This window comes from Dyella telluris, assembly GCF_014297575.1.
Classification (GTDB): domain Bacteria; phylum Pseudomonadota; class Gammaproteobacteria; order Xanthomonadales; family Rhodanobacteraceae; genus Dyella; species Dyella telluris.
In genome coordinates, this window is record NZ_CP060412.1 from 1,825,212 (window position 1) to 1,881,414 (window position 56,203).

Here is a 56,203-nt window from a genome sequence, read left to right on the forward strand (position 1 = left end):
CTGACCGGCGAGCGCGACACCGCATCGAGGTACTGTCCATGAAACGCACCCGCACCATCTTCGTTGCCGCCTTCGCCCTGGGCCTTGTCGCCGCGGCCAACGCCGGTAACGCCGCCGACCTTCGTTCGCCCGAGCCGCAAGCGCGAACCACCGAACACGATGGCTCCCTGCCGACATTGGCCAGTGAGGTGCTGCCCATGGAGGGTGCGCGACGTGCGCGGCCATGGCAGACCTCGGTGCTGCCGCGCATCACCGACCACCGGCCCACCGGCCGGCCCGACTGGGACATCGACTATCCGTCGCAACTCGCTCCGCAGGAGCAGCGTTGAGTCGTTCGCCTGATTGACGTGAAGCCCTGGATTCCGGGCGGGTGACGTCATGCGGTACCTGGGGCGGCTAAACGTGCGCTTGACCGTCATCCCCGCGAAGGCGGGGATGACGAATGGGAAGCGAACGGTAGTTGTGTCAGCCGCGCCTACTCCGCCACGCGCGGCGCGCGATGGTCGGTGTTGTTCTGGTGGATCACCAACGCATTGACCTTGCCTTGTGCATCGCGCTCGAAGTCGACCTTCGCATCCACCACGCGCAGGAAGAACTTGTCGCGCGCACTGGCATAGATGGGAAACTCCGGCTGGCCAGTGAGCTGGATGAAGGCCTGCCCATCTCTCGCTGCGATTGTCACCACCGCCTTGGGCGACAGCTGGTAGTGGCCGGCGTAGCTAGACAGAGTGGTGGCATCGAGCTCCACGGTTTTTCCCTCGGACGTGGGAAGCGATCCGCTGGCGAGTCGAGGTGCCGGATAGTCGCCATGCTGATGCAGCACCATGCCACTAACCTTGCCATGGTCATCGCGCGTGAAGCTCAGGCTGATGTCGGACGAGTTAGCGAAGAACTCATCCTTCGCCTCGGGAAACACGGGAAATGCGCTCTGCCCAGTTGCCTGCGCCATCAACTGGTCGTCCTTGCGGAACACAGTAAGAACAAAGCCGGGATGAAGCACGTAGCCGCCCGCGTACTCGTCCAGCTGCTTAGTAGACATCGCCACCTGTTTGTGCGGCGGCGTGAGTGGCGCTTCAGGCTGCAGCACGGCTTGGCCCAGCTCGCCGACCTCCAGGGCGCGGTTCGTGAGCACTACCACCCCATGTCTGCGATCGGCAGTAAAACCCACATAGCTGGCGAAACCGCCGGTCATGCCGCCGTGCTCGATCAGGTCACCGCCATTGATGTGATGAATCATCCAGACCAGACCCAGACGTGCGCTAGCTTTAGGTCCGGCGGCTGCCGGCTTCTGCGCCAGTTCCATGGCGGGATACAAGGGAGTCTTCACCACGCCCATGTTGGCCTTGAGGTAACGCAGCATGTCGTCGGCGGTGCTGACGATGGCGCCTGCGCCGCCCAGCACGCCGATATGCCAGTTCGGCGTGGTCTGGCCTGCACTGTCGTGGCCGCGCGCAAGACCGGCGCGGATGGCGGCATCGAGGTCGGCCGTGCTGTGCGTCATGCCCAGCGGCTTGAGCAGTTGCTCCTGCAGCAGCTTGGCGTAATCGGTGCCCGCATGCACGCCGAGCGCATAACCGAGCAGGCCCACCCCAAGGTTGGAGTACTCGTAGCTGGCACCGGGATCGCGCGGCAGCGTGTAGGAAGCCAGGAAGGCCTTCAGCTTGTCGGCATCGTAGTCCGCATACGGATCCTTGCCGCCAGCGACACGAAGGTTGCCGGGCAAGCGCGGCAGCCCGGAGTTCTGGGACGCCAGGTTGCCCAGCGTGATCTGCTTGCCATCACGCGATGGAATGGTGAACCCAGGCAGCAGCGAAGCGACCGGCGTATCCAGCTGCAGCTTCCCTTCCGTCACTTGCTGCGCCAGCAAGGTCGCCGTGAAGGTCTTGGTGATCGAGCCGATCTCGAAGGCCGTGTCCCCCGCAGGCTTCTGGCCATTGTCCAGCTTGCCGTACGCATAGACCGCGCTGCGATCGCCATCGACCACACCGATGACGAGCACGGGGTATTCGCCGGCCTGGATGTATTGCCGTGCGGCTTCATCAACGCGCTGCGGCAGCAGCGATGCATCGGCAGCCGCGCATGCGGTGGCAAACGACAGGCCCAAAGCAAGCCACATCCTTTTCATCGGAACTCCTTCGCGCGACGGATCGACCAGCGGATGAATGGAACACTCAAGCGTGACGAACCGCGCGAGTGTACACACAACCCTACGTCATCCTGTCGATCACGCGTCGATACGCAAATTCATGCGAAGCCCGTGGCGCGCGCGATCATCAGCAGGCCGGCCACCATGGCGGTCGCGCCAATGGCCCGCACCATCGGCAGGGGTGACGACGCCCATCGCTCGGCGGTGATGGCGATGGTGACCAGCACCATTGCGCGCACATCCATCATTCCCCACGCCAGCAGGATCAGCGTGAGTCCAGCGCAACAGCGTACGCAGTGCAGGCCGTGACGAAGCCCGTGACGCCACGCATGCCGAAGTCCACCAGGCGCATCCATCATGCATGTCCGGCAGCAGGCGAGGCTGCGCTGCTTCCATGCGGTGAACTGAAGCAGACCGGCCAGAAGCGCAACGATGCCGATGGCGAGTGGGACGGCGCGCGACAGTGGCGGCATGGCCATCGCGAGCCAGGCCAGCGCCAGACCCACCGGCACCACCAACAGGCCAAGGGTTATCCAGACCGCGAAGTACGCGGCGCCCACCAGTGCGGTGCTTCGCCAGGGATGGCTGTGTGCCCGGTCAATCTCGGTCCGGTAGTGGCGCCACAGCGTGGGTGTCAATGACGGCAGCATCATCGCGGCCGTCATGACGCTCCACATGCCGAGCAGCGGCGCGGTCACGCCAGCCCAGGTCTGCCCGGGCATGCGCATCCATGCCATCGCCAGCGTCCATCCACCGCGCATCGGCAGCCCCTCCATGTCTGCCATGGAGGAGCACCACGCCAACGTCACTATGGCACTCGCCGCGAACAGCAATGCGATGACAACGATGAAGCCCTTCGGCAGGGTCCGTTCGATTCCGATGATTCGAGATGTTCGTGTGTGCATGGTGCACCTCATTCGGTCAGGCCGTCGCTGCCGCAGTGCTTCTCAACCGCGGTCATATTCGTCATGACGACGCCACCAGATGCCGCTTTCGTTGCGCCCCAGCGGCGCGCGATCCAGCCACTGGTACATGCCCCACACGCCATCCACCCCACGCGCGTAGCTGGAATAGGTGTGATAGACCACGCCATCGTTGAGCACGAAGGCACTCAGGCCCGGGCGATCGCGTGCATAGGTTGGCGCGTCGGTGCCGCACGAGGCGGCGAAGTACGCTACGGGTTCGGGCGTGGGCGTGGCATCCATGGCGTGCCCGCCGCGTTCGAAGTTGTACTGGATCTCGCCGTTGCGCTGCTGCTCTTCGGTAAAGGACACGTTGAAGTCGAAGTTGAACTCGCCCTCCACCGACGACGCCCACGGGAAACTCCAGCCCATGCGGCGACGATAGGCCTGCAGCTTGGCGAGCGGTGCGCGCGACACGGCCCAGAACGCCACGTCGTGATGCTCCAGGTGCGCGACGTTGCCATTGAACCCGTCGGCCACCGCCGAGCACGACGGGCAACCGGCCTTGTAGTCGGGACCGAACATGAAGTGGTACACGAGCAGCTGCGAACGACCCCGGAACAGGTCTTCCAGCGTGGCCGTGCCTTGCTCGGTGTCGAAGCGATAGCTCTTGTCCACCCGTACCCATGGCAGGGCCTGCCGTTGCAGCGCCAGCGCATCGCCACGCCGGGTGTGTTCCTTCTCGGCCTTCAGCAGCGCCATGCGCGCCTTCAGCCAGTCCTCGCGGGTACCCGTGGTATGTGCAGTCATGGTCGTTCTCCTTCGTCAGTGTCATGCGCGCTGCAGGCGATGCGACGCGCCGGTGATGAACCGTGAGCTAGACTGCGGCGGTTCGACCTGACGAGGGGAGTGACAAGTGTGGCGGGATTCCGATGGACTCGTTGATCACGGCCGCCGCCCGCGCACTCGCCGCCGGTGATCCGCTGGGCGCACTGAACCGCGTCGCCTTGCGCGACGACGCGCCCGCGCTTGCCCTGCGCGGCATCGCCATGGCGCAACTGGGCGACCTGGAGCGCTCACGCTCGCTGCTGCGCAGCGCGGCACGCGCGTTCGGCCCGCGCGAGGCCGTGGCCCGCGCACGCTGCGTGGTCGCCGAAGCCGAGGTGGCGCTAGTGTCGCGCGACCTTCGCTGGCCCACCAAGGCACTGGAAATCGCCCAGGCCACGTTGCAATCGCATGGCGACCGCCTGAACGCTGCACATGCACGCTACCTCGCCATACGTCGCCTGCTGTTGATCGGACGTCTGGATGAAGCCGAGCGCGGGCTGGCCACGTTCGATCCCGCGCCATTGCCTGCCGCGCTGCGAACCATCCACGCACTGGCGCTGGCCGGTATCGCGATGCGTCGCCTTCGCGCCGGCGCGGCGCGCGCAGCACTCGCCCAGGCCGCGCGTGACGCGCAGCAGGCCGGCATACCGGCCTTGATCGCCGAAGTGGAGAACGCGTCGCACGCGCTCGATGCACCGGCGGCGCGCCTGATCTCGCGCGGCGTTTCGCGCCTGCTGCGGCTGGAGGAAGTGGAAGCGCTGTCTGCTTCGGGCAAGCTGATGGTCGATGCCTGTCGCCACACCGTGCATGACGGCAACCTCACCGTTCCGCTGGCGCGACGTCCCGTGCTGTTTGCGCTGGCCAGCGCGCTGGCCGAAGCGTGGCCGGCCGACGTATCGCGCAACGAGCTGGCCACGCGCGCATTCCGTACCCGGCATATTGACGAGACGCATCGCGCGCGACTGCGCGTGGAAATCGGCCGGCTTCGCTCGGAGCTCAAGGAGCTTGCCGGCGTGCGCGCGACCACGCGCGGCTTCGTGCTGGAGCCACTTCACGCATCGGACGTTGCACTGCTGGCGCAGCCAGTGGACGAAAAATATGCTGCCTTGCTTGCCCTGCTCGCCGATGGCGAATCCTGGTCGAGTTCCGGCCTGGCGCTGGCGCTGGGCAGCAGCCAGCGCACGGTGCAGCGCACGCTGGATGCACTGGCGGAGGCTGGCAAGGTGCAGGCGCTGGGGCGTGGGCGATCGCGCCGCTGGATGACGCCGCCGGTGCCGGGTTTCACGACGGCTTTGTTACTCCCCTCGCCACTGCCCGGGAACTAGGATGCAGGCATGAAACGATCAGCCGCCCACATCATCCGCGAGTACGGTCCCTTCACCGGCGTCGGGCAGGTGCACGGCGTCACCTATGACGGGCAGCAGGTCTGGTTTGCTTCCGGCGACCATCTGCATGCGTTCGATCCATCCGACGGCACACCCGGACGCACGATGGATATTGCTGCGCACGCAGGCACGGCGTTCGACGGCGAGCATCTCTACCAGATCGCCGAGAAGCGCATCCAGAAGATCGACCCGCAGTCCGGACGCGTCATCGGCAGCATTCCGGCGCCCGGCAACGGCGGCGATTCCGGCCTGGCCTGGGCCGAGGGCGCGCTGTGGGTGGGCGAGTATCGCGAGCGCAAGATCCACCAGGTCGATCCGGCGACGGGCGCGGTCCTGCGCACCATTGAATCCAACCGTTTCGTCACTGGCGTCACCTGGGTCGATGGTGAGTTGTGGCACGCCACCTGGGAAGGCAATGAGAGCGAACTGCGGCACATCGATGCCAGCACCGGCGACGTGCTGGAGAAGCTGGAGATGCCGCCGGACATGGTGGTCTCCGGCCTCGAATCCGATGGCGTCGACACCTTCTTCTGCGGCGGCGGCCAGAGCGGAAAAGTACGGGCCGTACGACGCCCGCGCTAGGCCGCAACCACCGCGCAGCCACACCCTGCCCGTACCGGCCTGCACATCCGCACCTCGGCCTTGGTGTATGGTCGCCAGCGGACCGTCGGAGGATGGCCGTCTAAGTGCCTGCACCTCCTCCCCCGGCTCGCGCGACGTGCGGGCGGATGCCGATGTTGCCGCCCGCGAGGATCATCCGGCCCCTGCGGGAGCGACCCCATGAAGATCGAGTCCGTGGCGATCGTGCTGTTTGCCCTTTGGTTCATTTCCGAACCGCTGCTGCTGCGCACTGCGCGTGATCGTGGCGGCTCGGACGTGGATGCCCGTTCGCTGATGCTGCTGGCCACCAGCAACCTGGTGCTGCCGTGGCTTTCCATCGCGCTGTATTTCCTGGGCGTCGGCAGGCTGCCTTTCTCACCATGGCTCAAGCTGGCCGGCGTGGTGATCATGGTGGCGGGCTTCTGCATCCGCTGGTCGGGGATGTGGACGCTGCGGAAGTTCTTCTCCGCGAACGTGGCGGTGCAGAGCGATCACCGGCTGGTGATCGCCGGCCCGTACCGCTTCGTGCGCCACCCGGGCTACTTCGGCGGCTGGCTGGGATTTGTGGGCCTGGGGCTGGCGTTGGGCAACGGCATCGCCATCGTGCTGCTGACGCTGTTGACGCTGCCGGCCTTTCTCTATCGCATCCGCGTGGAAGAGAACGCGCTGGCCGGCGCGTTCCCCGATTACCTGCACTACGCGTCGAAGGTGAAGCGCTTCGTTCCCTTCGTCTGGTAGCGCGACGCCTTCAGTGGATTGCCTCAGGCAGCATGCCGAGGTTGCTCATCCACGCCTCGGCCAGGCTGGTCCAGCGGGTGATCGGCTTGTCCGTGGGCCTGACACCGAAGGCATGGCCACCCTTGGCGTACAGGTGCATTTCCACCGGCACACCGGCCTGCTGTAGCGCCACGTAGTAAGTCACCGATTCGCGCACGTCATCCACCGGATCGTCGCCGGCCTGCGCAATGAAGGTAGGCGGCGCATGCGGATCGATGGTCAGGTTGCGCTCCAGCGTGATGCCCGGCCCTTTCCACAGATGGCCCGGATAAAGCGCCATCGCGAAATCCGGCCGCACGCTCTGCTTGTCTGCGTCGTCCACCGGTTTGTAGCTCAGCTTCGCGTGATTGCTCACGTCGGCCACCATGCGTCCGCCCGCGGAGAAACCGACCACGCCGATCCTGTGCGGATCCACGCCCAGGCTGGCGGCACGCTGGCGCAGCAGTGCGATGGCGCGCTGCGCATCCTGCAGGGCCATGGGCACGGCGGGGTCTTTCCGGCAGTTGCACTCATCGTTCCAGTACGGCCCGGACCCGGGCACGCGGTATTTCAGCACCACGCAGGTGATGCCGCGCGAGGTGAGCCAGTCGCAGATGTCGGTGCCTTCCAGGTCGATCGCCAGCACGCGATAGCCACCACCGGGAAACACCACGACCGCTGTGCCGGTGTTCTTGCCCTTGGGCGGATAGATGGTCATGGTCGGGCGCGAGACATGCTCGACCACCGTGACCGGCAGGCCGGCCAGATTCTGCGTGCTGTTGCCGAAAGCCTCGTCGCCCGGCATGGACGGCGGGGCGATCTTCAGGCCCGCGGGCCAAAGCGGCTCCTGCACGGCAGGCGGTGCCGGTTGCCAGGGTTGCGTCTTCAGGTTCACCAGATCAGGTAAGCCCGTGGTGGCCAACGCGGTGCCCGCGACCAGCCACAGCGTGGCCATCAGGCCTTTCCATGCGTGCTTGAACATCGTGCCCCCACCTTTCGGTCCGTGTGTCGTGGAAGGAATACATGCGCTTTGCGCGCCCCGAAGGCGCATCGTGCGCACGGGGTAAGGCCTCTTTCTCGCGCAGTTCTGGCGATTTGGCGATAAGTGCGGCTGGCTACGCCGCGCCCCAGGCGCTATGCTTCGCGTTGCTGCATCGCACCAATGCGCCTTTCCCCCAGGCCTGAGCATCCCCCATGTCCGCTTCCGCACCCGCTCTCGATCCGGGCACGCCGCCCGTTCGCGCTCCCCATGTCGGGCTCGTCATCCTCGCGCTTGCCGTGGGTGGCTTCGCCATCGGCACCACCGAATTCGCGACCATGAGCATGCTGCCGCTGTTCGCGCAGGGCCTGGGCATCGATGCGCCGACGGCCGGCCACGCGATCAGCGCATACGCGCTGGGCGTGGTGGTGGGCGCACCGGTGATCACCGTGCTGGGTGCGCGCCTGCCGCGTCGCGCCCTGCTGCTGATGCTGATGGCCATGTTCACGGTGTTCAACGGACTCACCGGCCTCTCGCCCAGTTATCACTGGATGCTGGTGTTCCGTTTCCTGAGCGGCCTGCCGCATGGCGCGTATTTCGGCGTTGGCGCACTGGTGGCCAGTTCGCTGGTGCCGGCCAACCGGCGCACGCGCGCGGTGGGACAGATGTTCCTGGGCCTCACCTGCGCCACCATTGTCGGTGTGCCGCTGGCCAGCTGGCTGGGTCAGTCGGTGGGCTGGCGCTGGAGCTTCGCGCTGGTCGCCCTGCTGGGCGTGGCGACGATGAGTGCGGTGTACGCCTTCGCCCCCAATACGCCGGCCGACCGCAACGCCAGCCCGCTGCGCGAACTGGGTGCGCTGAAGCGCCCGCAGGTGTGGATGACGCTGGGTATCGGCGCGATCGGCTTCGGTGGGCTGTTCGCCGTCTACACCTATCTGGCCGACATCCTGCTCAAGGTGACGCATATGTCGCTGGACGCGGTGCCGTGGGTGATGGGCGTGTTCGGCATCGGCATGACGCTGGGCAACCTGATCGTGCCGCACTTCGCCGATCGCGCGCTGATGCGCACGGCCGGTGTGCTGCTGTCCTGGAGCATGGTGATCCTGGCCATCTTCCCGTTCACCGCGGGCAATGTGTGGACGCTGGGCGCCACGGTGTTCCTGATCGGCATAGGCGGCGCGCTGGGCACGGTGCTGCAGACGCGCCTGATGGATGTGGCGGGCGATGCACAGGGCCTCGCCGCCTCGCTCAACCATTCCGCCTTCAATGCCGCCAATGCGCTTGGCCCCTTCCTTGGCGGCCTGGCCATTGCGCACGGCTACGGCTGGACCTCCCCCGGCTGGGTAGGCAGCGGGCTCGCGCTGGGCGGCCTGCTGCTGTGGTTCGTGTCGATGGCGATGGATCGCCGCGGCGATGAAGTGACCGCCTGCGAATCCTGCTGAGCGCTCAGTTCAGCAGGTCTTCCCAGTTCTTCGGCACCTTGCCCTTCGGGCCCGGTGCGGGCTGGTCCAGCGGATGGAACAGCGGCGGACGCAGCGCCGGGGCGTCGTAATCGCGTCCGGTGCGGTAGTCGTAGATCCAGCGGTCGTCGGGTTCGAAGTTGGCCACCACGGGATGGCCGGTTTCATGGAAATGCTTCGTCGCGTGCTGGTTCGGCGAGCTGTCGCAGCAACCGATGTGACCGCACTCGGTGCACCGGCGCAGGTGAAACCACCAGCCGCCATCGCGCAGGCATTCGACACAGCCGGTGCCGCTGGGTTCGGCATCGAGATTGATGCCCGAGTCGTCTCTGCTCATATCCCTCAATTCCTCGTGAACGATGCGCGCATCGTGGCGGCTGGCTCGTGCAGATTCCGTCAGCAGCGATGCCGTCAGAAGCCCAGCTCGCTCAGGCCCGGGTGATCGTCCGGGCGACGCCCCAACGGCCAGTGGTACTTGCGCTCGGATTCGGCGATATGCAGGTCGTTGATCGAGGCATGTCGATGCGTCATCAGGCCGTTCTCGTCGAACTGCCAGTTCTCGTTGCCGTAGCTGCGGTACCACTGGCCCGAGTCGTCATGCCATTCATAGGCGAAGCGCACGGCGATGCGGTTGCCGGCAAAGGTCCACAGCTCCTTGATCAGCCGGTAATCGAGTTCGCGGATCCATTTGCGCTCAAGAAACGCCTGCGCTTCCGCGCGACCGTGGATGAACTCGGCGCGGTTGCGCCAATAGGTATCGGGCGAATAGGCCAGCGCCACACGGGCAGGGTCGCGGCTGTTCCAGCCGTCCTCGGCCAGGCGCACTTTCTGTGCGGCCGTTTCGGGGGTGAACGGGGGAAGCGGGGGACGGGTTTCCATGGCTTGCCTCATGGAGTGAATTGAAGAACGTTGAGGTTAGCGCGGTTGGCTCACCGCAGTGTTTCCAGATCGTCATTCCGGCGCACCCCGAAAAGGGGCAAGGGCCGGAGGAGCTTTTCAACAGCCCCATAGCTGGTCATCCGGTGGCAGTCAGGTTTGGCTTTTGCCGCGATGCATCGTGCTATTCAAGCGGGTGACGTTTCGCGAAAACCGGGTACCGAAGTCACTGGATTCCGGCCTGGGCCGGCATGACGATGAGGGAGACCATCAGTCTACGTATACCGACACGGCGCGCTGCCTGTCGGTATTACAACGGCAACGCATACGTCCGCTTGACTACCTGGCTGGGCATGTCCGTCTTGACGTTCTGGATGCCGTTGGCGCGGGTGAGATGGGTGGACTGGAAGTGGCGATACTCGTCCAGGTCCGCCACCGCCACGCGCAGCAGCGCGTCGCTGTCACCGAGCATGATGTAGCACTCCATTACCTGCGGCAGCCGCTGCATGGCGCGGATGAACTGGTCGATGGTGTCGGCGTCCTGCGCGGTAAGCCACACGCGGGTGAACAGCGTGAGACCCGCGCCGACCTTGGCCGGATCGAGCACGGCGACGTAGCGGTCGATCACGCCGGCGTCTTCCAACAGCTTCACTCGCCGCAGGCAGGGCGACGGTGACAGGCCCACCTCATGGGCGAGCTCCGTGTTCGGCAGCCGCGCGTTCTCCTGCAGGGTGCGCAGGATGCGTTTGTCGGTCTCGTCCAGCCTCATTGGCATGACATGTCACCCATGGATCGTTCATTGGCATGATATGCCAATATCGGTGGAATCCGTGCGATATCCGGCACCCTGTGCCACGCCATGCGCCGTAGCCTGTGGCCATGGATACCCACACCCTGCTGCTATTCGCCGCCACCGTGCTCCCGCTGATCGCCGTGCCGGGACCGGACATGCTCTACATCGCCTCGCAGGCCGTCGCCAGCAACGCACGCGCCGGCCTGCTCGCCACCGCCGGCGTGTGCACCGGCTACGTGCTGCATTCCCTACTGGTGGCGTTCGGGCTGGCGGCGGTGATCGCCGCCTCACCGGTGTTGTTCAACGCCTTGCGCTGGGCCGGTGTGCTCTACCTGGTCTGGCTGGCGGCGAAACTGCTGCGCTCCGCGTTGCGTCCCGGTCGGATGGAAGTCCCGACAGTGAAAGTCCCATCGCCGCTGCGTCGCGGCTTTCTCACGGCGGCACTCAATCCCAAGGGCATGATGATCTACTTCGCGATCCTGCCGCAGTTCATGCACCCGGGACATGCGATCGCACTGCAGGCGATGCTGTTGTCGGCCATCTTCATCACATTGTGCGCGCTGGTGTACAGCGGGCTCAGCGTCGCGCTGGCAACCACGGGCAAGGCCGGCGGATGGAGCGACGGCCGGCGACGCTGCGTGGAGGGCGTGTCCGGCGGCTTGCTGATCGCCGCCGCCGCGCGGCTCGCCAGCACCTGACGCAGCCAGCTGACCGTTGCCCGAAGACCGTAGCCCGGATGAAGCGCAGCGGGAATCCGGGATGGTCGTGCGACAGAGCCAAGGTTGTCGCGAAAACCCGTTCGCATGTCGCATCACCGGTGGACTGATGCGGCGTGTTCCCGGATTCCCGCTGCGCTTCATCCGGGCTACAAAGTCACGAGGCAACTCAGCGCTTGATGTCGTTCCTGTCGACGTCGCCGCCCTTCATCACGAAGGCCACGTGCTCAAGCTGCGACACGTCCTTGAGCGGGTCGCCGTTCACCGCCACCAGATCGGCGTAATAACCCGGCGCCACCTGCCCCACCTTGCCCGTCATGCCGAGCAGGTCGGCCGCATTCACGGTGGCGGCCTGGATGGCCTGCATCGGCGTCATGCCCCACTTGCTCATGATCGCGAACTGCTTGGCGTTCCAGCCATGCGGATAAACGCCGGCGTCGGTGCCGAACGCCATCTTTTCGCCGGCCTTTACCGCGCGCTGGAAGTTCTCGCGCTGCAGGCGGCCGACCAGCTTTTCCTTGTCGATGGTGCTGGCCGGGAAACCCTTCTTGGCATACTCGCTGAGGATGTAGTCATCGTTGTAGACGTCGAAATCCAGGTACGTGCCGTGCTGCTTGGCGAGCTTCAGGCCTTCGTCGTCGATCAGGCTGCTGTGCTCGATCGAATCGGTACCCGCGCGGATGGCCATCTTGATGGCCTCGGCGCCGTGCGCATGGGCAGCCACCTTCTTGCCCCAGCGATGCGCCTCGTCGACGATCGCGTTCATCTCTTCCTGGGAGTACTGCGGCGCACCGACCGATGCCTCCGCGCTCAGTACGCCCGCGCTGGCCATGTACTTGATCACGTCCGCACCGTGCTTGACGTTCTCGCGCACGCGATGGCGGATGGCGTCGACGCCATCGGCCACACCATCGATGCCGTGGAATTCGATCCACGGCGAGAAGCCCGTTGTGCCATCGGCGTGGCCACCCGTCGCGCCCAGCGGCGGACCGGATACGAGCATGCGCGGGCCCGGTATGTCGCCGCGATTGATCGCATCGCGCAGGGCGACGTCCACGTAGTCGCCGGCACCGAGGTTACGCACCGTGGTGAAACCCGCATCCAGCGTGCGCTTGGCATACGTGGGCGAAAGAATCGCCGAGTCGATGGAGCTGCGCTTGAGCACGGCCTCGTAGTAATCGCCCTTCACCTCGTTCGGGTCGCCGGTGAGGTGCACGTGGCAGTCGATCAGCCCCGGCAACAGCGTCGCGCTGCCCAGATCGATCACCTTCACGCCCGCCGGCACCTGTCCGTCGTAGCGCACCTCGGTGATGTGGTCCCCTTCGATGATCACCACCGGGTTGTCGCGCACCGTACCGGCCTTGGTGTCGACCAGGTGGGCGGCACGCACGGCCACGCGCGTTGGTGCGGGGGCTGGTGCGTCGTCGGCGACGACAACAGCGGTCGAACCAAGGCCGACGGCGATGGCGGTGAACAGGGGCAGCAAACGCATGGAAGCACTCCGTGGGCAATGGCAATGGGCAACGGGCGGACAGCCCGACGCCGCGCTCTTTGCGCCACGGTCATGCGACATCCTCCCCGCGTGCACCTTACCGTAAAACGGTGGCGGGGCATGCGTGACGGATGACGCATAGGGGAGGGGCGACTCTTCGCCATCTGCGAGCAGGCATGCGATGGCTTGGGGGCGCCTTCACTGTTCTATTGGGGCCGTCTTCGCAACGAAAGTGGGAGATCCTTTTCAACAGGTGAGGGGTGGGTCATCTGGGCTCGCCGTCTCGTCGAAACCGTCATCCCAGCGAAGGCTGGGGTCCAATGCCTTTGCTCTCTGCCTTCGGTAGTCACGCAGGCGCCAGGTTGCCGCTTACGCAGCGGGGGCGTTTCGACCTCCTGCCGGAGGCCGAGTCACTTTTCTTTTGCTGGCCCAAAAGAAAAGTAACCCAAAGAAAATGGCCTTAAAGGCTGGCAGCATGCCGATGGGATAAGCCCGAACGGCTGAGGAACGGTGTTGCTTGGCAACCTCCGCCTCTACACAGCGGGTACAACAAAGCGCTTCGCAACGCGCCGAAGCGAAGAGGACTTAACGCGGAGCGTCGTGCCGCTGCGCGGCACATCCTTCATTGCCCTTAGGTGGTTCACGTTGAACATCCCCTGTCGCTCGTCCTCTCCCGTTCGGGAGAGGACTGGGGTGAGCACTGAGGCGAGAGCTGTTTGAGCCTCGCACGGTGCGAAACACCCCCTGTAGGAGCGCACTTGTGCGCGACCGCAGCGTCATGTCGATTCCACTCCGTCAGGTGGTCGCGCACAAGGTGCGCTCCTACAGACAAGCCCGCATGCGTCACTTGTGCAAGCCAGCTCACCCAAATGACGCGCTTCGGTACATGGCGAACCGAACGCTGTTACATCCCGGGGTGGTAGGTGCGCTCCACGTGACCGCGCAGATCTTCCGGCCAGAAGTACACGGCGCGCAGGTTGCCGGTGGTGTAGCGCTCGGCCTCGTCGTTGAAGTGCGGTGAATCGGGATGGCCGCTTTCACCGCCGGCGGTGATGGCGCGCGCGCGCACCTTGTCACCGAACTCCACTGCCGCCACGAAACTGTTGCCGCTGGTGCCGTAGTAACGGCGTGTTCCCGGCCACCGATGCGCGCCGAAGGAGGCGAGCGAACCCCAGCGTGACGACGTGAACGGCACCGGGATGCTCGGCTTGCCGTCATCGAAGGGCTGCTGCAGGTCGCCGTTGAGGCGCTGGTAGCGGTTCACCTCGCCCCACGGCACGCCCCAGCTGCCGAAATCCTTTTCCAGACGGTCGGCGGCTTCCGCCAGCGCGCCAAGGCGCGCCTTCGGGCCCGCGCGCTCGGCCATGATGTCGTACACGGAGAGCCCTTCGGACACGTCGGACTTGTCCACCTTGTCCCACAGCGTGTCGCCCCAGAACACCGCCAGCGAGGTCGGCATGGAGGCGATGCCCCAGCGATAGTCCCAGCCGCGCAGCAGCGCGATCGGCCCGGCCAGTTTCGCCTTCAGTGGATCGTTCGACGGCAGCGCGTCGTAATCCTTCACCAGGATAGGAACCTGTCGCGCGAAGGCCGGCAGGTACGAGTCGAACGCGGCCGTGATGAGGGACGGCAGGGTGAAATCGTGCCTGCCGCTCAACACCATGGTGGCGTGAATGCCGCGCGGGTTCTCGCCGACGCTGTCCATGTAGCGCGGATAGTCTTCGCGCTTCGGGCTGTCCGGACCGGCTGCGGAATACGGCCAGTCATTGGTGTTCATGATCCAGCCGTTGGCGGGATTGAGCAGGTGCGGCGCGGCATCCAGCGGCAGCAGGCCCTGCCAGTCGGTGGCCGGATCGCTGCCGTCGACGGGCTTCGTATAGTCGAAGCGGTTGTCGCGTTTTGGGATGAACTGCGGATGCAGATAGGCGATCTCGCCCTTGTCATCCGCGAAGATGGTGTTGTTCGACGAGTTGGCCTTGAGCTCGGCGATCTTCATGAAGCTCTTGAAGTCGGTGGCCTTGGTGCGCAGCCAGCTCTGCTCCAGCGCTTCCAGTGGCTTGTTCATCAGCGCAGTGGCGATCCACTTGCCGCCCTCCTCGCGCACCACCGGTCCGTGATGCGTGGCGTAGGTGTTGAACGTGCGTTCGCCCATCGCCCCATCCGCCTTGCGGTAACTGATGGTGATGGCCCGCGTGCTCACCGGGCGCACGTCCTTGCCGTAGCGATAACCAAGCTTGTCGCCGTCATGCACGATGGTTTCGGCAAACTCGTCCACCACGTCCGCCGTGGTCGAGGTATGCATGAAGCCGATGTGCGGGTTGAAACCCTGGTAGATGAAGAACTGGCCCCAGGTCACCGCGCCGTACACGTTCAGGCCCGCATCGCTGGACATCTGCAGCTCGGAGCGGAAGAAGAACGAGGTGTGCGGATTGATCAGCAACAGCGCGTGGCCATCCGCGGTGAGTTTCGGCGCGATGGCGATGCCGTTGGAACCGGTGGGCTCCACCCAGCTGGACGGCGTATCGACGAAGGCCACCGTCTCGGTGGGCTTGCCGTAGAACGCCTGCAGCTCTTTCAGGGAGACACGTTCGATGTCGCCACCGATGCTGCCTTCGCTGAAGCTCAGCGCCATCCACGGCTCGAAGTGCGTGATGACGCGCGGGTGTACGTCGGGATGCGTGGCGAGGTAGAAGTTCAGGCCATCGGCCCAGGCATCCATCAACTCGCGCAGCCACGAAGGGCTTTTGGCGTAGAGACGCTTGAGCTCGGCGGGATCGATCCACAACTGCTGGCGAAGATCGGACCATATCGCCTTCTCGCCCTCGGCCTTGGCCAGCCAGCCCAGCGAGTTGAGGTAGTTGGTTTCGACGCGGTTGAAGTCGTCCTCGGCCTGCGTGTACGCCATGCCGAACACGGCGTTGGCGTCCGTCTTGCCGTGCACGTGGGCGATGCCCCAGTCGTCACGGGTAACGGTGACGGCGGCGGACTCGGCTTTCCAGCGGGCGTCGTCGGTGCTGGCGGCGTGGGCCGCAGAGGCGACAGATAGGCCGCCCATCACGGCGAGAGAAAGGATCTGCCTGGTGAAGTATCTGGTCATTTTGACTCTCTCGTGGCACGTCATTCGTGCCCATGGGCTGACTCACGACTCCCTACATCGTCATTCCTGCGAAGGCAGGAAGCGCCTTTCAACAGCCGAAGGGCTGGTCATCCAGCGCCTTGGCTTTCGCCGCCCCCAAAGGCGCTGGATCCCGGCTTTCGCCGGGATGACGGTGAGGAATATGCATACCGCGCCTGGGTCGCGCCCTCAGGGCATCGCGAAACTATTATTCGCCCGATCCGCATCCGGCAACTTATGCTCCGGATCCAGCGTCAGCGTCTTGATGCGCTTGCCCGTGTGCAACGCCAGCTTCGGCGTCGCGCTCTGGCGCCAGGTTTCCACCGGCACGCGCACGTCCTCGTGGCTGCCATCGGCATAGTCGACGCGCAGGGTGGCCGGCATCACCAGCTTCTGCCGGCTCACCAGCGACACGGTGACGCCCTTGGCGGGGTCGTTGTCCACATAGCTGGCGCCGGTGAGCCCCATGTCGAGCTGCCAGTTGTTGAGATACCAGCCGCGCCACCACCACGACAGATCCTCGCCCGCTTCGCTGCTCATGAAACGGAAGAAATCGGACGGGGTGGGATGGTGGTACGCCCAGGTGGCGATGTATTTGCGGAAGGCCGGATCGAAACGCTCTGGCCCCAGGATCTGCTCACGCAACAGCACCAGGCCCAGCGCACCCTTGAAGTAGCTCACCGAGTGGCGGTACTTCTCCGACACGGAATCGGCCGGCGCCATCAGCGTGGGCGCATTGGCATCGGCCAGCACCGGCAGGATCTCGTCTACGGGGTTGCCGCCCTTGGGCGCGTACTCGCTGTCGCGCTTGGGGGCGAACTCGCCCTTGTTGAAAGCATCCGAAGCGTACACGTCGATGAAGGTGTTGAAGCCCTCGTCCATGAACGCATGGCGGCGCTCGTTCGAACCCACGATCATCGGGAACCAGCCGTGGCCCAGTTCGTGCGCGGTGATCCAGAACAGCATCGGACCCTTGTCTTCGTAGCCGTCGAACACGATGCCCGGGTATTCCATGCCCGCGCCGTGCCCGCCGAGGTTCACGGCCGCCGGCCACGGATAGGCAAACCACTTGGCCGAGAAGTGCTCGATGGCGCCCTTCACGTATTCGGTGGAGCGATTCCACGCGTCCTTGCCCACGCCTTCCACCGGGTATACCGACATGGCCAGCGAATGCTTGCCATCGGGCAGGTTGATGCGGGCAGCGTCCCACACGAACGCGGGCGAGGCGGCAAAGGCCACGTCGCGGGTGTGCTCCATATGGAAACGCCAGGTCTGCGTGCCGCTCTGCTTCGGATGGCTGGAGGCGTCGTTCACTTCCTGCGGCGAGCGGATCATCACCGTGCTGTCGCTCTGCGCCGCCTGCGCCAGGCGCTTCTGCTGCGTGGAGGTAAGTACCTCACTGCTGTTGGTAAGCGCGCCGGAACCAGCCACGATGTAGTTCCACGGCACGGTGACGGCATAGTCGATGTCACCGTATTCCAGGTAGAACTCCGAGCCGAGATAAGGCTGCGTATCCCATCCGCGCAGGTCATCGTAGACGGCCATGCGCGGGAACCATTGGGCAATCTCGTAGATGTCGCCGTTCTTGGTCGGCGTCACCGCCGTGCGTCCGCCCCAGGTGCCGGGCACCGTGTAGTGGTAGCGGATGCGCAGCTTCGCCTGCTTGCCGTTGGCGCCCAGTGCGGTGGCCAGGTCCACGCGCATGCGCGTGTCGTCCACGAGGAAATGCACGGGCTTGCCGTCCACTTCCACCACGTCGATCTGGTAGCCGTCGGTGAAGTCGTTGCGCGGACGTGGCGAGCTGAGCGAACCGCGCGAATCGCGGCGGTAGATGTTCTGGTCCAGCTGCACCCACAGCACGTCCAGCGCGTCGGGGCTGTGGTTGGTGTAGCTGATGGTTTCATCGCCGCGCAGTTCGTGCTTCGCGGGGTCGATGCTCGCCTGGATGGCGTAGTCCACGCGGTTCTGCCAGAACTGCGGCCCCTGCTTGCCGGCGCCATCGCGGAAGGCATTGGGCGCATCCGGCAGCGAGAGCGGCGCAAACAGCGCCTGGGGGTCGAAAGCGGCGTCCGTGCCGTCGGCGAAGGCCGGAGCGCAGACCGCGCCAGCCGCAAGCAGGCCCGCCGCAACGGCGCAGGCCAGGACGAGTTTCTTCATCAGGCGTATTCCTCAAGGCTCCCCGGTACAGAACCCGACACTATAGGCAGGCGCCCCCCGAAGGAACCGGGCCAGTGGTCATGGGCGGCCCCGCAGCTTCGTGCGATTCCCGGCCGGGGTCGTGCCGCCGAGGCGGTACAATGGCCGCATGAGCACCCCCGAACACTCCCCGCTCGGCAAGACCACGGTCTACGCCGACCGCTACGACCCCTCCCTGCTGTTTCCCATCCCGCGCCAGGCCAAGCGCGACGAGATCGGCGTGTCCGCGCCGCTGCCGTTCCATGGCGAGGACATCTGGAACGCCTATGAGCTGTCCTGGCTGGATACGCGCGGCAAGCCGGTGGTGGCGCTGGCGGAATTCCGCGTGCCGGCCACGTCGCCGAACATTATCGAATCGAAGTCGTTCAAGCTGTATCTCAACGGCTTTTCGCAGGAGCGCGTGGCCGACCGGGGCAACCTGATCGCCACCCTGGTGCGCGATCTCTCCGCTGCCGCCGGAGCGCCGGTGGAGGTCGCCCTGACCGATGCGCAGGCGCAGGGCCATGCGGTGACCGACCTGGACGGCATGCTGGTCGACGACCTGCCGGTGGACATCGACGATTACGGCCCGCCGCGCGCGGACTATCTGACCGCCGACAAGGCCCAGCCCGAGGTCGAGCAGACGCTGGTGTCGAACCTGCTGCGCTCGAACTGCCCGGTGACCGGCCAGCCGGACTGGGGCAGCGTGCAGATCCGCTATCGCGGCGCACCGATCGACCCGGCCGGCCTGCTGCGCTATCTCGTCTCCTTCCGCAACCACAATGAATTCCACGAGCAGTGCGTGGAGCGCATCTTCGTGGACGTGATGGCGCGATGCCGTCCGCAGCAGCTCAGCGTGTATGCGCGCTACACGCGGCGCGGCGGGCTGGATATCAATCCGTATCGCAGCACGGGCACGGAACACCCGGGCAATCCACGCGGCGCACGCCAGTAACGTGCGCGCGTCGTTAAGAGGACGTCCACGCAACGGCGCGCAGTAACCGCAGCTTCATATCGACCGGGCTAGCCTCCTTCGAACGAGGTGCCCGGCACTGCGAAAGCGTCGGTCGGGTGTGCATCCGCCACCAGCCACGGGGTCAGTCATGAATATCCAGGCTCGTAAAACGGCTTTGTACTGCGCGACCCTTGCCGGACTGCTTGTACTCAGCGCGTGCGGCAAGAACCAGGAATCACCCGGCACACCATCGGCAGCACCGGGGAGCAGCGCTCCCGCACCCGCTGCTCCCGCGCCCACCACCACCGCTCCGCCGACACCGGCGCCCACCAGCACGGCACCCGCACCGGAGCAGACCACGGGCAAGGCTGCCAGCGTGAAGAGCGGCGGCGAGATCAAGGTGGCCGCCGTCACCATCGGCAGCCAGGTCGATGCCGGCCATGCGATCAGCAGGGAACAGCGCCAGTTTGCACCGGAAGACAAATCCATCTACGCCAGCGTCGCCACCACCGGCACCAGCGACAACGCCACGCTCAATGCGAAGTGGAGCTACATCGAAGGGCAGGACGAGACCTTCAGCAGCACCACCGAGTCCATTGCCACCGATGGCCCCGCCGTGACCACATTCAAGGTGCAGAATCCCAACGCGTGGCCCAAGGGCAAGTACAAGGTGATCATTTCGCTCAACGGCAAGCAGGTGGCCTCGGAAGGCTTCGAGGTACGCGGCTGATCGTTCCCGCGACAGCGAATGAAAAAGGCGCCCGCAGGCGCCTTTTTCATTTCAGGGCGATGCACCGCCCGGGTGCGCCTGTTACAGCGCCCGCTTGAAGCGATGCATGCGCACGCCGGCAATGACCTGCAGGATGCCGTAGACCAGCGCGGCTACGCCGATCCAGATCGCCACGGTCAGCAGGCCCGCCACCGGGTAGGCCACCAGCAGCCCGCCGAGCACAATGGCGAGCACGCCGCTCAAGGCGATCATCCATTCGCCCTGGATTTCCTTGCGCACCCGGAAGGCGAACACGATGCGGTAAACGCCGGCCACGATCAGCCATGCGGCGAGGAAGATCAGCAACACGTTGACCACCGCCAGCGGATGCCAGAGGGCCAGCAGGCCGAACACGATGGAGGCGAGCGCATACAGCACCAGCCAGCCGCGCGACACCGCCACGTGACGGTTGAACAGGGCGAACAGGCTGATGACGCCCTCGGCCAGCGCCATGATGCCGAACGCCCAGGTCAGTGCCACTACCGTGCTTCCCGGCCACAGGATCGCGCTGATGCCGAACAGGATGGAGATGACGCCGTAGATCACCAGCAGCCAGCCGGTGCGGCTGACGCCACGCTGCAGGAGGGAACTCATGGTCGCGATACTCCTTGGATGTTGATAGACGAACCGGTGCGGCTCGCAGCCTCGCGAGTAGACACCATTGGCTCGAACCGGCCACTGGGCTGGCTCCCCTTCGTCGCGCGCGGCGCCGAGACGCCATCGACGCATCTTCCATGTCGACGCGGCGCGAAAGTGGTCTCAGTCAAGGACATACAGGCATGAACCCACCCGACCTGCCGCAACACCCAGGGCACGCGTGCTTAACCTACAGGCTGATCGAATCGCTCCCTGCAATGCGCATTGCATCCACCCGACACCCAATGAGGATCAGTCATGAATCAAGACACCATCCAGGGGAATTGGAAGCAACTCAGCGGCCAGATCAAACAGCACTGGGGCAAGCTCACCGATGACGACCTCAAGGTCGCCGAGGGCAACGCCGAGTACCTGTCAGGCAAGCTGCAGGAGCGTTATGGCATTGCGCGCGACGAGGCCATGAAGCAGGTCAAGGCCTTCGAGAAAGAGATCCGCCACCACTGATCGACCCATGACCATGGCGCGCCCGTTCCACCGGACGGGCGCGCTTTCGATACCTGCGCCGGGCCCATCACTCTTGCGCGCAATAGAGTTCGAACAGTCGCTGCATCAGGGCATGCACGCGATCGTCGCTGATCGCGTAGTAGATCGACTGTCCCTCGCGGCGCCCGGACACCAGCCCGTCGCGACGAAGCAGTGACAGGTGCTGCGACACCACGCTCTGCGCCAGCCCCAGCGCCTCGGCCAGGCCGCCGACCGAACGTTCGCCATCGAGCAATTGGCACACCAGCATCAACCGGTTGCTGCTGCCCAGCGCCTTGAGCACGCTCACGGCTTCGTCGGCATGGCGTTGCATGGCTTCCAGGCTGACCGCGGTTTTGCCGGATGTTCTGCGTCGCGTCGCCATTACATGGTGTCGAGCGGGATCTTGAGGTACGCCGTGCCGTTGTCTTCCGCCGGAGGGAACCTGCCTCCGCGCATGTTCACCTGCACGGACGGCAGCAGCAGGCGCGGCATGGACAGCGTGGCGTCGCGGGTGTTGCGCATCTGCACGAAATCCTCCTCGCCCTTGCCTTCACCCACATGGATGTTGGAACGCCGCTCGTCGCCCACCGTGGTTTCGTGGGTGAACTGGTCACGGCCCGGCGCCTTGTAATCGTGGCACAGGAACACGCGCGTCTCGTCCGGCAAGGCAAAGATGCGCTGGATGGAGCGATACAGCGTGCGCGCATCGCCACCGGGGAAATCGCAGCGCGCCGTGCCGTAGTCGGGCATGAACAAGGTATCGCCGACAAAGGCCGCATCGCCGATGAAATGCGTCATGCAGGCCGGCGTATGCCCAGGGGTATGCATGGCCACGGCGTCGATGCTGCCCAGTCGATAGCGCTCGCCATCCTGGAACAGGTGATCGAACTGGCTGCCGTCGCGCCGGAACTCGCTGCCCGCGTTGAAGACCTCGCCGAAGGTCTCCTGCACTTCGCGGATGTGCTCACCGATGGCGAGCTTGCCGCCCAGCACCGACTGCACGTAGGGAGCGGCAGACAGGTGATCGGCGTGCACATGCGTGTCGATCACCCATTCCACGTCCAGTCCCTGTGCCTTCACGAAGTCGATCAGCGCGTTGGCCGAATCGCGCCGCGTGCGGCCCGACACCGGATCGAAGTCGAGCACGCTGTCGATCACCGCCGCCTTGCGCGTGGCCGGATCCCATGCGACGTAACTGAAGGTATTGGTGGCCTCGTCGAAGAAGGCCTTTACGTCAGGTCGTTGCACGGTGGCTGCCTCGCGTCGAAGAACCCTGATTGGAACGCATCGGCCAGCGCGATGCCAGCCACCAGCCCAGCACCATCATGGCGACCAGCAGCCAGACGGAAGCCACGCCACCGGCGAGCGAGGCCAGTGCAGGCCCCGGGCAGTAGCCGGCAATGCCCCAGCCGATGCCGAACAGCGCTGCGCCTATCAACAGGCGCGCGTCGATGTGTTGCAGCGTTGGCACATCGAACGATGCCTCGTAGCGTGGCTTGCGCGCGCGCCACACCAGGCGGTAACCGATGGCGGTAACGGGCACCGCGCCCGCCATGACGAACAGCAGGCGCGGATCCCACGCGCCGCCCACGTCGAGGAAGCCAAGCACCACGGCCGGATGCGTCATCCCGGCGATGCCCAGTCCGACACCAAACAACAGCCCAGCGATCAAGGCCATCAGCGCTTTCATGCCGGCAACCCTCCCAGCCAGTGGCGAACCACGGCTACCGTCAGCATGCCCAGCACCATGAAAACGGCGGTCGCAGCGATGGAGCGCGACGACAGGCGCGCGATGCCGCACACGCCATGACCGCTGGTGCAACCGCTGCCCAGCCGCGTACCGAAACCCACCAGCAGACCGGCCAGTGCCATCCACGGCCACGCCACCTGCGGCGCGCCCAGACCGTTGTCACCGCGCACAAGCCACAGGCACAGCGGCGACATCACCAACCCGGCGACGAACGCAGCACGCCATGGCCAGTCACCCGCGCCTCGCAGCAGGCTGCTGGCAATGCCGCTGATGCCGGCGATGCGGCCGAGCATCGCCATCAGCCACACCGCGGCCAGGCCGATCAGGATTCCGCCGAGCAGCGAAAGCAGCCAGGGATGCATAAAGCACCTATATATTCATATATTCGATATTGCTAATATATTGCCCGCCGTGGCCTCACGCAAGGCAGGGACCGTCGCAGGAATGGCCATTCCACTCTACCCGGGCCCAGGACGACGCGCCGTCAAGAACGGCTAGAACGATTGCCTCAGGGTGAACCAGGTCTGCGGCGAACTGCCCGGCTCACGGCGGCCGGTGGGCACGGCATAACTCAGCCGCGCGCTGAAACCTCTGCGCTGCCAGCCCAGGCCGACGCCCGCACCCTGCAGCTCCATGCGGGTTGCGGTGGCCTCGCCCTTGGCGCGCAGCTGGCCCTTGCCGACGTCATAGAACGCCTCCATGGAGAAACCCGGCAGGCCGCGCGGCAAGTACGACATGCCCAGTGACGCCACGCCGCCGCTGTCCACCGAAGGCGCATTCTGGTTATAGGCCCGCACCGCGCCGGGGCCGCCGAGCGACATGCGCTCCGAGCCGTCCAGCGCCCGGCTGGCCCACTGGCCTTGCAGCTGTGCGGTGGCCACGAGCCGTGCACCCAGCCATTTCGACGCGCCGCCCGATGCCTCGAGCTTGGCGAAGTCCTGTGCGTGGGTTTCCTTCGCGGTGTAGCCCATGGAACGGTCGATGTCGTCGGCGTCCATGCGTCCGGCGCCTACGCCCAGGTTGTAGTTCAGCGCCATGTTGAGCTTCGAGAGTGCGCGCGAGGCATCGCCGCTCACGCGCGCCGAGACCACATCGCCCTCGCGCCGGCTTTCCAGCAGATCGCCGAAGCGCAGGTCATCCAGCTGCTTGTGCTCGACCGACAGCGACAGATCCATGTCGGCGCCCGGCTTGCGCAGCAGCGGCCGCGACGCGTAGACGCTGGTAACGCGGGCATGGCCCTTGCCCAGGCCATCGAAAATGCCGCCGAGCCGGTAACCCACTTCCGAGTACGCGGCACCCACGCGCAGGCCGTTGCCACCCACGGCGCTGTCGTACGACAGGCGACCCACGCGCGTCTCACCGCCCTGTTGATCGCGGGGCTGCAGGAAGGTTGGCGTGCCGATGGCAAGCAGTTCCAGCCGGTCGCCATGGCCGAACACGTTGTTGATGCCGGCCTGCACACCGATGCGCTGCACACCGGAATTCTGCGAGCCCGCGTTATCCGCCATGACCAAGGCGTCCATGCCCGCGCCGCGCACCACATGCACCGTGACCAGGCTTCCGCCCTCCTCCTCGCCTTCGGAAAGCGAGGCATGCACCGCGCCCACCCCGGGCAGCTTGCGCACCAGCGCCATGCCCTGCTCGATATCCGGCAGGGAGCGGCTGTGACGGGCGAAGATGCGGTCCAGCAGGCTGTCGCTGATCGGCGACGCGTTGTCGATGCGCACGCGCTCGATGCGGCCACGCAGCAGCGTGAAGCGCACCACGCCATCGGCGACTTCCTGTGGCGGCAGCGACACACTCACCGGATTGCCGCTGAGCCGGTACAGCGCAAGGCTGATGACGCCGCGCAAGGCCTTGAGCTGCGACAGCGTGACCTCGGTTCCGCGCAGGGGCGCCACCAGGGCTTCGGTCTGCGCGCGCTCCGCGGGAGACAACTCGCCCTCGATCTGGATGTCCTTGATGGGGAACGCCAGCTCTTGGGTTGCCGCCACCGCCGGCGCGGGTGCCTGGAACGGATCATCCGCACTCGCGGCACGGTTCTGCGGTGCCACGGGCTGGGTGAGTTCCGGGTTCTGGCGCAGCAGGCTGCCCGAGGTGGTGAATTCGTCGGCGCGTGCATGGCCGGACAAGGCCAGCAACACCGAAGCATAGAGATAACCGGAGCGATGACGTCCGGTGGGAATACGGCAGATGAACATGGAGGTGAACCATCGGGCGCGCCCTGGGCGCGCGTCTGCAAACGTGCAGCGCGACGACGTGGAGCGGGCGATCACACAGCCAGCGCTTCCGTGATGCATCGTCCACGCGCGTGAACGAAGCGCCTGTCATGAAAAAGCGTTGCGGAGGCACTGGTCCCCCGCAACGCCACAAGGCAAGGCCGCCACTTGCCGGTCAACCCGATGCGCTTGCGCGCAACGTTGCCGGCCGGTGGGGCCCGCTCGATCAACCGCGGTAGTACGGCGGGTAGTCACCGGTCCAACGACCGTCACGCTGCAGGTACAGCATCATGCCGTGGTCGTCGATGGTGAACACATAGCCGTCCGGCGTGGTGTAGGTCGGCTTGCCCTGCGTGCTGGCCTGCGCATCGGCCTTGGCGCGAGCCTCGGCGTCGGCACGGGCCTGGGCATCCGCCTGGGCGCGAGCCTGGGCGTCGGCCTGGGCACGGGCATCGGCCTCTGCCTGCGCGCGGGCCTGCGCTTCCGCCTGGGCACGTGCCTGCGCTTCGGCCTGCGCGCGAGCGTCGGCGTCGGACTGGCTGTCGGTGGTGCCGCCGATGATGTGCTTCTCCACCTGCGGCGCGCTCAGCGTGCCGCCCACCGTGACAGAGCGACCGGCGATGTCGATGCGCTGACCGGCCTTCACGTTGCCCACTGTCACGGCGTCATTGGCGCTGATGGCGGCCATGCCGGCTGCGGTGGTGTTGGACGACGCGGCCTGCGTCACCCGCGAACCGGAAACGAAGGCGTTGCCCCGGGTGCTGGTGATGTCGCCGTTCTGGGTAACGATGGAGTCCTGCGATTTCCCGCTGCAACCGTAGCCGTTGTTCGAGCAGACGTAGTCGGTGTGCTGGATGCCGCTGACCCGCACGTCACCCTCGGCCTCGAGCTTGCCGTTGAGCTGGAGGTTCTCGGCGGCCACGTCGACGGAACGACCCTTGACGTTGGCAATCGTGCTCACCGGGCTGGCCGTGTTGTAGACGGCGCCTTCGTTGACGTACTTCGACTCGCGCTCGGCGCGGATGGTCACCTGCTGGTCGGCGCTGGTAGTCACGCCCTTGGCCTGGTTGATCGCACCGGCCACCAGCGTGGCATTGCCGTACTTGCTGGTGACGTCGGCCGTCTGGTTCAGCTGCCCGGCGTTGACGAAGAGATCGCCGCTGGCCACCACGGGGGCGTTCACGCTGACATGGTTGCCGCGAACGGAGGCCGCGCGCTCCGCGGTGATGCCGCCCTTCAGGGCAACGTCGCCGGCATCGGCATCCACCATCACCTGGCCGGTACTCGCCTTCAGCTGCGCGCCGTTCTCCACGGTGACGTTGCCGCCCTTGGCGGCGCTGCCCGGCATGACGCGTGCGGTGGACAGGTTGATATCGCCATTGGAGGTCAGCTTGCCGCCCGCGCTGACGCTGCCGTCTTGCGTGGCGCCGAGCACGATGGTGGCCTGCGGGCCCCAGTTGGCCTGGTTGGCTTCGATGGTGCCGGTGTTGCGCACCACGGTGTTCAGCGCATTGCCGGTGGCGGCGGCAGTGAGCGACACGGTGCCGCCCTTGGACACGATCACGCCGCCGTTGTCGGCCAGCGCGTTCACCGCAGCCTTGTTCAGCGTGACGTTGACGTCGGAGTTGTCCATGGACAGCGACACGTTGTCCGCAGCGGCCAGCGCCACGCCGGTGGCGTTGATCTGGCCCTTGTTCACGGCCTGCGCGCCCACCAGGGCCACGCCGTTGCGGGCGTTGATGGTGCCGGCATTGTTCACCGCGCCCTGCTTGCCATCACCCGACAGCTGCACGCGCTGGCCCGGACGGGCATTCATGAAATCCCCGTCGCTGATGTTGAGGGTGGAGGCCACCAGGCTGTCCACGTTCACCTGCGCGCCGGAACCGAACATCACGCCGTTCGGGTTCACCACGAACACGCGGCCATTGGCGTTGAGGGCACCGTTGATCTGCGTGGCGGTAGCGGAACCGGTGACGCGGTTGAGGATGGCCGACTGCGCGTTAGGCTGCTGGATATCCACCGACTGGCCGCTGGCGATATCGAAGTTCTTCCAGTTGACGATCATCTTGTCGCTGTTCTGCGAGATGGTCGTCCTGGCGCCGCTGGTATTGATCGAGCCGTTGCCCGCGGCGATCTGGCCCGAATCGAGCGCCCATGCACTGCCGGCGCAGCCCATGGCCCATGCCAGCACGGCCGGCTTCATGGCACGAAGTGCCGCGGATCCCTTGTTGTTCATCTGCAATTGCTCCTGCTTCGACTGCTTCAACCGGGCGCTCGCGATGCGACGCCCAGCACCCATGCCGACCCGTGGAGAACTTCCGCAGGCCGGCAGAACGAAACGGTGGTGATGGGTTGCATGCGCCGCTGACGACAAGCGCAACCGGGCACGACCGCAAGAATGTGCGCGCACCTTCGTGGATCGGCACGGCATGGGTCGATGAGAAATTGCTGAGTGTTGGCGCTACCCGACGGGATTCAGAGACATCCCGGCAGCGATGTGCTTGGCCTTCACGATGCGGGAGCCCGGAGCACTTCAGGAGCGTGAGGATGCGCCGGCTGTACGCGTTGCGTACTCACGCGCCATGGCGCGAGCACTGCGCCAAAGAAAAAACCCTGCCGGGCAACCGACAGGGTTTCATCCAGAACATGGCGCGCCCGGAGGGATTCGAACCCCCGACCAATGGCTTCGGAAGCCACTACTCTATCCGGCTGAGCTACGGGCGCATGAGCGATGCGCGTGGGCGGGACCGGGGTCCGGCACACGGCGGACGCGCAGTATAACGGAGTTGGCAGGCCCGCGCCGCCCCGGCTCGCGGCCCTGCCCCCGGTGGGAATAGGGCCGCAAACACAGGATCAACGGGCCTTGAGCAGCTCGGCCAGGCGATCGGGCTTGCCGGCGATGCGCTCCAGGTGCGGGTACTTCAGGCCGTCGTGGTAGTCGATGCGCAGCGTCTTGTACTCGTCGAAGTTCTTCACCAGCAGCTCCACCGGCTGGTTCTTGTCCTTCGCCGCCGCCGTCACCGCGTCCTTGATGGCGTCGCCCGAATACTCCTTGCCGTTCACCGCAATCACCTTCATGCCCGGCGACAGGCCAGCCTTGAAGGCGGGGCCGTCCCACAGCACATCGGCGATGTCGCCACCCTTGCCCATGGCCAGGCCCAGCGAATAGGTCAGGTTGGCACCGCCCATGCGGGCTTCCACGGCCTTGGCCACGTCCGACGGCTTATCGGTGTAGACCAGCTTCCAGCCGTTTGCCTCGAAGCCGCCGATCAGCGGACCGTGGCCGTCCAGGCGCTCGCGCAGGTAGCTGGCCCAGTCGTACGGGGTGATGTCGTTGAGCGTCTTCACCACGTCGTCGAAGGTGTAGGTGTTGACGTCCCACTCGCCGTTCTTCACGCCGAAGAAGGCCTTGGCGAAATCGTCGATTGAGCGCTTGTCACTGGTGAGGTCACGCAGCTTGCCGTCCACGTCGAGCCAGATCATCTGGCCGCCGGAATAGTAATCCTCGCTCATCTGGTAGTTGCGATACGGCAGCGGGCGACGCATCGCGATGATCGGGTCGTTGGTGGTGTCCTGGATATTGCGCCACTGCTGCAGGCCCGGGCGGCCGCGGTCATAGGTGGCGGCCACATTGGCCAGCATGTCCAGCGCCTGGTCCTGCTTCCACAGGCCCGAGCGGGCGGCCATCACGTAGCCCCAGAACTGGGTCTGGCCTTCGTACACCCACAGCAGGCTGTCCTGCATGGGCACGTTGAAGTTCGGCGTGGAGAGATCCGCGCCGCGACGGTACTTGCCGTCCCACGAATGGTTGAACTCGTGCGAGAGCAGGTCGCGCATGACCACGCTCTTGTCCCACTCGGTGAAATAGCCGGGGCTCACGCCGTTTTCGCTGGAGCGGTGATGTTCCAGGCCATTGCCGGACATCTTCTCGCTCAACGAGAACAGGAAGTCGTAGTGGTTGTAGTGGTGCGCGCCGTAGAGCTTGTACATCTGCTGCACGAGGTTCTGGTGCACCTTCAGCTGCTCGGGCTTGATCTCCAGGTACTTCGGATCGTCCGCCACGATGTTGAGGAACACCGGCGTCTTCGCGCCCGGGTCCAGGTCAACGCGCTTGAAGTACTTGCCGGCGTAGATCGGCGAGTCGACCAGGTTTTCGTAGTCGATCGGCTTGAAGGTCACCGTGTCGCCGCTGCGCGAGGCCAGCTCCAGCGCGCTGCCGTACTGCCAGCCCGTCGGGAAGGTCACGCTGGTTTCCGCCTTGATCTGGCGCGCGAAGTAACCGGCCGGATACAGCGACACCGAGTTCCACTGCAGGTTGAGCATTTCCGGCGTCATCACCACGCGGCCCTGGCGGGTGTCCTGCGCGGAGAGGAACTGGAAGTCCACTTCCACTTCGCTCGCGCCCTGCGGCACGTCCACGTGGAAGGCGAACACGTTGAGCGGATCGCGCTTCCACGGAATCACCTTGCCGTTCGCCTTCACCACCAGGCCAGCCAGCTTGTCGATCGAGCCGGTCGGCGAATGGTTGCCCGGCAGCCACTGCGGATACAGCAGCGTCAGCGGTCCCGCCTGCGCCGGCACCGTTTCGTGCACGCGGAACACGCGGTGCGCGAGATCGGTCGCGTCCACGTTGATCTTCAGCGTGCCATTGAACGGAATGTCCTGCGGTGCAGGAACATCGGCGAGTGCCGCGAAGCTGCCAAGGCCGATGGCCGTGGCGAACATGGCGGAAGCGAGGCGCGTTACTTTCAAGAGGTTCTCCCAAGGAATCGGATTCGTGCATAGCCGCTTGCTGCACGAAACATGAACCTCTGATGCTAGTGTGCGTTGACATGCCGCACCCCCTGCCATTGGTCATGGAAGTGCCTGAACTTCCCCTATCCGCAAAACGTGTCAAGGGTTTTACAGGCGTTAAAAACCCGTATCCTTTTCTTACCGCGATCCCCGCGCGGCCCCCGGCGACATTCCCCCTTGTTGTCGCTGCGGATCACAAAAATAGATGGAGCACTCCATGAACAAGACTCTGCTTGCGGCCGCTTTGGCCGTCGTTGCTGCTGCGCCTTTCGCTGCCAAGGCTGACGAAAACAACCAGCTCAACAACTTCTTCGTGGCCGGCAACCTGGGCCAGAGCAACTACCGCATCGGTGGCATCTCCGACAAGAGCGACGCTTTCTACAACCTGCGCTTCGGCTGGCGCTGGAACGGCATCGTCGGTGCCGAACTCGGCTACGCCGACCTTGGCAAGGCCAAGAACGACTACAACTTCGCCAGCACCTGGGCCAAGCCGCGCGTGGCGCAGCTGGGCGTGACGGCCAAGTACAACTTCTACAACAACTGGTACGTCACCGGTCACGGCGGCTACCTGCGTTCGCGCACCACTGCCGGTGTCACCGTCGGCAACGTGTCCGCCTCCGAGAAGAGCTGGAACAACGGCTGGTACGCCGGTGCAGGCGTGGGCTACGACGTCACGCAGAACGTCAGCCTGGCGCTGAACTACGACAACTACCACGTGAAGTACGGCCGCGCTGGCGCCAGCGAGTCGCAGGCCAACACCAACATCGCCGCGTACTCCGCGTCGGTGGAATACCGCTTCTAAGCAGCGGTTGGTGTGAGATGAAGAACGGCCGCGCAAGCGGCCGTTCTTCTTTGTGTGCGCAAGAGCTCGCCCATGTCGGCTCTTCTGTAGGAGCGCACTTGTGCGCGACCATCCAACGTAGCGGCATCGACATGGCTCCGCGGTCGCGCACAAGTGCGCTCCTACAGTGCCTGCATGGGCAATTCGCCCAACAAAAAGGCCGCTTTCGCGGCCTTTTTGTTCGCAGCGGGCGATCGCTTACCCCTGCTTCTCCAGCTTGCTGTGATGCATGCCGTAGAGGAAATAGATCACCAGGCCAATGCTCACCCAGATCAGGAACACCTTCCAGGTGATCAGCGGCAGTTCGGCCAGCAGCCAGATGGAGAAGGCGATGCCGATCAGCGGCACCAGCGGCACCAGCGGCGTGCGGAAGGAGCGCTGCAGTTCCGGCTTGCGCTTACGCAGGATGATCACCGAGGTGCAGATCACGATGAAGGCCGAGAGCACGCCGATGTTCACCAGCTTGGCCACTTCCTCGATCGGCAGCAGGCCGGCCACCAGCGCGGTGAACACGCCCAGCACCAGCGTGGGGCGATGCGGCGTGCCGTAACGCGGATGCACATGGGCGAACCAGCCCGGCAGCAGGCCGTCACGCGACAGCGCGTACCAGATGCGCGTGGCGCCGAGCATGAAGGCGAACAGCACGCTGATCAGGCCGAACACCGCTGACACCGACACGGTGAGCGCCACCCACTCCAGGCCAAGACCCTTGAAGGCGTCAGCCACCGGGGCGCCGGTATTGAGCGTGCTGTAGTGGGCAATGCCGGTGAGTACCATCGACACGGCGAGGTACATGGTCATCGAAATGCCCAGCGACAGCAGCACTGCGCGCGGCAGGTCGCGTTGCGGGTTCTTCGATTCTTCCGCCGCCGTGGTCAGCGTGTCGTAGCCGAACACCGCGAAGAACACCACCGCCGCCGCGGCAGCCACGCCCTGGAAGCCGAAGTGGCCGACACCGTCGGGGCCGATCACGTGCTCGGGAATGAAGGGCACCCAGTTGGACGGCTTCACGTAGAACGCGCCGATGCCGATGACCAGCGCCACCGCGGCCACCTTGATCGCCACCACCAGCGTGTTGAAGCGCGCGCCCCACTCGGTGCGGAAGATCAGCAGCGCCGACACGCCCAGCGTCACCAGCGCGGCGACCACATTGAAGACATGGCCTTCGCCGGTACCGATGGCGCCCTGCGCCCACACCGGTATGTGGATGCCCATGCTGGTCAGCGCCGACTGCACGTAGCCCGACCAGCCGATGGCCACCACGGCGACGATCAGCGCGTATTCGAGCAGCAGGTCCCAGCCGATCAGCCAGGCCGCGAGCTCACCGAGCACGGCGTAACCGTAGGTATAGGCGCTGCCGGTCACGGGGATCATGCCGGCGAACTCGGCGTAGCACAGGGCCGCCGCCGCGCTGGCAATGCCTGCGATCAGGAAGGAGATGGCCACGGCCGGGCCGGCGTTGATGGCGGCCTGCTGGCCGGCCAGCACGAACACGCCCACGCCGATGATGCCGCCGATACCGATGGCGGTGAGCTGCCAAAGACCCAGCACGCGGCGGAAATCGCCACGCTTGCCGGCCTCGGCCTGCAACGCCTCCACGGACTTGTGGCGCAACAACTTGTCGAAGAAACCCATCAGCTCATCCCCGGGAAAAAGAGTCTGCTCGATACCTTCCCGCGGCGCGGGCTACGGAAAGGTGTCGAACAGGCATGAGGCCCAGATCATAGCGAATGGCCCCGCCCCTGCCATGCTGCAGCTGCGCGGTAGTGCCATTGGTCCTAGCCGGGGATGGCCTTTTCGGAGCCTTCGCGGCCCGCCGAGGAAACGGCCAGCCAGCCCAGCGCCAAGGCACTGGCCAGCGCAACGGCCACCAGTGCCACCACCACGGGGCCGTCCAGATGCGGCACGCCGAACCAGCCGCCGCTGAGCAGAGGAATCGCCGCCGTCGCCAGCAGGCGCGCAAACTCCAGGCCCAGGCCGATGCGGCGCCCTTCGGTCAGCGCGCCCAGTGCCGTGAGGCTCAGCACGAGGAAAACGGCATAGCCCACCAGCTCCACGGCGGCCAGATGCTTGGCCAGATCCAGGAACTGCACCGCCATGCCCAGCAGCAGCGCGAACTGCACGAGGCTGTAGAGGGTGAGGCCGCGCGAGAGCGGCGGCAGGTAGCGCGTGCGCCCAATGTCGAAGTCCGGCTTGGGAAACCGTTGCGCCACATCCGCGGGGCGCCAGCCCGGCGGCTTCAGCCATACCCGCAGCTTGTCGCCCCAGCGGCGCGCGTGCCACGCATCCTTTGCCGTGGCCCAGTACACCTCGGCGTTGGCCCACAGCGGATTCCAGCTGCGCAGCGGCGAGCGGGTGCCGTACACCGGTGGATCGGTGTCGTCTTCCTCGATGAAGGTACCGAACAGCCGGTCCCACACGATCAGGATGCCGCCGTAGTTACGGTCCAGGTACTTGTCGTTCACCGCGTGGTGCGCGCGATGGTTGGACGGCGAACAGAACACGCGGTCGAACCAGCCCAGCCGCCCCACCAGTTCGGTATGCACCCAGAACTGGTACAGCAGGTCGATCAACGCCACCACCACGAACACTTCCAGCGGATAGCCCACGATGGCCATCGGCAGATAGAACAGCCAGCCCAGCAGCACGCCGCTGCCGGTCTGGCGCAGCGCGGTGGAAAGGTTGTAATCCTCGCTCTGGTGGTGCACCACGTGCGCGGCCCAGAGGATGTTCACCTCATGCCCTGCGCGATGCAGCCAGTAGTAGCAGAAGTCATAGACCAACAAGGCCGAGACCCACACCCACACGCTGCTCGCCGGCAGCGCGAAGATGGCCAGGCGCTGCACGCACCATGCATAGATGCCCAGCGTGAGCAGCTTGCTGAAGACGGCGACGATCTGCGAGATCACGCCCAGCCCCAGGCTGTTGATCGCATCGCTGGAGTGATACACGCGGCGGCCGCGCAACTTCGCCACCAGCAGTTCCAGCGCAATCAGCGCGAAGAACACCGGCGTGGCCCAGGTAATGATGACTTCCTGCGTATTCATCGCTGCTCATCGACTCCCGCGAACCGAACGCGCCAGGCACCACAACGCGGTGTAGTAGGTGGCCAGCACCCACAACCCCGACATCGGAATGACGAAGCGGAAGCGGTCCCACGCCAGCAGTGTATCGCTGAGCATGAAGATCAGGGCGCCGGCCATGGACCACTGCGCCGAACCGGCCAGTTCGTCCATCGCGTGTCGCCGCGCGCGCACCACGGCCTGCCCGCCCATGGCTGCCAGCACCAGCACGTAGACCACCACCGGCACGTGCAGGGCTTCCGGCAGCGACGGCCACAACGCCCACAGGTTGAGCGCGCCATAGGCGACGCAGGCCAGCATGCCCAACGGACGCTCGGCAAACCGGCTGTCGCCCAGCAGGGCCACGATGAAACACAGGTGCGCGAGCAGGAACGAGACCAGCCCCGGCACGAAGGCATCCTGCGGCAACATCAGGAAGACATCGCCGACCAGTGACGCCATCATGCCCGCCGCCATCCAGCGACGGTACCGAAGCGACACGGCCGGCTCGGTGCGCAGCACTGTCCAAAGGATCAGCAGGGTCGCGAGTGGCTTGCAGATCCAGTGCAGCCAGCGCCAGCCATCGATCTCACCCTTGGATGCGAACGTGATGCCCACGATGGCCCCGATGGCCAGCAGCGCGATCGCGACGTCGGATCCGCGCGACGAGGCGGGCCTCATCGTTGCGTTTGAAACGGCCATGCGTGGATTCCCCGATCCCCCAGAATCCCGGGATGGTAGAACCAATGGCTTCCGAGGCCCTGTCGCACCGCAAAAAATTGCTCCGTCGGCTGGCGCACCCCGGAAGGCCCGGTCAAAAAAAACCCTCTCCGGGGAGCCCCGGAGAGGGCTTGCAAGAAGCGGGTACGCCGGCGGGACGGCGTTTCCCTCTCCACCTTCCCCAAGCGGGGAAGGTCCTCCACATGCGTTCGGAGGGTTTAGAACTTGGCGTTGATGTTGAAGAACACCTGGCGCGGTGCGCCGGCCATCAGCGTCTGGTTCCAGCCCTGCGGGTCCGAGGCCACGTAGCCGTTGGTGCCCGTGGTCGCGAAGTAGCGCTTGTTGAGCAGGTTGGTCACGTTGAGCCCCAGGCTCAGGTCCTTCACGAAGGACAGCGCGCCCACGTCATAGTTCACGCCCGCGTCGAACAGCCAGTACGACGGCACCTGCGAGTCGTTGATATACGTGATGTAGCGGCGGCCGGTGTACTTGCCGTCCAGCGTGGCGGTGAAGCCGCCGAAGCTGTAGCTCACGTTGCTGGAGAACATCCAGGTGGGGATGCCGACCACATACTTGCCATCGGTCGCCACCACACCGTTGTTCAGGTAGTCATCCTGGTACTTGGAGTTGTCGTAGGACAGCGAGTTGAGCCAGCGCAGGTGTTCCACCGGGCGCCAGATCACCGCCAGATCCACGCCGGTGCTCTTCACCGAACCCACGTTGTTGATGATGGCCGAGCACGTCTGCACGGCGCTGCACGGGGACACCGCCAGCAGGCGGTTGGTGAAGCGGGTGTAGTACGCATCGGCCGAGGCTTCGATGGTGTCGCCGTGCACGCGATAGCCCATCTCGAAAGTCTGCGACTGTTCGGGGCTCAGCGAGCTCTTGCTGGCGTTGAACGCCGCCTGCGACTGGCTGAAGGGCAGGAAGCCATAAGCGGCGATGTTCTTGCTGTAGGAGGCGTAGACCTCCTGCGCGCCGTCGATCTTGTAGTTCACGCCCGCCTGCGGCAGGAAGCCATCGCTGGCGCGGATGCGACCGGCGGCCAGCGCGCTGCTCGCCACCAGCGAATCGGCCGTGTTGGTCACGCCCAGCGCCTTCGCACCGAAGTTCACCGTGAGGCGGTCGTCCATCAGGTGGATGGTGTCGGAGGCGTACGCCGTGCGCGTCTGCGTGTTGTAGTGCTGGAAGAAGCCACGCGCGAACGGCTCTTCATTCTCGTAGAAGTTGCTCAGGTAGTTGTACGCGCCGGTGAGGTAGAAGTAGTTGCGTTCCTGGTTGGTCTTGGCGTTCTCCGCCCAGAAGCCCACCTCGATATCGTTGTTGCCCAGCGAGAACAGCAGCGAGCCGGTGCCGCCGTAGCGGTCCAGGCCGTAATCCGTGGTACGCATGGCCAGCGGCACGGTGGGCGACGACGCCACGTACGGCGTGGCCCACTGACCTTCGCCGCGGTTGTCGTGGTAGTACGTGCCAAGGTTCAGCGTGGTGTGTTCGCTGAGGTTGAACGTGCCGCTCAGGCCGGCAAGGTTGTCGCGACGGATGCCACCACCGGCGTAATAGGTGGAGTCCACCAGGTCGTAGCCGGCCGGCAGCGGCGACAGCACCGACGGATAAGCGCCCTTGCCGTTGTATGCGTTGGCGATCTGCACCGCCGTGTTCCAGTCCGGCTGCAGATAGTCCCAGTTCCAACCCAGCGCCTTCTGGCTGGCCAGGGACAGGTCCATGTAGTCGTACTCCTTGCGACGCGAGTTGTCGACGAACAGGCTGACGCTGCCGCTATCCCACTGGTACACCGACTTCAGGTTCACCTGGTCGGAACGCTGGTCGCCGTAACCCTTCCACTTGTCGGTGGAGGCGTGGTCGTACGACACGAACATCGAGAAGCCGTGATAGTTGCCGGTATCCAGGCGCACGAAGGTACGCGTGGTGGAATCCGAACCGATCACCTGGTTGATGCGCGCGCCCGCCACTGCATCCGGGTCGGCGGTGTAGAACTGGATGGTGCCGCCAAGGTTGGTGTTCGATGCGGTGCCCAGTGCACCGGCGCCCTGCGCCAGCTCCACCGTGCTCAGGTTGTCGCTGCTGATTGCGCGCGATACCTGCAGGCCGGTGGTGGTGCCGTAGCTCATGTTGCCCAGCGGGATGCCATCCAGCGTGAAGCCGAGGCGGCTCTGGTCAAAGCCGTGCAGGGTGATCTGGGTGGACCACTCGTAATCGCCCCACGGATCGGCCGACTGGAAGTTCACGCCCGGCAACTTGTCGATAGCCTTGAGCGGGCTGGTGCCCGGCGTGAGCTGCTGGAGGTCTTCGCTGGTGACCTTCTGCACCTGGCGCGTTTCGCCGGACGCAACCACCGACACGGCCTCCATGGTCTTGGCCTTGTCACGGTTGCCGTTGGCGGATGCATCGGCCGCAGGCGCGGCCACCGCCGGGCTCAGGTCGTCGGCGAATACGATGCCGCCATGAAGAGTAGCCAGTGTTGCCAGCGCGATCGCGGTCCTGCGAAGGGAAAGCTTGGGCATGACGAATCCTCGCGCGCGGATTCTCCGTGAATCCGCACGTGCTTTAGTTGGAAGTCAAAGAGGGGGAAATAGCCGTCCGAACCATTCGGTCGGCATTAGGAAATCGTGAAGGCGTCATGTGTAACGGCGGTTACACCGGTATTTAAAACACCAGCCAAAACCAGCCCGAAATACGACAACGCGTGACAATACGCGTTGTCGCCAGCGCTTACGGAAGCAACGCCTTGCCCTGCGCTTGCGAAAGGCTGACACCAAGCATGCGTGCGACGGTCGGCGCAATGTCGCGCATGTCGATCTCGCCAAGATTCCTGTTCGACGGAACGCCCTTGCCTTCCATCAGGAAAGTCGAGCGCATCTGTGCAAGCGCTGGATCGTAACCATGCATGCCACGGTAATGACCGGGCGACGGCATCGGCGCATCCGGCTTGATGCCCATCTCGTAGCCCGGCTTGAACATCACGAACCACTGCGCCATCGGCGTACCGCCATCCGTCTCCACCTGCGCCCGGTCCAGCACGCGGTCGATGCCATAGGCCGGGTCCTGTTGCAGCTTCGCCAGCAATGCCTGAACTTTCGCCTGCACGGCGGCATCCTTCGGATCGCGCAATACGATGGCGCCACTGCCGCCGTCGTTCCACGGCATCGCCTGCCAGTCGGTCACCGCGCCATCCTTGATCGTGACGAGTCCGGCCGCGATGAAGGGCGCGTACAGGTTCACATCGTGCTGCACCGGCACGAAGCCGTGATCGGATACCACCACGACCACGCCATCGGGATGCACCCGCTGCGCGGCCTGCACCAGCTCACCGACCAGCTGGTCAATCTGCGTCAGCACGGCCTTGGCTTCGGGCGTATCCGGCCCGCTCGCATGCTGCTCGTGATCGAGCGCGGTCAGGTAGGCGGTCATGAAATCAGGCTTGCGCGTTTCCAGCAACTTCACCGCGAAGTGCGCGCGTGTGCGATCCCCTGCCATGCTCTCGTCGATGCCGTCGGCGTAAGGGCCGAGATCCTTCTCCAGTGAGGGCAGCAGGCCGGGCGTGGCGAGTGCCGCCAGCAGCTTGCGGTCGTCGGCCGTACCTGTGCGCCAGATCTGCGGCAGGTTCCAGTCCACCTGCGCGCCGACGCTCACCGGCCAGTGTACGTTCGCCGTGTGCAAGCCAGCCGCATGCGCGGCATCCCACAAGGTGGGCACCTTGATGTCGCTGGCGTACCAGTCCCAGCCAAACTGGTTCTTGTTGTACGGATCGAAGGTCAGGTTGCCGCCAATGCCATGCAGCTCGGGCGACACACCGGTGATCAGCGTGGTGTGGCTGGGATAGGTCAGCGTGGGCAACACACCGCGTACGGATTCGGCGTAGGTGCCCTGCTTGAGGAACGCCTGCAGGTTGGGCAGGTTCAGTCCGCGCTGCCGGGCTTGCAGTACGTCGGCAGGGCGCAGGCCGTCGATGGAGATCATCAGCACCGGGGCCGCAGCGGCGGGCAGGCTGATGGCCAGGGAAAGGAAGCCCGCAGCAAGCAGGGAGGTTTGAAAGCGCATCGTGGAGTCACCGCATCATCGAGAATCAGAGAACCGTTGATACGCTTCACCGTCATTCCAGCGGACGCTGGAATCCAGTGACTCATCAAACGGCGGAACACACCGGATCCCAGCCTTCGCCGGGATGACGATCCAAAGCCGGCGCGACGGAAATGCCCGCCAGGGCTCAGCGGCCGTCGACGGCCTTGCGCCCGAGTGCGGGATCGTCCGTAAAGAAGGCGTCCACGCCGGCGTCGAGATAGGCGCGGATCTCGGCCATGGAACCTTCTTCGTTGAACGTCTTCGGGTCGCTGCCCTTCCAGAAGTTCTTCGCCTGGAAGTAGTTCTCCGGTCGGAAGGTGTAAGGATGCAGTTCCAGCTTCGCCGCGTGCGCGTCATGCGCCAGCGCGGTGGGCTTGCCCAGCGTGCCGTCGGGCGCCAGCGGAATGATCGATCGGATGTTCGGACCGATGGCATCGGCATAGCCGGCGATGTCGTGCAGGCCCGCGGGCGTCATCATCTGCGCGAAGGTCAGCTGCTTGCCTGCCGCCACGACGTCGTACGGCATCTCCTTCGCATCGCCCAGCAGCTGCAGCAGGCGGATATTCGGGTGATCCTTGCCCAGCTTGCCGCGCAGGTAGCGCAGGTTGGCGATCTCGAACGACTGGATTTCCACCGGTGCGGTGCGCGTGTAGGCATGCGCGGCAAGTATGGCCAGCACACGGTCTTCCATCGGCAGGCCTGCCTTCTGGAAATAGGTACCGTGCTTGATCTCGGGAATGATGCCGATCACCCGTCCCTGCGTGGCCGATTCGGTGGCGACGAAATCGATGATTTCGTCCAGGGTGGGGATCTGGAACTGGCCATCGTAGGCGGTGCTGCGGAACTGGGGCAGACGCTCGCGTGCGCGCAGCGTCTTCAGTTCGTCGAGCGTGAAGTCTTCGGTGAACCAGCCGGTGACCTTTTCGCCATCGATGGTCCTGGTGGTCTTGCGCGCGGCGAACTCCGCGTGCTGCGCCACGTCGGTGGTGCCGCTGATCTCGTTCTCGTGGCGGGCCACCGGCACACCGTCCCGGGTCATCACCAGGTCCGGCTCGATGAAATCCGCGCCATCGGCAATGGCCTTGCCGTAAGACGCCAGCGTGTGTTCCGGCCGCAGCGCGCTTGCACCGCGATGTCCGATCACCAGCACCTTCTTCGCCAGCGGTGCTTCGTTCGCCTGACCATTGGCAGCCATCACCAGTGCACCCGCCATCATGATGGCCCAGCATAAACGACTCACGGCGACTCCCTTGCATGTCCCTGTGCGCCCATCCGGCGCGGTGATCCGGCCATCGTGACGACTTCGCATGTCGTTTCATTGACAGCGCGACAGCCATCCGTTTGAACGCAAGCTGCACGTCAGGCAGCCGTGACTGGTGGCACCTCCATGACTTGCGACCGGTGGCGGCCGGCACTGCCGCTGCTAGCGTCGCACCATTACGTACTGCGCGGGTACACCCATGCTCACCACCTTGCTTGCCGCCCTGCTTGCCAGCGCCACGCCCGCCATGAATTGCCACGTGGGCGGCTACCAGCTGTCCGACGGAAGTACGCTGGATATCGCCCCCACCGACAGCGACGCGCTGCGCTGGCGGCGCATCGATGGCAGCACCGGCAAGCTCGTGCACGGCGCCAACGACACCTGGACCAGCACGTTCGGCTGGACCGACCGCCCCGACGGCAAGGATGTGCGCTTCGACGACTGCGCCAAGGGCGGGATCACCTTTGACGGCATCAAGGGCCAACGCATGCCGCTGCAGGTACAGGACGTGACCTTCACCGGCGACGGCGGCACCAAGCTGGTCGGCCGGCTCATCCTTCCGCCCGGCAAGGCCAAGGTGCCCATCGTGGTGCTGGTGCATGGCGCGGAGCATGATTCCGCACGCCTGTTCGATTTCATGCAGCGCCAGTTTCCCGAGGAGGGCGTGGGTGCGTTCGTCTACGACAAGCGCGGCACCGGCGACTCTGGCGGAAGCTACACGCAGGACTACAGCCTGCTCGCCAACGACGCCGTGGCGGCCGTCGCCGAAGCGCGCAAGCTGGCCGGGACGCGTGCCGGCCGTGTGGGCTACCGCGGCGGCAGCCAGGGCGGCTGGGTCGCGCCGCTGGCCGCCACGCGCACCAAGGTGGACTTCATCATCATCGGTTACGGCCTCGCCATCTCGCCACTGGAAGAGGATCGCGAAGCAGTGGCCTTCTATCTCAAGCTCAAGGGCTACGACCAGTCGGTGATCGACAAGGCCTGGCAGCTCTCCGATGCCATCGGCCTGATCCTTTCCAGCAACCTCACGCAGGGCTTCGACCAGCTCGAGGCGGCCAAGGCCAAATACAGCAAGGAACCCTGGTACAAGGACGTGCGCGGCGACTTCACCTACATGGTGTTGCCGATGAGCAGCGACCAGATCCGCGAGAAGGGCAAGCCGTTCACCACCTGGAACGTGCAGTGGCATTACGACTCCATGGCCGTGCTGGAGAAACTCCATACGCCCCAGCTGTGGGAACTGGGCGAGGACGATATCGACGCGCCCAGCGGCGAAACCCTGCGCCGCCTGACCTCATTGCAGGCAAAGGGACTGCCGGTCACCACCGCCCTCTTCCCGCATGCCGAGCACGGCATGACCGAGTATGAGATGAAGGGCGACGAGCGCGTCAGTACGCGCTATGCGGCGGGATACATGCCGATGAGCATCGACTTCGCCAAGGGCATCTGGCATCCGCCGTATGGGGCGAGCAAGGTGGTGTTGCCGGAGAAGGCGGCGACGCCGTAAGCGCAACAGGCGTGTACCGGCTGCTGATGGATGGCGCTCGAGCGCCAATGTAACTACTCGGCGCGGTGGACTCAGACAACGCCTCATTGTCATTCCCGCGAAGGCAGGAGGCGCTTTCGCAGGAATGACGGTGAGGGTGATTGCGGTGAGGACGCGTGAGGGCCGGTGAAGGCGATGGATCGACACAGGCGCTGAATCAGGAACGAGCCGGCTGGCCGCCTTCCCGCCACATCACCTCACCGCCGGCCCGCCCACCTGCTTCAACCACGCCTCATACGTCGGCCGATCCACCGGCACGCCGTCCTTGTTACAGCTGCCCAGCTTGCACAGCGCTTCGCGCAGGCGCGGCGTGTGCTGCACGATCACGTGGAAGATGGCGTTCTGCTCCAGCTCGCCATGGAAGGCTGCCGCGCCGGGACCATGGGCGAAAATGGCCACGTCTTCGCCGCCGTGCGTTTCCGCCTTCATGGGCACAATGGCTTCCTGCATGTAATCCGCATCGTTGGTTTTCACCTTGCCAAGGTCGGGGCGCCCCTGGGTGGCATACGCGTAGTCATGCACGCTGTGCGGAAAGGCCTTGCTGCCTTCCGGCTGCGTATCGCTGGCGCCGGTGTAGCCCGGCCCGTTGGCGAAGCCGAGCGTAGTGTACGGCTTGCCCACGGCATCCCGTGCGAGGCCGGCGCCGCCTTCGTCGTCGTAGCTGTCATTGTGGCCCTGCACCAGGCCGAGGATGTCGTTGCCGCGCTTCGGATAGCCCGCGAAGGTCATGGTATGACTGTGATCCGCCGTCACCACGATCAGCGTGTCTCGCGGATCGGTGTGCTGCAGCGCTGCCTGCACGGCATCGGCCATGGCAATGGTTTCATCGAGCGCGCGGTAGGCGTTGCCAGCGTGCAGTGCATGGTCGATGCGGCCGCCTTCCACCATCAGGAAGAAACCGTTGGGGTTCTGCTTCAGCACGTCGATGGCGCTGGTCGTCATGTCGGCGAGGCTGGGTTCGTCCAGCTTGTCCTTGATGCGTTCGTGCTCGTAGTTGAGGTGCGAGGCATTGAACAGGCCAAGCACCTGCTTCGTGCGTGTCGCATCCAGCGACTTCAGCTGCTGGCCGCTCCATACGTAGGCACCGTCGGGATGCCTGCGCTTCCATTCGGCCACCAGGTCGCGCCCATCCAGGCGCTGACCCACCTTGCCCTGCTCCACCGGATCGTCTTCGCCGGCCACCATGAACTCGGTGCGGCCGCCGCCCATCGCCACGGTGAGGCCATTACCCGGGAAGTCGATGAGCTGGGCGGCGAAGTCCTTGCAGCCGTGTGCCTTCGCGTCGGCGGTGAGGTCGGCGTCGACTTCCCAGTTGCGTTCCGGCAGATGGCCATAGGTAGCCGCCGGCGTGGCGTGCGTGATGCGCGTGGTGGTAACGGCGCCGGTGCTCATGCCTGCCGCCGAGGCCAGCTCCAGCGTGCTCACCAGTTCCTGTCCGCGCGAGGCGGCGCAGTCTTGCCGACGCGGCGCCTGCGATACGCCAATGAAGCCGGCGCGGGTTTTCACGCCACTAATGATCGCCGTCATGGTGCCGGCCGAGTCCGGCGTCTGCTGGTCGGTTTCATAGGTGCGGCTCAGCGCGCTGAAGGGAAAGCGCTCGAAGCTCAGCCGGTAGCTCTCACCATCCACGCCTTTCAGCTGGCCCGCACGCACGTGCGCCGCCGCGATGGTCGGCAGGCTCATGCCATCGCCAAGGAACACGATGACATTCTTCGCGCGCTGGCCAACGCTGTTCGACTGCGCCGACAGCAGCGCTGCCGATGCCGCCCCTTGGCGGAACCACCACTGCGGCGTCTCGCCCTCGGGACGCTGCACCGCCGGCACGTCGATGGCGGCAGCCGCAGGCGGCGCCACTGCCTCGTCGGCACAAGCGGTGAGCAGGAAGAACGAAGCAAGCAACGCAGCGCGGCGCGCCAGCGGCGACACAGGAAACATCGGCAACCCCTTGGAAGAATGACCTTGCACGGATGAACCGTCGATCGTACTGGCGCCGCAAGAACTTGCTGTGACAATCCATGCCAGCACCGGGTGCTAGCCTGCGGCGATGAACCGGCGCGGCCTTTCACTGGCATGGGTGGCGTGGCTGGCCATGGCCGCACCCGCACAGGACGCGCCCACCGGCCTGATCAACGACGCGGTGTTCTCGCAGTACGCCATCGTCGCGAGCAGCGCGGAGCTGGCGCGTCGCCTCGTCACGCCGCTCAATGCATGGCGCCTGCACCAGCGCGTTGCGGCCACCGGCAGCCGCATCGCCGAGCAACCCGTGGATCTCGCCCACGAACGCTTTGCGCTGTACGTACCCGCTGCTGCGCCGCCGGACGGCTACGCGCTGCTGGTCTTCGTGCCGCCATGGAACGAGGCCAGGGTGCCGGCCACCTGGACGGCTGCACTGGAGCGCCACGGCATGATCCTGGTCACGGCGGCCGGCATTGGCAACGACGCCAGCGTGCTCGATCGCCGCGAGCCGGTGGCCTTGCTTGCCGCCACCAATGTCTTGGCGCGCTACCACCTGAATCCGCAGCGCGTGTATGTCGGCGGTTTTTCCGGCGGTTCGCGCGTCGCCCTGCGCCTGGCACTGGGCTATGCCGATCTGTTTCATGGCGTGCTGCTCGATGCCGGCAGCGACGACGTGGGGCGCACAATCCCGTTGCCGCCACCCGCCCTGCTCGAACAGTTCCAGACAGGCTCGCGCGTGGTTTACCTCACTGGGCAGCAGGACACTGCCCACGCGGACAAGGACCGGCAGAGCCGCCAGTCGTTGCGCGATGCCTGCATCGCCGATGTCGACATGCGCACCATGCCGGGCACTGGCCATGACCTTGCCGATGCCGCCGCACTGGATCGCGCGCTGACGTCGCTGGAAACGCAGCACGCGCCCGATAGCGGCTGGCTCGATGCCTGCCGCGCGCGAATGACCGGCGACATCGCCACAAGACTGGCAAAGGTGGGCGCCCTGGTCGACGCGGGCCACATCGAAGACGCTGGAAAACAGCTCGACGAACTCGACCTGCGTTATGGCGGACTGGCCGCGCCCCGCAGCGTGGAAATGGCGACGCGGCTGCAGCAGGCCGCGTCGCCCCGGCCTTAGCCCAGCGTGGCCGCCTCAAGACGACCCGCACGTACGGCCTTCACCAGCGCGGCGTGATCGCGCTCGTTCTGCTGGGCGTAGGCCACCGAGAACGAGGTGATCGCATCGGCAAAGGCGTCACTCTTGCCGAGGTAGGCCGACAACAGCACGGCATCGCCCGAGCGCGCGTGCGCGCGGGCCAGCGCGTGCGCGCACAAGCGGCCATAACGGCGCAGGTTGGGCACGCGCATGACCTCCACCTGTGGCGACACCTTGGCGTCGCGCAGCTGGCGCACATAGAACTGGCGCTGCGGGCCCTGCGTCCAGCCGAGAAACATGTCGCTGGCCGACTGCATCAAGCGCTGGCCAGCCACCACGCGCTGGCCCTGGTGCTTGTACAGGCTGGTGCCCACGAACGGCTCGATCACCGACTGGCGCGCCTCCTTGAACTGCAGGAACAGCGGATCGCCATTGCCCGATACGAGCAGGATGATGCCGCAATACGTGCCGACGCTGCCCACGCCCACCACCTTCACCGCCATGTCCACCGGATCGAAGCGATCGAGCAGCACGCGACGCTCCGGCTGCAGGGTGTCGCGGTAGTGATCGAACGCCAGCTGGCGCTCCTCCAGCGATACATGGTTGCGCAGGTCTTCGTCGTGATAGATCAGCGGCGGCTCGTCATGGATGCGCGGCGGTGAGCCACCCGCCACCGTGAGCTTGATGAATTCCTTGGTATGCGCGGTGTACTCCACGGCCTTGCGCACGCTTTTGTTGCTCAGCTTTTTCAGATCTTCGTCCTGCATGCGATCGATGATGTCCTGCAGGTCGATGTGGTCATACCACGCATCGAGCAGCGGCATCTCGGCATAGCCGGCAAGGTTTTCCCGATAGGCGTCGGCCGCCGCCCAGGCGATCTCCTTCGCGTCATCGGCATCGAAGCCGTTGGACTGCGCCGCCACCACCAGGCTGGCGCACAGGCGCTTGACGTCCCACTCCCACGGACCAATGGTGGTCTCGTCGAAATCGTTGATGTCGAACACGAGCTTGCGCTCGGGCGTGGCGAAGCCGCCGAAGTTGACCAGATGGCAGTCGCCGCAGATCTGCAGGTGGATACCGGTGCTCACCGTGGTGGCAAGGTCGCCCGCCATGATCGCCGCCGCACCGCGATAGAAGGCAAATGGCGAGGCCATCATGCGCGCATTGCGGATGGGCACCAGTGCCGGCACGCGCCCTTTCGATGTTTCGATAAGCACGTCCACGGGATCGAAGCGGTTCTTCGGCGCCTTCCAGCCCCCCAGCGACTTGCGCGATACCTTCTCGCGCAGCACACGCGCCACTTCCTGCCGTTCCGCGGGGCTCCTGAGCAGCGTCGCCTGAGAAAGAGGACCCGGCCCCTGTGGGGACCGCGCGTGCGGCGATGCCTTTTCGCTGCCCTTGGATGGCCTGCGGGTTACGCGGGGCGCCTGCTCGTCGGTTGTCTTCGCCATGGTTCCACCTTGCGTAGGGGCACCGGAGTGCCCGTGGGGTCACATCAGCGATTCATTTGACGCCTGCGCCCGCCAAAGGGGAACAGAAAAACTACCTACGTCCGCAAGCGGCGCATGGCGTGCCGAGGGTTAGTCGCTCAGCGTTTCATGGCTGGCGACTTCGCCCTGCTTCCAGTAGCTGGACGCCTTAATGCGCTGCCGGTCCATGCCGTGCACGTCGATCAGCCGCTGGCGCACCTTGCGGATGCTGGCGTACTCGCCGGCGGCCCAGGCGAAACCGTCACCCTCGGGCAGGGTGAGGCGTTCCACGGCTTCGGGCAGGCCGCCGTCACCGGCGTCGCGCTGCAGCCAGGTCAGGCGGGCCTCGGCCCGGGTGGAGATCGCGAACCTGGCGTCGGCGCTATCCACTTCGATGATGGCGACGATGCGCTCGCCGGGCGCGGCTTCTTCCAGGCGGCGCGCGATGGCCGGCAGGGCCGTTTCGTCGCCCAGCAGCAGATACCAGTCCTGACCTTCCGGAAGGATGGCCGAACCGCGCGGGCCGCCCAGGCCCAGCACGTCGCCTACCGCGGCGCCACGCGCCCAGGACACGGCCGGACCTTCGCCGTGCAGCACGAACTCGATGTCCAGCTCGTTGGCATCGCGGTCATACCGGCGGGGCGTGTAGTCACGGCTGGGCGGGCGCGGCAACGATGGGTCGAACGCGATGCCCTGCTCCGTCACCTTGGGCAGGCGGGGGCGGGATTCGCCGGGCGCGGGGAAAAACAGCTTCACGTGGTCATCGAACGACGCGGAGACGAAATCGGACAGGTCGCCGGTCAGGGTGACGCGCAGCAGGCGCGGGGACGTGAGCGCCAGCCGCTTCACGGTCAGCTCGCGCATTTTCAGGGGATGGCGCACGCGCCGGATCTCGGGGGAAGTCGGGGACATTGGGGGCCTCGCTGGTCGCGGCGTGGTTGCGCCGCTATAATGGATGCAACTCATAGTGAGCTTGCTCAATACTTTTCCATGACCACCGTCCGCAAGTCAACCACCGTCGAGCTGGCCGACGCCTTCCTCGCCCTGCACCACCTGGTGCGCAAGCACGTCGATGCCGCCATGACGGCGGCCGGGCTGTCACTGTCGCAATCCAAGCTGCTGGCCCTGGTGGCCCGGCTGGCCCCCTGCCGTCCGAGCGACATCGCCACGCAGATGGGCTACGCACCGCGCACGGTCACCACGGCGCTGGACGCGCTGGAAGAAAACGGCTGGATCGAACGCACGCCGCATCCCACCGACCGGCGCGCCCAACTGGTGACGATCACCGCCGCGGGCCAGGCAAAGCTGGACGAAGTGCAGGGCCCCAAGCGCCACGCCGTCGAGCAGTTGTTCGGCGTGCTCAACGCCCAGGAGCAGAAGCAGCTGCGTGAACTGATGGACCGCGTGCGCGAACGCGACGGCGCCTGACGCTAGTTCAGCGGCGCGGTGATCACCAGCTTGTCCACGTCATAGCCGCGTTCAGCCGCATGCCGGCGCAAGGCCTCGAACTGCGTGCGCGACATGTCCGGCTCGCGCGACAACACCCATAGATAGCGCCTGCTCGGGCTGCCAACCACCGCCCAGCGATAGCCGGGATCCAGCTCCACCACCCAGTAGTCCGCCCAGACCCAGGGCAACCACGCCAGCCACGCCGGCGCGAAGCGTACTTCCAGCGCACCGGCGGGCCCACGCGTGGTGCGGGCCACGCCGTCGGATGCATCCATGCCACCGCCTTTGGTGCGGCAGGCGTTGTGCACACGCACCTGACCATCGGGTAGTTCGCTGTAGGTCGCGGTGATGTGATCCACGCACTGGCGCTGGAAGAACATCGGCAGATGCGCGATCTCGTGCCACACGCCCAGATAGCGCTTCAGGTCAAGCTGCTTCACCGGTTCGTTGGCCAGCGACTGGGCATGCGCGGCGGAAACGCCCAGCATTGCGCCCAACAACCACCACGCCTTTCGACGATGCGCCATGCTCTGCTCCCATGAATGCACCTGACGACCAGTGTGATCGGGGGGTGTCACGCGCACGCAAAAAGGGGGTGACGAAAGCGTCACCCCCTTTCACTTGCGTGAGCGTCGTAGCGCCTTTCGTTCAGGCGGCCTGACTCTGAATGGTCGTCGCCGACGGTGTGGCCTGCGCACCGATCTCGACGCGACGCAGCTTGTACGCCTCGGGAATCTCGCGCTTGAGTTCAAGCACCAGCAAGCCGTTTTCCATGCTCGCACCGGTGACCAGCATGTGGTCGGCCAGTTCGAAACGGCGGTTGAAGGGGCGGTTGGCGATGCCACGATGCAGCACTTCGCCTTCCTGCTCGCCCTTGCGCTCGCCGCTGACGGTGAGCATGTTGCCCTGCACGGTGATGTTGATGTCTTCGCGACCGAACCCCGCCACCGCCATGGTGATGCGGTACTTGTCTTCGCTCAGCTTGACGGAATCGAACGGCGGCCAGTTGTCGTTCGTCTGCGTGCGGGCGGCCGCCTCGAGCAGGTCGAACACGCGGTCATAGCCGATGCTGGAACGGTGCAGCGGCGAAAAATCCAGGACAGTACGCATAACCCTTATCTCCATTGAGCAAGAAGGTAGACGCCGCGCGACATGCAGCGGCGCACCGGCCCCGAAGCGACCGGTGACGGGGAAATGTGGATGCGCCGGATTGATTCAAGTCGCCGTCGTCAGGCGCCGTTTAGCCATCCAAAAAAATCCGGTGGCGCGCTTGAAGTGCTCCGGCCGGGCCCCATGGGACGCCCCGGTTCGCATCTCAAGCCCCCCCTTGGCGGACCCGGTCTTTTCGTTTCCGGAAAGGATGCTTCACCGCCCAGCCTGATTCCGCCGTCACGGCGCGATCGCTAAGGTGAGGCCTCCTTTCGGAGAACCGCCATGGCACGCCGTCACCTCGTTGCTCCCCTGCTCGCCGCCTCCCTTGCCGCCACTCCGCTGGCCCCGGCCAAGGCCGCCGATGCCGCGCTGGTGAAGCCCGGCACACTCGTCGTGGACGCCAGCCTGCCTGCCGCCGTGGCGAGCGCCAATGAACTGGCCGCCCGTCGCTACGACACCTTCTGGAACACCGGCGACGAGGCGCTGGCCAGGGCGGCGCTGTCACCGCAGTTCGTCGACCGCACGCCGCCCCCGGGACGCGCCCAGGGCCCGGAGGGTCCGCTGCAGGCATCGAAGGCCTTCCGCCAGGCGGTACCCGACCTCAGTTGCGCAGTGGACCAAATGCTGGTGGTCGGCGACCGGGTGGTATCGCACCTGCATTTCGCCGGCCATTTCACCGGCACCTTCCACGGCGTACAGGGCAAGGGGCAGGCCATCGACTTCATCGCCACGGATATCTACCGCGTGCAGGACGGCCGCATCGTCGAGAACTGGCACCTGGAAGACAATCTCACCCTGCTCAAACAGCTCGGCGCGATCAAGGAGTGATCGCCGGGCGACGCGTCAGTCCGGGTCCGTCCCGTGGCGCGTGATGCACTCGGGCAGGCGCACCCATGGATGCCGGCGTTTGTCGTACACCGAGTCCTCCGGTGGCGGAAACGAGGGATCGGCAAAGGCGCCCACCGCTACGGATACGCGCCCTTGCACGCCTTCTTCGGTGTGGAACACGTTGCTGCCGCAGATGGGACAGAATCGGAAGCGGAATTGCGAGCCATGGTCGCCGGTGCGCACGAATTCCGTGGACTGCCCGGTAACCTCATACGGCGCGGCAAACGCTGCCAGCGCAGCGAACACGCTGCCCGTGCGCTGCTGGCAGGCCAGGCAATGGCAGACGCCGATACCCAGGGGGTCGCCGTGCACTTCGATCTGCAACTGGCCGCAATAACAGGATGCCGTTCTGCTGGACATGGAAACCTCCGGGGAGATCGTGAATGTCAGGGCTTGCCGGCCGCGCCCTCGCCGTCGACCAGCTGGCGAACGCGCAGCGCGTCCTCCGGTGTAGCCGGGCTGTACACCACCATGCTCAGCCCCGGCGGCTCAGTGACCGCGAACACCGAGTAGTCGAGCGCGATGGGCCCAACGAGTGGGTGACGCATGTGCTTGGTGCCTTCGCCGTACCGGCGCACGTCGTGGTCGCGCCACATGGCGGCGAAATCCGCGCTCTGCTCGCACAGCTCCGCCACGAAGGCTTCCACTTCCTTCGTGGCGCCCACGCGCGCCACTTCCGCGCGGAAGGTCGCCACGATGGCGCGCGCATCGCGCTCCCACTCGGTCATGCGCTCGCGCACCTGCGGATGGCCAAACACCAGGCGCAGCGAGTTGCGCTGTTCCGGCGGGAACGCGGCGTAGTCGCCCAGCACCTTCGTGGCGGCGTGGTTCCACGCCACGATGTCCCAGCGCACCGTGCGCACGAACGCCGGGCTATAGGTCATGGCATCGAGCACGCTTTGCAGGCGCGGAGTGACGCCTTGCGGCGCCTCGTACTTCACCTGCGGCAGGCGATGCTGCGCCAGCAGGAAAAGATGTTCGCGCTCCACCGGGTCCAGTGCCAGTGCGCGCGCCAGCCGCTCAAGCACATCGGCGGACGGCGAACCGCCGCGCCCCTGCTCCAGCCAGGTGTACCAGGTGGCGCTGACGTTGGCGCGCTGCGCCACTTCCTCGCGGCGCAGGCCCGGCGTGCGCCGGCGCGAACCTGAAAAGCCGTACGTCACCGGATCCAGCCGCGCGCGACGATCCCTGAGGAAGATCCCCAGCGGGTTGTCGTCGTTGCCAGTCATGCTGAATCTGTCAGTGGCCATACCGGTATCACGTCGCGGCTCGCGGCCGTTGCGCCTTGCCCGGATCACCCGGATCGGTCGATGCACTCATCGACTCTACCATGCGTGTGTCTGGCGCCGGCCGAAGCCGGGTTCTGCTCCCGACGCGTTGAACGAAACGCTCAGCGCCTGATCGCCAGCACGCCATCCAGCGCCAGGTCCGCCTTGAAGCCCGCCTTCTCCAGTCGCTTCGCCACTTCGCGCGGCACGTCGCGATCACTGGTGAGCTTGTTCGGGCTGCCGGTGTAATGGAAAAGTCGGCCGTTACGACGCAGCACCCGCGCAAGATGATCGTAGAACGCCTGCGAATACAGCTCGCCGGCAATACCGAAACGCGGCGGGTCGTGCAGCAGGGCATCCACCGACGCATCGGCGATCTGCGTGATGGCCTGCGATACGTCACCGTGCGTCAGCTCCAGCCGCCCACCACTCGCCGGCGAATCCGGATCGGGCGACCACGGGTTGATGGTGCGCAGCCAAAGCACATCGGCGTTCTTTTCGAACGACCGGATGCGCGCCACGCCAGCCTCCAGGCAACACGCCGCGAAATAGCCCAGGCCACCACAGGTATCGAGCACCACCTTGCCGCGGGGCTCGACCAGCGCCACCTTGCGGCGCGCATCCTCGAACGGTGACTCCTTCGAGGTCGGCAGCATCTTGATGCCGTCGATCTCGAACGTGGGCGCGTCCCATTCGGTCGGCACCAGCTTGATCAGCGAGTTGGAGAAACACGACACCGAGGAAAAATCCTCGCCATCCCAGTAATAGATCGTGCGGTCTTTCAGCTTGCCAGGATACGGGTAGGACTGGCCCAGCCATTGCCATGTATCCGCCTGCAGCGACGCACGGCCGGTGGAGCGGCCAAGATCCATCGAGCCGGACCATTCCTCGCGACCGCCATCGCGCGCGGCGAGCAGGGCTTCGCCGATCGGGCGCGTGAGCAGGGGGCCGGAATAATGCGACACGGCGAGGGATCTCCAGGGACAAGGCCACGCATTTTATGCGCTAACACGGCGGCATGCCCGGCCCGGGCGGAAGTTCACCGCCCTCGACGGCCTCCGTCGTTGCGGAAAATTTACGCTGACCGCCTTTTCCAGCGTATCGCCTTTACTCCCCACGGCCGCAGCATGGCGACATCCGCCCCACGTGGCGACGACGGTAGCCTCCGTGAGCATCGTGATCATCCAGGGACCCCATGCCCAACAACCCCACGCCGCCAGCCTTGCCGGCGGCGAACTCCACCCTAACCTGCAACAGCTCGCCGCTGCGGCGGGGCGCACGCTGGAGCTGTTCCGTTGCAACGGCCTGTGCGATTTCGTGGCCTGCGTGCGTTCGATGAAGCGCCGGTCCTCGGAGTTCATGCTGCTGGACCCGGGCGAGCTGGGACCGGAAGCCACGGCCCATCCGGAAGCCGGGCTGAGCGATGCGCTGGACGACATCGCCACGCCGTACGTGGAAGTGCATGAAGACGCCAGCACGGAGCTCGGCGTTCCGCCGGGCCAGCATCACGCACCGGTAGCCACCGTGATCATCAACGGCGACCTGGGCAGCAGTTACCGCATCGGGCTGGGCATCGCGCTGCGCCGGCTGCGCGATGACGACCTCGCCAGCCGCGCGGCCTAAGCGCGCGGCGTACACAGGACCGACAACGACGACTCAGTCCTCGGGACGGGTCTCGGGCATGGTCAGCAGCACCGGCAACACCGCCAGCGCGATCACCGCGATCATCGCCCCCGGCACCGCAGCCCAGCCCGTGTGCCTGATCAGCAACTCGGCAAGAAACGGCGTCACACCTCCAAAGATCGCCGTGGCGACGGTGACGCCAAGCGCCAGCCCGCTCAGGCGGCCTTCGCCGGGAAATTGCTCCGCCGTGGCCGGCGCGCCCACCGCGCTGACACCGCCTGCCACGCAGGCCAGCACCACCGTCGCCAGCACGATCTGCAGGCGCGAGCCGTGCGCCATCAGCGCGAACATGGCCAGTGGCAACGCCGCGCTCAGCAGTGCCAGCCAAAACAGCACCGGCTTGCGGCCCACGCGGTCGGACAGGGAACCCACCCACGGCGTCACCAGGATCACCGCCAACGCCGCCACGGTGGACAAGCCCAGCGACTCCCCTTCTCCCAACGTACCGGTGGTGCTGAGGAAGGCTGGTACATAGGTGATGCCCACGTAATAGGTAATGGAGCCCAGCGCCGAGATGGCGAACGTGCGAGCAATGGCCAGCCGGTGATGGGTCAGCGTGTCGCGCACTGGCGTTTCCGGCACGGTGCCGCGCTGCTGCTGGCGCTCGAAGTCCGGCGATTCCTGCATGGCCGAGCGTGCGATCCAGATGCTGCCGGCCAGCGCCGCGCCGACGAAGAAAGGAATGCGCCAGCCCCAGGCATCGAGATCCGCGCGACTCAGCAGGGCCACCGTGAGCGCCGCCACGCCCACCGCCAGCAGTGCACCGATCTCGCTGGCCGCCGATGCCAGCGAGGTGACCAGTCCGCGATGGCGTTTCTGCGCGCCTTCGAGCAGATAGGCGACCACGCCGGTGTATTCGCCGCCCACGGAAAAGGCCATCAGGCAACGCAACAGCAGCAACAGGTAGCCGGCCGTCATGCCCATGTGGCGATAGTCGGGCAGCAGCGCGGTGATCAACATGGCCACCGTCATCATCGCCATCGACAACAGCAGCGTGCGGCGACGTCCCAGTCGGTCGCCGATCACGCCGAAGACCAGCGCACCGAGCGGACGCATGGCGTAGGAAATGGCAAAACCCGCCAGCGTGGCCAGCAGCGAATGCTCGCCACCGCCGAAGAACACCCGGGACAACACCGTGGCGATATACAGGTAGAGCGTGAAGTCGTACCACTCCACCACCGTGGACAGCGCGGCGATGACCATCGAGGCCCGCGTGATGGGTGCATTGCTTTGTCCAGCACTCGTCATCGGCCGCTCGGTATCCAGCATGGTCACGTTCCCTGCGGCATCGGGGCTGGCCGCGGCCTTGTCCGTCGTTCGCGCTCCCGCATGAAGCGCCCGTCCTTCGGATGGCTATGCCGGGGAACCATAACAGCAAGCACGCGCGGCGCGCCCGTTCGCGTGAACGGACGCGCCGCGTGAACCGCCCTCCTTACGCCACTGCGCTGCCGGCGATCGCGTCCAGCTTCGCAAGCACCAGCGACGGCAACACGAATTCCGCGGCTTTCATGTTCTCGTGCAGATGCGCCACCGACGACGTGCCGGGAATCAGCAGGATGTTGGGCGAGCGATGCAGCAGCCACGCCAGCGCCACCTGCATCGGCGTTGCGCCCAACGATGCCGCGATCTCCGACAGCCCGGACGACTGGATCGGCGTGAAGCCACCCAGCGGGAAGAACGGCACGTAGGCCATGCCCTTGGCGGCCAGTTCGTCCACCAGTGCATCATCATGGCGATGCACGAGGTTGTAGTGGTTTTGCACGCATGCGATGTCGGTGATGCGCTGTGCCTCGGCCACTTGCGCCGCGGTGACGTTGCTCAGGCCCACATGGCGCACAAGACCCTGCTGTTGCAGCCTCGCCAGCGCTTCCACCTGTTTGGCGATGGAGCCTTCCTTCGGCGCGTGCACGTCGCCCATGATGCGGATGTTCACCACATCGAGCACGTCCAGGCCGAGGTTCTTCAGGTTGTCGTGCACGCCACGCTCGAGATCGGCGGGCTCCTGCGCCGCCAGCCACGAGCCATCGTCGCCACGCACGGCACCCACCTTGGTGACGATGACCAGGCCATCGCGGTACGGGTGCAGCGCTTCGCGGATCAGCCGGTTGGTGACATGCGGACCGTAGAAGTCGCTGGTGTCGATGTGGTTGACCCCGGCGGCCACGGCCTCGCGCAGCACGGCCAGGGCCGCCTTGTGGTCCTTCGGCGGACCGAACACGCCGGGGCCCGCCAGCTGCATGGCGCCGTAGCCCATGCGGTTCACGGTGGTTCCGGCGAAGGGGAAAGTGCTGTGGGGGTGGGTCATGGCGATGTCCTCGATGGGGTGACAACACTATGCGACCGGACGCCCTGTTAGAGAATCCACGCCAATTCGAACGGGTTGTGCAAAACTTTGCACAATGGCCATGGAATTCAATGATCTCGCCGCCTTCCTCGCCGTTGCCAGGGCGGGTGGCTTCCGCGATGCGGCGCGCGCCAGCGGTGTATCGGCCTCCGGCCTCAGCGTGGCGGTGCGCCGGCTGGAGGCCGCGCTGGGCGTGCGCCTGCTCAACCGCACCACCCGCAGCGTGGCGCCCACCGAGGCCGGCCAGCGCCTGATCGAACGGCTGACGCCGGTGCTGTCGGAGATGGAAGCGGCGCTGGACGTGCTCAACATGTTCCGCGACACGCCCACCGGCACACTGCGGCTGAATGTGCCCGCCGGCGTGGCGCGCGTGGTACTGCCGCCCATCCTGGCGGACTTCCTCAAGGCGTATCCGGACATCGTGGTGGATGTCACGGTGGAAGACAGTTTCGTCGACGTGCTTTCCGCCGGCTGCGATGCCGGCATCCGCTACGACGAACGGCTGGAGCAGGACATGGTGGCCATTCCCATCGGCCCACGCCTGCAACGCTTTGCCACCGCGGCGTCACCGGCCTATCTCGATGCGCGCGGCCGCCCCACCCATCCGCGCGACCTGCTTTCGCACGCCTGCCTGCGCGGGCAGTTCGCCAGCGGCGCCATGCCGGTGTGGGAATTCGAACGCGAGGGCGACATCGTGCGCATCGAACCCAGCGGCCCGCTGCGGGCACGTCCCGGCGCAGCGCTCGACCTGCTCATCAACGGCGCGCTCGCGGGGCTGGGCGTGGCGCACATGTACGAGGGCCTGTTGCGTCCCCACCTGGACAGCGGTGCGCTCGAGCCCTTGCTGGAATCCTGGTGGCAGCCATTCAGCGGCCCCTTCCTCTATTACCCGGGCCGGCAGAACCTGCCGACGCCTCTGCGCACCTTCGTGGACTTCATCAAGGCACGCAACGCGTCGGGCCAGCCCTGAATCACGCGCTGCGACGCACCGTCGATACGCGGGGCTGCGACGACGCAAAGAGACCGTTGACCTCTCCCACGCCGAGCATGTGGCTGCCCATCAGCTCGAAACGGCCGTGCACCAGCGCCTCCTCGGTAATGCGCGCCAGATGCGCCAGCACGGCCTGCATGGTGCCGCAGCCCAGGCTGATGCGGCGTACGCCCAGCCCGCGCAAGGTAGCCACACCCGGCGCACCGGGATAACCCACGTAGACATTGAGCGGCACCGGCAACGCGGCGGCCAGGCGCTCGATCTCACCGGCGTCGGCAAGGCCGGGGACGAAGATGCCATCGGCGCCGGCGTCGACATAGGCCAGCGCGCGCTCCAGCGTTTCCTTGAAGCGCGCTTCGCCCGTCAGGCCCGGCGTGATGTAGCTGTCGGTGCGCGCATTGATGAACAGCGGCACGCCACGGTGTTCTGCCACCGCCCGAATGCAGGCGATGCGTTCGACCAGAATTCGTGCATCGGCGAGCTGCCCCGTCGAGGGATCCTTGCCGTCCTC

At 65.7% G+C, this 56,203-nt stretch carries 52 protein-coding genes and 1 tRNA gene (2 of these 53 only partly in view); 17 read left to right on the plus strand and 36 right to left on the minus strand.

Translation table 11 applies throughout. The features are described from left to right. Both H8F01_RS08305 and H8F01_RS08310 read left to right on the plus strand, forming a co-directional pair. Positions 1 to 4 carry the final stretch of an organic hydroperoxide resistance protein gene (locus H8F01_RS08305; RefSeq protein ID WP_187058527.1) on the plus strand. Its footprint begins 431 nt before the window's first position, so 4 of the gene's 435 nt are visible here — the last part of the coding sequence; its start codon lies beyond the left edge, outside the window; it ends in the stop codon at positions 2 to 4. 34 nt (positions 5 to 38) lie between these two features. Next, positions 39 to 329 (plus strand): hypothetical protein, encoded by a 291-nt coding sequence (locus tag H8F01_RS08310; RefSeq protein ID WP_187058528.1) that lies wholly within the window; start codon positions 39 to 41, stop codon positions 327 to 329. 146 nt (positions 330 to 475) lie between these two features. Here the strand turns inward: H8F01_RS08310 and H8F01_RS08315 are convergent, their stop codons facing one another. The 3 genes from H8F01_RS08315 to H8F01_RS08325 form a co-directional block, all read right to left on the minus strand. After that, entirely contained in the window at positions 476 to 2,125 is a 1,650-nt protein-coding gene (locus tag H8F01_RS08315; RefSeq protein WP_187058529.1) for a serine hydrolase, read from the minus strand. 119 nt (positions 2,126 to 2,244) lie between these two features. Beyond that, a complete protein-coding gene (locus tag H8F01_RS08320; protein WP_238481190.1) occupies positions 2,245 to 3,063 on the minus strand; it encodes a DUF2182 domain-containing protein in 819 nt (272 codons plus the stop codon). Positions 3,064 to 3,093: 30 nt separating this feature from the next. Beyond that, positions 3,094 to 3,858, minus strand: a complete 765-nt coding sequence (locus H8F01_RS08325; RefSeq protein WP_187058530.1) for a DUF899 domain-containing protein — start codon at positions 3,856 to 3,858, stop codon at positions 3,094 to 3,096. Positions 3,859 to 3,980: 122 nt separating this feature from the next. On the opposite strand from H8F01_RS08325, the gene H8F01_RS08330 reads away from it, so the two are divergent. The 3 genes from H8F01_RS08330 (at position 3,981) to H8F01_RS08340 (ending at position 6,599) form a co-directional block, all read left to right on the plus strand. Continuing rightward, a complete protein-coding gene (locus H8F01_RS08330; RefSeq protein WP_187058531.1) occupies positions 3,981 to 5,201 on the plus strand; it encodes a helix-turn-helix domain-containing protein in 1,221 nt (406 codons plus the stop codon). A gap of 9 nt (positions 5,202 to 5,210) precedes the next feature. Continuing rightward, complete coding sequence (locus H8F01_RS08335; protein WP_187058532.1) at positions 5,211 to 5,843, plus strand: Vgb family protein; 633 nt, start codon at positions 5,211 to 5,213, stop codon at positions 5,841 to 5,843. 198 nt (positions 5,844 to 6,041) lie between these two features. Beyond that, positions 6,042 to 6,599 (plus strand): methyltransferase family protein, encoded by a 558-nt coding sequence (locus H8F01_RS08340; RefSeq protein WP_187058533.1) that lies wholly within the window; start codon positions 6,042 to 6,044, stop codon positions 6,597 to 6,599. Positions 6,600 to 6,609: 10 nt separating this feature from the next. Here H8F01_RS08340 and H8F01_RS08345 read toward each other — a convergent pair whose 3' ends face one another. Then, positions 6,610 to 7,575, minus strand: a complete 966-nt coding sequence (locus H8F01_RS08345; protein WP_425490111.1) for an alpha/beta hydrolase — start codon at positions 7,573 to 7,575, stop codon at positions 6,610 to 6,612. 236 nt (positions 7,576 to 7,811) lie between these two features. Between H8F01_RS08345 and H8F01_RS08350 the strand changes: the two genes are divergently transcribed. Further along, on the plus strand, positions 7,812 to 9,038 hold the full coding sequence (locus tag H8F01_RS08350; RefSeq protein ID WP_222615736.1) for an MFS transporter: 1,227 nt from the start codon (positions 7,812 to 7,814) through the stop codon (positions 9,036 to 9,038). A gap of 4 nt (positions 9,039 to 9,042) precedes the next feature. On the opposite strand, the gene H8F01_RS08355 is transcribed toward H8F01_RS08350, so the two are convergent. The 3 genes from H8F01_RS08355 to H8F01_RS08365 all read right to left on the minus strand — a co-directional run bounded on the left by H8F01_RS08355 (position 9,043) and on the right by H8F01_RS08365 (position 10,707). Then, positions 9,043 to 9,393: a UBP-type zinc finger domain-containing protein gene (locus tag H8F01_RS08355; RefSeq protein WP_187058535.1), complete on the minus strand. Its 351-nt coding sequence runs from the start codon at positions 9,391 to 9,393 to the stop codon at positions 9,043 to 9,045. A 74-nt stretch (positions 9,394 to 9,467) separates the two neighbouring features. After that, positions 9,468 to 9,935, minus strand: coding sequence for a nuclear transport factor 2 family protein (locus tag H8F01_RS08360; RefSeq protein WP_187058537.1), 468 nt, complete (start codon positions 9,933 to 9,935; stop codon positions 9,468 to 9,470). A 307-nt stretch (positions 9,936 to 10,242) separates the two neighbouring features. Then, positions 10,243 to 10,707: an Lrp/AsnC family transcriptional regulator gene (locus H8F01_RS08365; RefSeq protein WP_187058538.1), complete on the minus strand. Its 465-nt coding sequence runs from the start codon at positions 10,705 to 10,707 to the stop codon at positions 10,243 to 10,245. 104 nt (positions 10,708 to 10,811) lie between these two features. Here H8F01_RS08365 and H8F01_RS08370 point away from each other — a divergent pair, with 104 nt between their 5' ends. Next, a complete protein-coding gene (locus H8F01_RS08370; protein WP_187058540.1) occupies positions 10,812 to 11,423 on the plus strand; it encodes a LysE family translocator in 612 nt (203 codons plus the stop codon). Positions 11,424 to 11,610: 187 nt separating this feature from the next. On the opposite strand, the gene H8F01_RS08375 is transcribed toward H8F01_RS08370, so the two are convergent. The 3 genes from H8F01_RS08375 to H8F01_RS08385 all read right to left on the minus strand — a co-directional run bounded on the left by H8F01_RS08375 (position 11,611) and on the right by H8F01_RS08385 (position 18,205). After that, entirely contained in the window at positions 11,611 to 12,933 is a 1,323-nt protein-coding gene (locus tag H8F01_RS08375; protein ID WP_187058542.1) for a Xaa-Pro dipeptidase, read from the minus strand. A gap of 904 nt (positions 12,934 to 13,837) precedes the next feature. Further along, on the minus strand, positions 13,838 to 16,030 hold the full coding sequence (locus H8F01_RS08380; RefSeq protein ID WP_187058543.1) for a penicillin acylase family protein: 2,193 nt from the start codon (positions 16,028 to 16,030) through the stop codon (positions 13,838 to 13,840). A 207-nt stretch (positions 16,031 to 16,237) separates the two neighbouring features. Then, positions 16,238 to 18,205, minus strand: a complete 1,968-nt coding sequence (locus H8F01_RS08385) for a M1 family metallopeptidase (protein WP_187058545.1) — start codon at positions 18,203 to 18,205, stop codon at positions 16,238 to 16,240. 148 nt (positions 18,206 to 18,353) lie between these two features. Here H8F01_RS08385 and queF point away from each other — a divergent pair, with 148 nt between their 5' ends. After that, positions 18,354 to 19,178 (plus strand): NADPH-dependent 7-cyano-7-deazaguanine reductase QueF, encoded by an 825-nt coding sequence (queF, locus tag H8F01_RS08390; protein ID WP_187058546.1) that lies wholly within the window; start codon positions 18,354 to 18,356, stop codon positions 19,176 to 19,178. Positions 19,179 to 19,326: 148 nt separating this feature from the next. Then, on the plus strand, positions 19,327 to 19,908 hold the full coding sequence (locus H8F01_RS08395) for a hypothetical protein (RefSeq protein ID WP_187058548.1): 582 nt from the start codon (positions 19,327 to 19,329) through the stop codon (positions 19,906 to 19,908). 81 nt (positions 19,909 to 19,989) lie between these two features. Here H8F01_RS08395 and H8F01_RS08400 read toward each other — a convergent pair whose 3' ends face one another. Continuing rightward, positions 19,990 to 20,541 (minus strand): HdeD family acid-resistance protein, encoded by a 552-nt coding sequence (locus H8F01_RS08400; protein ID WP_187058549.1) that lies wholly within the window; start codon positions 20,539 to 20,541, stop codon positions 19,990 to 19,992. Positions 20,542 to 20,841: 300 nt separating this feature from the next. Between H8F01_RS08400 and H8F01_RS08405 the strand changes: the two genes are divergently transcribed. Further along, on the plus strand, positions 20,842 to 21,048 hold the full coding sequence (locus H8F01_RS08405; protein WP_187058550.1) for a CsbD family protein: 207 nt from the start codon (positions 20,842 to 20,844) through the stop codon (positions 21,046 to 21,048). A gap of 67 nt (positions 21,049 to 21,115) precedes the next feature. Here H8F01_RS08405 and H8F01_RS08410 read toward each other — a convergent pair whose 3' ends face one another. The 8 genes from H8F01_RS08410 to H8F01_RS08445 all read right to left on the minus strand — a co-directional run bounded on the left by H8F01_RS08410 (position 21,116) and on the right by H8F01_RS08445 (position 29,790). Then, on the minus strand, positions 21,116 to 21,400 hold the full coding sequence (locus H8F01_RS08410; protein ID WP_187058551.1) for an ArsR/SmtB family transcription factor: 285 nt from the start codon (positions 21,398 to 21,400) through the stop codon (positions 21,116 to 21,118). A gap of 50 nt (positions 21,401 to 21,450) precedes the next feature. After that, complete coding sequence (locus H8F01_RS08415) at positions 21,451 to 22,317, minus strand: MBL fold metallo-hydrolase (protein WP_187058553.1); 867 nt, start codon at positions 22,315 to 22,317, stop codon at positions 21,451 to 21,453. Then, a complete protein-coding gene (locus H8F01_RS08420; RefSeq protein ID WP_187058555.1) occupies positions 22,304 to 22,759 on the minus strand; it encodes a DUF6691 family protein in 456 nt (151 codons plus the stop codon). The genes H8F01_RS08415 and H8F01_RS08420 overlap by 14 nt, the downstream gene beginning before the upstream one ends. Next, on the minus strand, positions 22,756 to 23,181 hold the full coding sequence (locus H8F01_RS08425) for a YeeE/YedE family protein (RefSeq protein WP_187058556.1): 426 nt from the start codon (positions 23,179 to 23,181) through the stop codon (positions 22,756 to 22,758). Before H8F01_RS08425 ends, H8F01_RS08420 begins: the two co-directional genes overlap by 4 nt. A gap of 132 nt (positions 23,182 to 23,313) precedes the next feature. Beyond that, complete coding sequence (locus H8F01_RS08430) at positions 23,314 to 25,020, minus strand: ShlB/FhaC/HecB family hemolysin secretion/activation protein (protein WP_187058558.1); 1,707 nt, start codon at positions 25,018 to 25,020, stop codon at positions 23,314 to 23,316. 244 nt (positions 25,021 to 25,264) lie between these two features. Then, on the minus strand, positions 25,265 to 27,274 hold the full coding sequence (locus tag H8F01_RS08435) for a two-partner secretion domain-containing protein (protein ID WP_187058560.1): 2,010 nt from the start codon (positions 27,272 to 27,274) through the stop codon (positions 25,265 to 25,267). A gap of 411 nt (positions 27,275 to 27,685) precedes the next feature. Then, positions 27,686 to 27,762 (minus strand) — tRNA-Arg (locus H8F01_RS08440). Positions 27,763 to 27,891: 129 nt separating this feature from the next. After that, positions 27,892 to 29,790: a M61 family metallopeptidase gene (locus H8F01_RS08445; RefSeq protein ID WP_187058561.1), complete on the minus strand. Its 1,899-nt coding sequence runs from the start codon at positions 29,788 to 29,790 to the stop codon at positions 27,892 to 27,894. Positions 29,791 to 30,049: 259 nt separating this feature from the next. Here H8F01_RS08445 and H8F01_RS08450 point away from each other — a divergent pair, with 259 nt between their 5' ends. After that, positions 30,050 to 30,634 carry an outer membrane protein gene (locus H8F01_RS08450; protein WP_187058563.1) on the plus strand — a complete coding sequence of 195 codons (585 nt, stop codon included), beginning with the start codon at positions 30,050 to 30,052 and terminating at the stop codon, positions 30,632 to 30,634. Positions 30,635 to 30,871: 237 nt separating this feature from the next. Here H8F01_RS08450 and H8F01_RS08455 read toward each other — a convergent pair whose 3' ends face one another. The 6 genes from H8F01_RS08455 to H8F01_RS08480 all read right to left on the minus strand — a co-directional run bounded on the left by H8F01_RS08455 (position 30,872) and on the right by H8F01_RS08480 (position 39,751). After that, complete coding sequence (locus H8F01_RS08455) at positions 30,872 to 32,308, minus strand: amino acid permease (protein ID WP_187058565.1); 1,437 nt, start codon at positions 32,306 to 32,308, stop codon at positions 30,872 to 30,874. Between the two features lie 143 nt (positions 32,309 to 32,451). Beyond that, positions 32,452 to 33,720 carry a sterol desaturase family protein gene (locus tag H8F01_RS08460; RefSeq protein ID WP_187058566.1) on the minus strand — a complete coding sequence of 423 codons (1,269 nt, stop codon included), beginning with the start codon at positions 33,718 to 33,720 and terminating at the stop codon, positions 32,452 to 32,454. Between the two features lie 6 nt (positions 33,721 to 33,726). Beyond that, positions 33,727 to 34,416, minus strand: a complete 690-nt coding sequence (locus H8F01_RS08465; RefSeq protein WP_187059214.1) for a lysoplasmalogenase — start codon at positions 34,414 to 34,416, stop codon at positions 33,727 to 33,729. Positions 34,417 to 34,673: 257 nt separating this feature from the next. Then, positions 34,674 to 36,977 (minus strand): TonB-dependent receptor, encoded by a 2,304-nt coding sequence (locus H8F01_RS08470; protein ID WP_187058568.1) that lies wholly within the window; start codon positions 36,975 to 36,977, stop codon positions 34,674 to 34,676. A 208-nt stretch (positions 36,978 to 37,185) separates the two neighbouring features. Beyond that, the gene (locus H8F01_RS08475) at positions 37,186 to 38,514 is read right to left on the minus strand and encodes an alkaline phosphatase family protein (RefSeq protein ID WP_187058570.1); all 1,329 of its coding nucleotides are present in this window, start codon (positions 38,512 to 38,514) and stop codon (positions 37,186 to 37,188) included. Positions 38,515 to 38,680: 166 nt separating this feature from the next. Then, positions 38,681 to 39,751, minus strand: coding sequence for a glycerophosphodiester phosphodiesterase (locus H8F01_RS08480; RefSeq protein WP_187059215.1), 1,071 nt, complete (start codon positions 39,749 to 39,751; stop codon positions 38,681 to 38,683). A gap of 244 nt (positions 39,752 to 39,995) precedes the next feature. Between H8F01_RS08480 and H8F01_RS08485 the strand changes: the two genes are divergently transcribed. After that, complete coding sequence (locus tag H8F01_RS08485) at positions 39,996 to 41,303, plus strand: alpha/beta hydrolase family protein (protein WP_187058571.1); 1,308 nt, start codon at positions 39,996 to 39,998, stop codon at positions 41,301 to 41,303. Between the two features lie 231 nt (positions 41,304 to 41,534). On the opposite strand, the gene H8F01_RS08490 is transcribed toward H8F01_RS08485, so the two are convergent. Next, positions 41,535 to 43,277 carry an alkaline phosphatase gene (locus H8F01_RS08490; protein ID WP_187058573.1) on the minus strand — a complete coding sequence of 581 codons (1,743 nt, stop codon included), beginning with the start codon at positions 43,275 to 43,277 and terminating at the stop codon, positions 41,535 to 41,537. A gap of 109 nt (positions 43,278 to 43,386) precedes the next feature. Here H8F01_RS08490 and H8F01_RS08495 point away from each other — a divergent pair, with 109 nt between their 5' ends. After that, positions 43,387 to 44,430 (plus strand): alpha/beta hydrolase family protein, encoded by a 1,044-nt coding sequence (locus H8F01_RS08495; protein ID WP_187058575.1) that lies wholly within the window; start codon positions 43,387 to 43,389, stop codon positions 44,428 to 44,430. On the opposite strand, the gene H8F01_RS08500 is transcribed toward H8F01_RS08495, so the two are convergent. Together H8F01_RS08500 and H8F01_RS08505 are read right to left on the minus strand one after the other, a co-directional pair. Continuing rightward, on the minus strand, positions 44,427 to 45,899 hold the full coding sequence (locus H8F01_RS08500) for a DUF2252 domain-containing protein (protein WP_238481192.1): 1,473 nt from the start codon (positions 45,897 to 45,899) through the stop codon (positions 44,427 to 44,429). The genes H8F01_RS08495 and H8F01_RS08500 overlap by 4 nt on opposite strands. A gap of 129 nt (positions 45,900 to 46,028) precedes the next feature. Further along, on the minus strand, positions 46,029 to 46,829 hold the full coding sequence (locus H8F01_RS08505; protein ID WP_187058576.1) for a siderophore-interacting protein: 801 nt from the start codon (positions 46,827 to 46,829) through the stop codon (positions 46,029 to 46,031). Positions 46,830 to 46,907: 78 nt separating this feature from the next. Between H8F01_RS08505 and H8F01_RS08510 the strand changes: the two genes are divergently transcribed. Next, the gene (locus H8F01_RS08510; RefSeq protein WP_187058577.1) at positions 46,908 to 47,345 is read left to right on the plus strand and encodes a MarR family winged helix-turn-helix transcriptional regulator; all 438 of its coding nucleotides are present in this window, start codon (positions 46,908 to 46,910) and stop codon (positions 47,343 to 47,345) included. Positions 47,346 to 47,347: 2 nt separating this feature from the next. On the opposite strand, the gene H8F01_RS08515 is transcribed toward H8F01_RS08510, so the two are convergent. Both H8F01_RS08515 and H8F01_RS08520 read right to left on the minus strand, forming a co-directional pair. Then, positions 47,348 to 47,854 carry a lipocalin family protein gene (locus H8F01_RS08515; protein ID WP_425490112.1) on the minus strand — a complete coding sequence of 169 codons (507 nt, stop codon included), beginning with the start codon at positions 47,852 to 47,854 and terminating at the stop codon, positions 47,348 to 47,350. A gap of 160 nt (positions 47,855 to 48,014) precedes the next feature. Beyond that, the gene (locus H8F01_RS08520) at positions 48,015 to 48,476 is read right to left on the minus strand and encodes an Hsp20 family protein (protein ID WP_187058580.1); all 462 of its coding nucleotides are present in this window, start codon (positions 48,474 to 48,476) and stop codon (positions 48,015 to 48,017) included. A 324-nt stretch (positions 48,477 to 48,800) separates the two neighbouring features. Here H8F01_RS08520 and H8F01_RS08525 point away from each other — a divergent pair, with 324 nt between their 5' ends. After that, on the plus strand, positions 48,801 to 49,346 hold the full coding sequence (locus tag H8F01_RS08525) for an ester cyclase (protein WP_187058581.1): 546 nt from the start codon (positions 48,801 to 48,803) through the stop codon (positions 49,344 to 49,346). 15 nt (positions 49,347 to 49,361) lie between these two features. Here H8F01_RS08525 and H8F01_RS08530 read toward each other — a convergent pair whose 3' ends face one another. From H8F01_RS08530 to H8F01_RS08540, 3 genes are all read right to left on the minus strand, one after another. Then, a complete protein-coding gene (locus H8F01_RS08530; protein WP_187058583.1) occupies positions 49,362 to 49,766 on the minus strand; it encodes a GFA family protein in 405 nt (134 codons plus the stop codon). Between the two features lie 26 nt (positions 49,767 to 49,792). Beyond that, complete coding sequence (locus tag H8F01_RS08535) at positions 49,793 to 50,635, minus strand: helix-turn-helix transcriptional regulator (protein ID WP_187058585.1); 843 nt, start codon at positions 50,633 to 50,635, stop codon at positions 49,793 to 49,795. 161 nt (positions 50,636 to 50,796) lie between these two features. Beyond that, positions 50,797 to 51,639, minus strand: a complete 843-nt coding sequence (locus tag H8F01_RS08540) for a class I SAM-dependent methyltransferase (protein ID WP_187058586.1) — start codon at positions 51,637 to 51,639, stop codon at positions 50,797 to 50,799. A gap of 202 nt (positions 51,640 to 51,841) precedes the next feature. Between H8F01_RS08540 and H8F01_RS08545 the strand changes: the two genes are divergently transcribed. Beyond that, positions 51,842 to 52,297, plus strand: coding sequence for a hypothetical protein (locus tag H8F01_RS08545; protein WP_187058588.1), 456 nt, complete (start codon positions 51,842 to 51,844; stop codon positions 52,295 to 52,297). Between the two features lie 33 nt (positions 52,298 to 52,330). Here the strand turns inward: H8F01_RS08545 and H8F01_RS08550 are convergent, their stop codons facing one another. Together H8F01_RS08550 and H8F01_RS08555 are read right to left on the minus strand one after the other, a co-directional pair. Beyond that, positions 52,331 to 53,605 carry an MFS transporter gene (locus tag H8F01_RS08550; RefSeq protein WP_187059217.1) on the minus strand — a complete coding sequence of 425 codons (1,275 nt, stop codon included), beginning with the start codon at positions 53,603 to 53,605 and terminating at the stop codon, positions 52,331 to 52,333. A 184-nt stretch (positions 53,606 to 53,789) separates the two neighbouring features. Continuing rightward, entirely contained in the window at positions 53,790 to 54,662 is an 873-nt protein-coding gene (locus H8F01_RS08555) for an aldo/keto reductase family oxidoreductase (RefSeq protein ID WP_187058589.1), read from the minus strand. A 94-nt stretch (positions 54,663 to 54,756) separates the two neighbouring features. Between H8F01_RS08555 and H8F01_RS08560 the strand changes: the two genes are divergently transcribed. After that, a complete protein-coding gene (locus H8F01_RS08560; RefSeq protein WP_222615737.1) occupies positions 54,757 to 55,671 on the plus strand; it encodes a LysR family transcriptional regulator in 915 nt (304 codons plus the stop codon). Position 55,672: 1 nt separating this feature from the next. Here the strand turns inward: H8F01_RS08560 and H8F01_RS08565 are convergent, their stop codons facing one another. Further along, positions 55,673 to 56,203, minus strand: the 3' portion of a protein-coding gene (locus H8F01_RS08565; RefSeq protein ID WP_187058593.1) for an isocitrate lyase/PEP mutase family protein. The gene runs 345 nt beyond the window's last position; 531 of the gene's 876 nt are visible here — the last part of the coding sequence; the start codon falls outside the window, past its right edge; it ends in the stop codon at positions 55,673 to 55,675.

Coding starts and splice junctions, on each gene's coding strand:
- H8F01_RS08310 (WP_187058528.1), top strand. CDS start 39: ATGAAACGCACCCGCACCATCTTCGTTGCCGCCTTCGCCCTGGGCCTT.
- H8F01_RS08315 (WP_187058529.1), bottom strand. CDS start 2,125: ATGAAAAGGATGTGGCTTGCTTTGGGCCTGTCGTTTGCCACCGCATGC.
- H8F01_RS08320 (WP_238481190.1), bottom strand. CDS start 3,063: ATGAGGTGCACCATGCACACACGAACATCTCGAATCATCGGAATCGAA.
- H8F01_RS08325 (WP_187058530.1), bottom strand. CDS start 3,858: ATGACTGCACATACCACGGGTACCCGCGAGGACTGGCTGAAGGCGCGC.
- H8F01_RS08330 (WP_187058531.1), top strand. CDS start 3,981: ATGGACTCGTTGATCACGGCCGCCGCCCGCGCACTCGCCGCCGGTGAT.
- H8F01_RS08335 (WP_187058532.1), top strand. CDS start 5,211: ATGAAACGATCAGCCGCCCACATCATCCGCGAGTACGGTCCCTTCACC.
- H8F01_RS08340 (WP_187058533.1), top strand. CDS start 6,042: ATGAAGATCGAGTCCGTGGCGATCGTGCTGTTTGCCCTTTGGTTCATT.
- H8F01_RS08350 (WP_222615736.1), top strand. CDS start 7,812: ATGTCCGCTTCCGCACCCGCTCTCGATCCGGGCACGCCGCCCGTTCGC.
- H8F01_RS08355 (WP_187058535.1), bottom strand. CDS start 9,393: ATGAGCAGAGACGACTCGGGCATCAATCTCGATGCCGAACCCAGCGGC.
- H8F01_RS08360 (WP_187058537.1), bottom strand. CDS start 9,935: ATGGAAACCCGTCCCCCGCTTCCCCCGTTCACCCCCGAAACGGCCGCA.
- H8F01_RS08365 (WP_187058538.1), bottom strand. CDS start 10,707: ATGCCAATGAGGCTGGACGAGACCGACAAACGCATCCTGCGCACCCTG.
- H8F01_RS08370 (WP_187058540.1), top strand. CDS start 10,812: ATGGATACCCACACCCTGCTGCTATTCGCCGCCACCGTGCTCCCGCTG.
- H8F01_RS08375 (WP_187058542.1), bottom strand. CDS start 12,933: ATGCGTTTGCTGCCCCTGTTCACCGCCATCGCCGTCGGCCTTGGTTCG.
- H8F01_RS08380 (WP_187058543.1), bottom strand. CDS start 16,030: ATGACCAGATACTTCACCAGGCAGATCCTTTCTCTCGCCGTGATGGGC.
- H8F01_RS08385 (WP_187058545.1), bottom strand. CDS start 18,205: ATGAAGAAACTCGTCCTGGCCTGCGCCGTTGCGGCGGGCCTGCTTGCG.
- queF (WP_187058546.1), top strand. CDS start 18,354: ATGAGCACCCCCGAACACTCCCCGCTCGGCAAGACCACGGTCTACGCC.
- H8F01_RS08395 (WP_187058548.1), top strand. CDS start 19,327: ATGAATATCCAGGCTCGTAAAACGGCTTTGTACTGCGCGACCCTTGCC.
- H8F01_RS08400 (WP_187058549.1), bottom strand. CDS start 20,541: ATGAGTTCCCTCCTGCAGCGTGGCGTCAGCCGCACCGGCTGGCTGCTG.
- H8F01_RS08405 (WP_187058550.1), top strand. CDS start 20,842: ATGAATCAAGACACCATCCAGGGGAATTGGAAGCAACTCAGCGGCCAG.
- H8F01_RS08410 (WP_187058551.1), bottom strand. CDS start 21,400: ATGCAACGCCATGCCGACGAAGCCGTGAGCGTGCTCAAGGCGCTGGGC.
- H8F01_RS08420 (WP_187058555.1), bottom strand. CDS start 22,759: ATGAAAGCGCTGATGGCCTTGATCGCTGGGCTGTTGTTTGGTGTCGGA.
- H8F01_RS08425 (WP_187058556.1), bottom strand. CDS start 23,181: ATGCATCCCTGGCTGCTTTCGCTGCTCGGCGGAATCCTGATCGGCCTG.
- H8F01_RS08430 (WP_187058558.1), bottom strand. CDS start 25,020: ATGTTCATCTGCCGTATTCCCACCGGACGTCATCGCTCCGGTTATCTC.
- H8F01_RS08435 (WP_187058560.1), bottom strand. CDS start 27,274: ATGAACAACAAGGGATCCGCGGCACTTCGTGCCATGAAGCCGGCCGTG.
- H8F01_RS08450 (WP_187058563.1), top strand. CDS start 30,050: ATGAACAAGACTCTGCTTGCGGCCGCTTTGGCCGTCGTTGCTGCTGCG.
- H8F01_RS08455 (WP_187058565.1), bottom strand. CDS start 32,308: ATGGGTTTCTTCGACAAGTTGTTGCGCCACAAGTCCGTGGAGGCGTTG.
- H8F01_RS08460 (WP_187058566.1), bottom strand. CDS start 33,720: ATGAATACGCAGGAAGTCATCATTACCTGGGCCACGCCGGTGTTCTTC.
- H8F01_RS08465 (WP_187059214.1), bottom strand. CDS start 34,416: ATGAGGCCCGCCTCGTCGCGCGGATCCGACGTCGCGATCGCGCTGCTG.
- H8F01_RS08470 (WP_187058568.1), bottom strand. CDS start 36,977: ATGCCCAAGCTTTCCCTTCGCAGGACCGCGATCGCGCTGGCAACACTG.
- H8F01_RS08475 (WP_187058570.1), bottom strand. CDS start 38,514: ATGCGCTTTCAAACCTCCCTGCTTGCTGCGGGCTTCCTTTCCCTGGCC.
- H8F01_RS08480 (WP_187059215.1), bottom strand. CDS start 39,751: ATGATGGCGGGTGCACTGGTGATGGCTGCCAATGGTCAGGCGAACGAA.
- H8F01_RS08485 (WP_187058571.1), top strand. CDS start 39,996: ATGCTCACCACCTTGCTTGCCGCCCTGCTTGCCAGCGCCACGCCCGCC.
- H8F01_RS08490 (WP_187058573.1), bottom strand. CDS start 43,277: ATGTTTCCTGTGTCGCCGCTGGCGCGCCGCGCTGCGTTGCTTGCTTCG.
- H8F01_RS08495 (WP_187058575.1), top strand. CDS start 43,387: ATGAACCGGCGCGGCCTTTCACTGGCATGGGTGGCGTGGCTGGCCATG.
- H8F01_RS08500 (WP_238481192.1), bottom strand. CDS start 45,899: ATGGCGAAGACAACCGACGAGCAGGCGCCCCGCGTAACCCGCAGGCCA.
- H8F01_RS08505 (WP_187058576.1), bottom strand. CDS start 46,829: ATGTCCCCGACTTCCCCCGAGATCCGGCGCGTGCGCCATCCCCTGAAA.
- H8F01_RS08510 (WP_187058577.1), top strand. CDS start 46,908: ATGACCACCGTCCGCAAGTCAACCACCGTCGAGCTGGCCGACGCCTTC.
- H8F01_RS08515 (WP_425490112.1), bottom strand. CDS start 47,854: ATGCTGGGCGTTTCCGCCGCGCATGCCCAGTCGCTGGCCAACGAACCG.
- H8F01_RS08520 (WP_187058580.1), bottom strand. CDS start 48,476: ATGCGTACTGTCCTGGATTTTTCGCCGCTGCACCGTTCCAGCATCGGC.
- H8F01_RS08525 (WP_187058581.1), top strand. CDS start 48,801: ATGGCACGCCGTCACCTCGTTGCTCCCCTGCTCGCCGCCTCCCTTGCC.
- H8F01_RS08530 (WP_187058583.1), bottom strand. CDS start 49,766: ATGTCCAGCAGAACGGCATCCTGTTATTGCGGCCAGTTGCAGATCGAA.
- H8F01_RS08535 (WP_187058585.1), bottom strand. CDS start 50,635: ATGACTGGCAACGACGACAACCCGCTGGGGATCTTCCTCAGGGATCGT.
- H8F01_RS08550 (WP_187059217.1), bottom strand. CDS start 53,605: ATGACGAGTGCTGGACAAAGCAATGCACCCATCACGCGGGCCTCGATG.
- H8F01_RS08555 (WP_187058589.1), bottom strand. CDS start 54,662: ATGACCCACCCCCACAGCACTTTCCCCTTCGCCGGAACCACCGTGAAC.
- H8F01_RS08560 (WP_222615737.1), top strand. CDS start 54,757: ATGGCCATGGAATTCAATGATCTCGCCGCCTTCCTCGCCGTTGCCAGG.